52 protein-coding genes and 2 tRNA genes (2 of these 54 running past the window's edge) are annotated in these 57,671 nt (G+C 69.5%); 9 read left to right on the top strand and 45 right to left on the bottom strand.

Annotation, left to right across the window (positions count from 1 at the left end):
* The 25 genes from U9J66_RS15105 to dacB form a co-directional block, all read right to left on the bottom strand.
* Positions 1-1,336: the 5' portion of an ATP-dependent Clp protease ATP-binding subunit gene (locus tag U9J66_RS15105; RefSeq protein WP_081536500.1), read on the bottom strand. It extends 1,169 nt beyond the left edge of the window; 1,336 of the gene's 2,505 nt are visible here — the first part of the coding sequence; it begins with the start codon at positions 1,334-1,336; its stop codon lies beyond the left edge, outside the window.
* Between the two features lie 750 nt (positions 1,337-2,086).
* The gene (locus U9J66_RS15100) at positions 2,087-2,425 is read right to left on the bottom strand and encodes a histone-like nucleoid-structuring protein Lsr2 (RefSeq protein ID WP_014908917.1); all 339 of its coding nucleotides are present in this window, start codon (positions 2,423-2,425) and stop codon (positions 2,087-2,089) included.
* A gap of 215 nt (positions 2,426-2,640) precedes the next feature.
* Positions 2,641-2,922: a hypothetical protein gene (locus tag U9J66_RS15095; protein ID WP_041561836.1), complete on the bottom strand. Its 282-nt coding sequence runs from the start codon at positions 2,920-2,922 to the stop codon at positions 2,641-2,643.
* A 448-nt stretch (positions 2,923-3,370) separates the two neighbouring features.
* A complete protein-coding gene (locus U9J66_RS15090) occupies positions 3,371-3,949 on the bottom strand; it encodes an amino-acid N-acetyltransferase (protein ID WP_014912144.1) in 579 nt (192 codons plus the stop codon).
* Between the two features lie 122 nt (positions 3,950-4,071).
* Positions 4,072-4,383 carry a LuxR C-terminal-related transcriptional regulator gene (locus tag U9J66_RS15085; RefSeq protein WP_014908395.1) on the bottom strand — a complete coding sequence of 104 codons (312 nt, stop codon included), beginning with the start codon at positions 4,381-4,383 and terminating at the stop codon, positions 4,072-4,074.
* A 698-nt stretch (positions 4,384-5,081) separates the two neighbouring features.
* Positions 5,082-6,584: a bifunctional lysylphosphatidylglycerol synthetase/lysine--tRNA ligase LysX gene (lysX, locus tag U9J66_RS15080; RefSeq protein WP_014909234.1), complete on the bottom strand. Its 1,503-nt coding sequence runs from the start codon at positions 6,582-6,584 to the stop codon at positions 5,082-5,084.
* Positions 6,585-6,689: 105 nt separating this feature from the next.
* Complete coding sequence (locus U9J66_RS15075; RefSeq protein WP_014912894.1) at positions 6,690-7,472, bottom strand: type III pantothenate kinase; 783 nt, start codon at positions 7,470-7,472, stop codon at positions 6,690-6,692.
* Positions 7,473-7,536: 64 nt separating this feature from the next.
* Entirely contained in the window at positions 7,537-10,131 is a 2,595-nt protein-coding gene (locus U9J66_RS15070) for an L-aspartate oxidase (protein ID WP_326337963.1), read from the bottom strand.
* Positions 10,132-10,259: 128 nt separating this feature from the next.
* A complete protein-coding gene (gene panC, locus U9J66_RS15065) occupies positions 10,260-11,138 on the bottom strand; it encodes a pantoate--beta-alanine ligase (protein WP_014912489.1) in 879 nt (292 codons plus the stop codon).
* Positions 11,139-11,203: 65 nt separating this feature from the next.
* Positions 11,204-12,088 (bottom strand): Rossmann-like and DUF2520 domain-containing protein, encoded by an 885-nt coding sequence (locus tag U9J66_RS15060; protein WP_014909730.1) that lies wholly within the window; start codon positions 12,086-12,088, stop codon positions 11,204-11,206.
* Positions 12,089-12,341: 253 nt separating this feature from the next.
* A complete protein-coding gene (locus tag U9J66_RS15055) occupies positions 12,342-12,572 on the bottom strand; it encodes a hypothetical protein (RefSeq protein WP_014910087.1) in 231 nt (76 codons plus the stop codon).
* Between the two features lie 426 nt (positions 12,573-12,998).
* Positions 12,999-13,241 carry a chaplin family protein gene (locus tag U9J66_RS15050; RefSeq protein WP_014911011.1) on the bottom strand — a complete coding sequence of 81 codons (243 nt, stop codon included), beginning with the start codon at positions 13,239-13,241 and terminating at the stop codon, positions 12,999-13,001.
* A 239-nt stretch (positions 13,242-13,480) separates the two neighbouring features.
* Positions 13,481-14,893 carry a PH domain-containing protein gene (locus U9J66_RS15045; protein WP_326337962.1) on the bottom strand — a complete coding sequence of 471 codons (1,413 nt, stop codon included), beginning with the start codon at positions 14,891-14,893 and terminating at the stop codon, positions 13,481-13,483.
* Between the two features lie 111 nt (positions 14,894-15,004).
* Positions 15,005-15,499: a PH domain-containing protein gene (locus U9J66_RS15040; protein WP_042282618.1), complete on the bottom strand. Its 495-nt coding sequence runs from the start codon at positions 15,497-15,499 to the stop codon at positions 15,005-15,007.
* A 189-nt stretch (positions 15,500-15,688) separates the two neighbouring features.
* Positions 15,689-16,168 carry a DUF3180 domain-containing protein gene (locus tag U9J66_RS15035; protein ID WP_014909887.1) on the bottom strand — a complete coding sequence of 160 codons (480 nt, stop codon included), beginning with the start codon at positions 16,166-16,168 and terminating at the stop codon, positions 15,689-15,691.
* Entirely contained in the window at positions 16,168-16,707 is a 540-nt protein-coding gene (gene folK / locus U9J66_RS15030) for a 2-amino-4-hydroxy-6-hydroxymethyldihydropteridine diphosphokinase (protein ID WP_041561834.1), read from the bottom strand. The genes U9J66_RS15035 and folK overlap by 1 nt, the downstream gene beginning before the upstream one ends.
* Positions 16,701-17,072, bottom strand: a complete 372-nt coding sequence (gene folB / locus U9J66_RS15025) for a dihydroneopterin aldolase (protein WP_017534628.1) — start codon at positions 17,070-17,072, stop codon at positions 16,701-16,703. Before folB ends, folK begins: the two co-directional genes overlap by 7 nt.
* Positions 17,072-17,518, bottom strand: coding sequence for a nuclear transport factor 2 family protein (locus U9J66_RS15020; protein ID WP_014909990.1), 447 nt, complete (start codon positions 17,516-17,518; stop codon positions 17,072-17,074). Before U9J66_RS15020 ends, folB begins: the two co-directional genes overlap by 1 nt.
* Positions 17,515-18,420, bottom strand: a complete 906-nt coding sequence (gene folP, locus U9J66_RS15015) for a dihydropteroate synthase (protein ID WP_026125013.1) — start codon at positions 18,418-18,420, stop codon at positions 17,515-17,517. The genes U9J66_RS15020 and folP overlap by 4 nt, the downstream gene beginning before the upstream one ends.
* 91 nt (positions 18,421-18,511) lie before the next feature.
* Entirely contained in the window at positions 18,512-19,102 is a 591-nt protein-coding gene (folE, locus tag U9J66_RS15010) for a GTP cyclohydrolase I FolE (RefSeq protein ID WP_234305769.1), read from the bottom strand.
* Positions 19,099-21,099 (bottom strand): ATP-dependent zinc metalloprotease FtsH, encoded by a 2,001-nt coding sequence (gene ftsH, locus U9J66_RS15005; protein WP_161111169.1) that lies wholly within the window; start codon positions 21,097-21,099, stop codon positions 19,099-19,101. Before ftsH ends, folE begins: the two co-directional genes overlap by 4 nt.
* 252 nt (positions 21,100-21,351) lie before the next feature.
* The gene (gene hpt / locus U9J66_RS15000; RefSeq protein ID WP_014911073.1) at positions 21,352-21,906 is read right to left on the bottom strand and encodes a hypoxanthine phosphoribosyltransferase; all 555 of its coding nucleotides are present in this window, start codon (positions 21,904-21,906) and stop codon (positions 21,352-21,354) included.
* A gap of 98 nt (positions 21,907-22,004) precedes the next feature.
* Positions 22,005-22,976: a tRNA lysidine(34) synthetase TilS gene (gene tilS, locus U9J66_RS14995; RefSeq protein ID WP_326337961.1), complete on the bottom strand. Its 972-nt coding sequence runs from the start codon at positions 22,974-22,976 to the stop codon at positions 22,005-22,007.
* Positions 22,973-24,052: a zinc-dependent metalloprotease gene (locus U9J66_RS14990; RefSeq protein WP_161112419.1), complete on the bottom strand. Its 1,080-nt coding sequence runs from the start codon at positions 24,050-24,052 to the stop codon at positions 22,973-22,975. The genes tilS and U9J66_RS14990 overlap by 4 nt, the downstream gene beginning before the upstream one ends.
* Before the next feature lie 133 nt (positions 24,053-24,185).
* The gene (dacB, locus tag U9J66_RS14985; protein WP_326337959.1) at positions 24,186-25,541 is read right to left on the bottom strand and encodes a D-alanyl-D-alanine carboxypeptidase/D-alanyl-D-alanine endopeptidase; all 1,356 of its coding nucleotides are present in this window, start codon (positions 25,539-25,541) and stop codon (positions 24,186-24,188) included.
* Positions 25,542-25,617: 76 nt separating this feature from the next.
* Between dacB and U9J66_RS14980 the strand changes: the two genes are divergently transcribed.
* Positions 25,618-26,133, top strand: a complete 516-nt coding sequence (locus U9J66_RS14980; protein ID WP_014910277.1) for an inorganic diphosphatase — start codon at positions 25,618-25,620, stop codon at positions 26,131-26,133.
* Between the two features lie 105 nt (positions 26,134-26,238).
* On the opposite strand, the gene U9J66_RS14975 is transcribed toward U9J66_RS14980, so the two are convergent.
* Together U9J66_RS14975 and U9J66_RS14970 are read right to left on the bottom strand one after the other, a co-directional pair.
* Positions 26,239-26,772 carry an RNA polymerase sigma factor gene (locus U9J66_RS14975; RefSeq protein WP_014910770.1) on the bottom strand — a complete coding sequence of 178 codons (534 nt, stop codon included), beginning with the start codon at positions 26,770-26,772 and terminating at the stop codon, positions 26,239-26,241.
* Between the two features lie 118 nt (positions 26,773-26,890).
* Complete coding sequence (locus tag U9J66_RS14970; RefSeq protein ID WP_014913478.1) at positions 26,891-27,133, bottom strand: hypothetical protein; 243 nt, start codon at positions 27,131-27,133, stop codon at positions 26,891-26,893.
* Between the two features lie 458 nt (positions 27,134-27,591).
* Here U9J66_RS14970 and U9J66_RS14965 point away from each other — a divergent pair, with 458 nt between their 5' ends.
* Positions 27,592-28,275 carry a hypothetical protein gene (locus tag U9J66_RS14965; protein WP_017534621.1) on the top strand — a complete coding sequence of 228 codons (684 nt, stop codon included), beginning with the start codon at positions 27,592-27,594 and terminating at the stop codon, positions 28,273-28,275.
* Positions 28,276-28,291: 16 nt separating this feature from the next.
* Here the strand turns inward: U9J66_RS14965 and U9J66_RS14960 are convergent, their stop codons facing one another.
* Positions 28,292-28,681 (bottom strand): hypothetical protein, encoded by a 390-nt coding sequence (locus U9J66_RS14960; RefSeq protein ID WP_199806121.1) that lies wholly within the window; start codon positions 28,679-28,681, stop codon positions 28,292-28,294.
* Between the two features lie 42 nt (positions 28,682-28,723).
* Positions 28,724-28,939 (bottom strand): hypothetical protein, encoded by a 216-nt coding sequence (locus U9J66_RS14955; RefSeq protein ID WP_014910027.1) that lies wholly within the window; start codon positions 28,937-28,939, stop codon positions 28,724-28,726.
* A 165-nt stretch (positions 28,940-29,104) separates the two neighbouring features.
* Here U9J66_RS14955 and U9J66_RS14950 point away from each other — a divergent pair, with 165 nt between their 5' ends.
* Positions 29,105-29,260 (top strand): hypothetical protein, encoded by a 156-nt coding sequence (locus tag U9J66_RS14950; protein ID WP_017534618.1) that lies wholly within the window; start codon positions 29,105-29,107, stop codon positions 29,258-29,260.
* Between the two features lie 9 nt (positions 29,261-29,269).
* On the opposite strand, the gene U9J66_RS14945 is transcribed toward U9J66_RS14950, so the two are convergent.
* The 5 genes from U9J66_RS14945 to U9J66_RS14925 form a co-directional block, all read right to left on the bottom strand.
* Positions 29,270-29,623 (bottom strand): hypothetical protein, encoded by a 354-nt coding sequence (locus U9J66_RS14945; protein WP_017534617.1) that lies wholly within the window; start codon positions 29,621-29,623, stop codon positions 29,270-29,272.
* Positions 29,624-29,682: 59 nt separating this feature from the next.
* Positions 29,683-33,000: a right-handed parallel beta-helix repeat-containing protein gene (locus U9J66_RS14940; protein ID WP_326337956.1), complete on the bottom strand. Its 3,318-nt coding sequence runs from the start codon at positions 32,998-33,000 to the stop codon at positions 29,683-29,685.
* Positions 33,001-33,385: 385 nt separating this feature from the next.
* Positions 33,386-33,458 (bottom strand) — tRNA-Thr (locus tag U9J66_RS14935).
* A 105-nt stretch (positions 33,459-33,563) separates the two neighbouring features.
* Positions 33,564-35,123: an alpha/beta hydrolase gene (locus U9J66_RS14930; protein ID WP_326337955.1), complete on the bottom strand. Its 1,560-nt coding sequence runs from the start codon at positions 35,121-35,123 to the stop codon at positions 33,564-33,566.
* A 77-nt stretch (positions 35,124-35,200) separates the two neighbouring features.
* Positions 35,201-36,373, bottom strand: coding sequence for a DNA polymerase III subunit delta' (locus tag U9J66_RS14925; RefSeq protein ID WP_017534614.1), 1,173 nt, complete (start codon positions 36,371-36,373; stop codon positions 35,201-35,203).
* Between the two features lie 447 nt (positions 36,374-36,820).
* On the opposite strand from U9J66_RS14925, the gene U9J66_RS14920 reads away from it, so the two are divergent.
* Positions 36,821-37,480, top strand: a complete 660-nt coding sequence (locus tag U9J66_RS14920) for a hypothetical protein (protein ID WP_326337954.1) — start codon at positions 36,821-36,823, stop codon at positions 37,478-37,480.
* 107 nt (positions 37,481-37,587) lie between these two features.
* Complete coding sequence (locus tag U9J66_RS14915) at positions 37,588-38,409, top strand: hypothetical protein (protein ID WP_326337953.1); 822 nt, start codon at positions 37,588-37,590, stop codon at positions 38,407-38,409.
* Positions 38,410-38,460: 51 nt separating this feature from the next.
* On the opposite strand, the gene tmk is transcribed toward U9J66_RS14915, so the two are convergent.
* The 6 genes from tmk to U9J66_RS14885 form a co-directional block, all read right to left on the bottom strand.
* Positions 38,461-40,569, bottom strand: a complete 2,109-nt coding sequence (gene tmk, locus U9J66_RS14910) for a dTMP kinase (protein ID WP_161111164.1) — start codon at positions 40,567-40,569, stop codon at positions 38,461-38,463.
* A gap of 499 nt (positions 40,570-41,068) precedes the next feature.
* A complete protein-coding gene (topA, locus tag U9J66_RS14905; protein WP_326337952.1) occupies positions 41,069-43,894 on the bottom strand; it encodes a type I DNA topoisomerase in 2,826 nt (941 codons plus the stop codon).
* 658 nt (positions 43,895-44,552) lie between these two features.
* Positions 44,553-45,866, bottom strand: coding sequence for a hypothetical protein (locus tag U9J66_RS14900; RefSeq protein ID WP_041561831.1), 1,314 nt, complete (start codon positions 45,864-45,866; stop codon positions 44,553-44,555).
* A 323-nt stretch (positions 45,867-46,189) separates the two neighbouring features.
* On the bottom strand, positions 46,190-46,852 hold the full coding sequence (locus tag U9J66_RS14895; RefSeq protein ID WP_014911328.1) for a hypothetical protein: 663 nt from the start codon (positions 46,850-46,852) through the stop codon (positions 46,190-46,192).
* A gap of 171 nt (positions 46,853-47,023) precedes the next feature.
* Positions 47,024-48,058, bottom strand: coding sequence for a hypothetical protein (locus U9J66_RS14890; RefSeq protein WP_041561830.1), 1,035 nt, complete (start codon positions 48,056-48,058; stop codon positions 47,024-47,026).
* A gap of 214 nt (positions 48,059-48,272) precedes the next feature.
* Positions 48,273-49,595, bottom strand: a complete 1,323-nt coding sequence (locus tag U9J66_RS14885) for a M20/M25/M40 family metallo-hydrolase (protein WP_042282232.1) — start codon at positions 49,593-49,595, stop codon at positions 48,273-48,275.
* 136 nt (positions 49,596-49,731) lie between these two features.
* Between U9J66_RS14885 and U9J66_RS14880 the strand changes: the two genes are divergently transcribed.
* Positions 49,732-49,819, top strand: a tRNA-Leu gene (locus tag U9J66_RS14880).
* Positions 49,820-49,932: 113 nt separating this feature from the next.
* Here the strand turns inward: U9J66_RS14880 and U9J66_RS14875 are convergent.
* The 5 genes from U9J66_RS14875 to U9J66_RS14855 form a co-directional block, all read right to left on the bottom strand.
* Complete coding sequence (locus U9J66_RS14875) at positions 49,933-51,186, bottom strand: ATP-grasp domain-containing protein (RefSeq protein WP_326337951.1); 1,254 nt, start codon at positions 51,184-51,186, stop codon at positions 49,933-49,935.
* Positions 51,187-51,203: 17 nt separating this feature from the next.
* Positions 51,204-52,619 carry a methylaspartate mutase gene (locus U9J66_RS14870; RefSeq protein WP_326337950.1) on the bottom strand — a complete coding sequence of 472 codons (1,416 nt, stop codon included), beginning with the start codon at positions 52,617-52,619 and terminating at the stop codon, positions 51,204-51,206.
* Positions 52,616-53,038, bottom strand: a complete 423-nt coding sequence (locus U9J66_RS14865) for a cobalamin-dependent protein (protein ID WP_108914127.1) — start codon at positions 53,036-53,038, stop codon at positions 52,616-52,618. The genes U9J66_RS14870 and U9J66_RS14865 overlap by 4 nt, the downstream gene beginning before the upstream one ends.
* Before the next feature lie 98 nt (positions 53,039-53,136).
* On the bottom strand, positions 53,137-54,285 hold the full coding sequence (locus U9J66_RS14860; RefSeq protein ID WP_014909382.1) for a hypothetical protein: 1,149 nt from the start codon (positions 54,283-54,285) through the stop codon (positions 53,137-53,139).
* Positions 54,286-54,390: 105 nt separating this feature from the next.
* Positions 54,391-55,641, bottom strand: a complete 1,251-nt coding sequence (locus U9J66_RS14855) for an MFS transporter (protein WP_017534604.1) — start codon at positions 55,639-55,641, stop codon at positions 54,391-54,393.
* 626 nt (positions 55,642-56,267) lie between these two features.
* On the opposite strand from U9J66_RS14855, the gene U9J66_RS14850 reads away from it, so the two are divergent.
* The 3 genes in view from U9J66_RS14850 to U9J66_RS14840 are tightly spaced (at most 45 nt apart) and all read left to right on the top strand, a layout consistent with a single transcriptional unit that may run on beyond the window.
* On the top strand, positions 56,268-57,014 hold the full coding sequence (locus tag U9J66_RS14850) for an SDR family NAD(P)-dependent oxidoreductase (RefSeq protein ID WP_014913549.1): 747 nt from the start codon (positions 56,268-56,270) through the stop codon (positions 57,012-57,014).
* Between the two features lie 45 nt (positions 57,015-57,059).
* The gene (locus U9J66_RS14845; protein ID WP_014909441.1) at positions 57,060-57,386 is read left to right on the top strand and encodes a YciI family protein; all 327 of its coding nucleotides are present in this window, start codon (positions 57,060-57,062) and stop codon (positions 57,384-57,386) included.
* Between the two features lies 1 nt (position 57,387).
* A protein-coding gene (locus U9J66_RS14840; protein WP_326337949.1) for an aminotransferase-like domain-containing protein crosses the window boundary here: on the top strand, positions 57,388-57,671 show its 5' portion. Its footprint extends 1,030 nt past the window's final position; the window shows 284 of its 1,314 coding nt (coding positions 1-284); its start codon is at positions 57,388-57,390; its stop codon lies off the right edge, out of view.

Here is a 57,671-nt window from a genome sequence, read left to right as displayed (position 1 = left end):
GGGACGCGGCCTTCTCGAAGTCCTGCTCGTCGATGGCCGATTCCTTGTCCCGGCGCACCTTGGCGATCTTGTCGTCGAACTCGCGCAGGTCCGGCGGCGCGGTCATCCGACGGATGCGCATCCGCGAACCGGCCTCGTCGATGAGGTCGATGGCCTTGTCGGGCAGGAAGCGGTCGCTGATGTAGCGGTCCGCGAGCTGCGCGGCGGCGACGAGGGCGCTGTCGGTGATCGAGACGCGGTGGTGGGCCTCGTAACGGTCGCGCAGACCCTTGAGGATCTCGATGGCGTGCGTGATCGTCGGCTCGTCCACCTGGATCGGCTGGAAGCGGCGCTCCAGCGCGGCGTCCTTCTCCAGGTACTTGCGGTACTCGTCGAGCGTGGTGGCACCGATGGTCTGGAGCTCACCCCGGGCCAGCATGGGCTTCAGGATGGAGGCGGCGTCTATGGCACCTTCCGCCGCGCCCGCTCCGACCAGCGTGTGCAGCTCGTCGATGAAGAGGATGATGTCGCCGCGGGTGCGGATCTCCTTGAGGACCTTCTTGAGGCGCTCCTCGAAGTCACCGCGGTAGCGGCTGCCCGCGACCAGGGCACCGAGGTCCAGCGTGTAGAGCTGCTTGTCCTTGAGGGTCTCGGGGATCTCACCCTTGACGATCTTCTGCGCGAGGCCCTCGACGACGGCGGTCTTACCGACGCCGGGCTCACCGATCAGGACCGGGTTGTTCTTGGTCCTGCGGGACAGGACCTGCATGACCCGCTCGATCTCCTTGTCACGACCGATGACAGGGTCGAGCTTGGACTCACGCGCGGCCTGCGTCAGGTTGCGGCCGAACTGGTCCAGCACCAGCGAAGTGGAAGGGGTGGACTCGGAGGAGGCGCCGGTGGCCTGCGGCTCCTTGCCCTGGTAGCCGTGCAGCAGCTGGATGACCTGCTGGCGGACCCGGTTGAGGTCGGCGCCCAGCTTGACGAGGACCTGGGCGGCGACGCCCTCGCCCTCGCGGATCAGGCCCAGCAGGATGTGCTCGGTACCGATGTAGTTGTGGCCGAGCTGCAACGCCTCGCGCAGCGACAGCTCAAGGACCTTCTTGGCCCGCGGAGTGAAGGGAATGTGCCCCGACGGAGCCTGCTGGCCCTGGCCGATGATCTCCTCGACCTGCTGCCGAACCGCTTCGAGGCTGATACCAAGACTCTCCAGGGCCTTGGCGGCGACACCCTCACCCTCGTGGATGAGGCCGAGCAGGATGTGCTCCGTACCGATGTAGTTGTGGTTGAGCATCCTGGCCTCTTCCTGGGCCAGAACCACCACTCGCCGCGCGCGGTCGGTAAACCTCTCGAACATGTCTCGTCGCTCCTCTACAGAGCGGTCAGGCAGGGACGGTTCATTCCGACCCAACTCTTCCGCATATAGGCCCCACAGGGATAACCGCCCCGGGGAGCACTGTCGCACCCGCCCGTCCTCACCGACCGGGGCCGGTGGGGACGAACATCTCCGTACGGCCGACCGCAGCCGTCCGTGCCAGAGACTTTCCCCGACGATAGGGCGTTCACCCAACATCCAACTACCAATTGGCGCGTCAGATTTCCCTGTACGCCGAAGGCGAACGGCCCGGGCCTCCCATCCATCACGAGAGTGCCCGGGCCGCACGTGCGTAAGCCCCATTATCGGCTCTTAGCGAACAAGCCGAAGGCGTGTTGTTCTTCGAGCGAAAAAGCCACATCGACCGAAGGGTCATCGTCGACCACCGGAGTTCGGATGCGACGACCCGCGACGGAGGGTCGGATCACACCGATGTCGACATCTCGAGGGCCCGGTCGGTTCGGGTTCGGGCCAAACAGGAGCGGGAACCGCGTGCCCGTCTCGCGGGTGTCCTCCAACGAACGGTCTCCGCACCGGCTTGGCGCTCCCCGACCGGACTCCTCGCCCGATTCTCCGGAACCCCGCATCCCCCGTTAACCCCTACATCCGGTGTGTCGAGGCCTCCTCCGCTCGGGAGGGCCTTCGGGATGTTCGGGTACGAACGTCGGCGTGGTCGGAACGAAATCGGTTCGAGTGCCGGCGTTATTCCGGCGACCGAGGGCGGTGACGAACCTAACCCTTGATGGCCTCGTATTCGGCGACGATGGCGGCGGGGATACGCCCACGCTCATTGACGGGCTTGCCCGCGGCCTTCGCCCAGGCGCGAATCTCCGCGCTGCGCTCACGGCTGGGGGCATTCCGGCTTCCGCGCCGGGCGCCACCACGACCCTGCTTCGACGGGGCCTTGCGAGAAGCCTCGACGAACGGAGTAAGGGCCTCACGGAGCTTGGCGGCATTATCCGCGCTGAGGTCGATTTCGTACGTCGATCCATCGAGACCGAACGTCACCGTCTCCTCGGCCTCGCCACCGTCGAGGTCGTCTACCAGGAAAACCTGGACCTTCTGTGCCATGGAATCAAACCTTTCAGAAGAGCGGTGTCTCCACACCTGAATATAAAGCTATCTCGCGAGAACGCGGAAGACAATTCCCGGCGCGTCAGAAATCGCGAGAGGCCGGCCCGATGGGATTCCGGGTCACCGAAGACGCGCGGGGCATCGAGTCCGCCCGCACACGCGTGCATCCCCTGTATCAGGGGTCTCGGTACCGGTTCGGGCCGGCACCGTATCTAACGGCCGTCGGAATCGGCTCGTTCTTCGCCTTGGACCATCGACGTCTTGTTCGTCACCACGGTCTCGTCGACCCCGGTCTCGCCCTTGTCCACCACGACACCGCCACCGGCCGCGCCCTCGCTGACCAGGCTGCCGTCCATACGTCTCGGAGCCATCTCCTTACGGAGCAGCTTGATGACGAAGGTACAGAACACGGTCGCGACAACCACCGGTGGGATGAGCGCGGACAATACGTCGATCAGCCCAGGAGGAAGCACCGATGACAAAAAGTCGCCCATCGAAGCGGCCCACCCTTCCTGGTTGTTACTTATTGCAGCAAATACCCGACTCAGTGTCGGGTCACTCCTGGGGGATGGCGCGCACCGGGCATCCGGACAAACGCATACCAGACATCATAGACATCGTTTGCCCCCGGTTTGACACCGGACGTACCGAAGACCCCCGGCAAAGCCCGGGAGAGAGCAATGTCCGATCGTCCGTTCCACCCCCGTACCGGATCGCCGACTCGGGCTGAGGACGGCCACTCGGCAGATCCGGAAAACGCGGGCACCGTACCGCCTCATCGACTCTCGGCGAACCGGCCGCCCCCGTTGGACGCAGGTACACATTACCCGTCCTCTTCCGACCCCATACCACGCGGTGCACTTAAGCGTCCTTCCTCTCGGGAGAGCCTCCCGGAAGCGTTGGGACGTATGGGAAGGAGGACCTATCCGTACCCTAAAAGCTTTACTTCGAGACACCTCGGGACTCGACGTCGAGGTGTAGGAGCATCCGGGTGTTCCCGAGCGTGTTGGGTTTGACCCGTTCCAGGTCGAGGAATTCCGCCACACCCTCGTCATAGGAACGGAGGAGTTCCTCGTAGACACGGAAGGAGACCGGTGTTCCCTGGATCGGGGCAAAGCCGTGCCGTGCGAAGAATCCCGTCTCGAACGTCAGACAGAACACTCGACGAACACCCAACTCCCGCGCCGTGTCGAGCAGGGCGGTGACGATACGGTGACCGACCCCGAAACCGCGGAGCGAGGGATCCACCGCCACGGTCCGCACCTCGGCCAGGTCCTCCCAGAGAACGTGCAGAGCGCCGCAGCCGACCACGGAGCGCACGGCCTCCTCCACCGGTGCCCCTTCGGGGGTCTCGGGCACGATCTCCGCCTCGGCCACCCAGAACTCCTGGATGTCCTCATAGAGGTTGACCGTGCTCTTGGAGAGCACGCGTCGGTCCACGGAGTAGGTGTCGACGAGACGGCGGATGTGGGTGACGTCGGGCGTGCGCGCCCGACGTACCCGAACATGACGAACGGGCATAGCCGGACCAGACTACGCCCACTCGAACCCTGACCGGAACGCTCTTCCTCCGGTATGCGGGACTCGTGACGTGTCGGCCCGGTATGCCCGTGGTCTCGCCCGTCCCCTCGGACGGGCCCGGCTCAGATGAGCTGGCGGCGGGCGGCCCAGACGACCGCCTCGATCGGTGTGTTCACCCCGAGCACATCGCAGATGTTGCGAATGCGACGGCGCAGGGTCCGGGCACTGAGTTCGAGGTGCCGAGCGGCCACTTCGGTGGTGACACCGGTGGCGATCTCGGCGAGCAGTTCCAGCTCCTCGTGGCTCAGCTCGACCGGGGTGTAGGAACCCCCGAGGGCGCTCTCCCGCCTGGCCAGGGGAACCACGTTCTCCCTGGTCTCCCGCGTGAGACCCTGCTCCTCAACGGTACGTCGTACGAGTGTGGCCTGTTCCACTCCGTCCTCCCTCATCCATGTGAGTGCGGAACATCGACTCGTCACCGAAGCGCGCGACCGACCGGCTGTCGGCGCGTGGTGAGCCCCGGCCATTCCGAGCGACCCTCGCGAACCCCTCTGGCACAGGGGTGGAGGTCGGTTCGGAGAGCACGGGTCGCACGGCCTCGGCTCTGTGATCTGGGACGGACAGATCACGCCGTCGGCTCGTGCGCGGGGGCCGGAGGACCGTTCTCGACCCGACCCCTTGCTCACCGTTGTTCTCGATCCACTTCGGCGAACTCGCGGACCAAAGCCCGCTCTCAGCACGCTAGGCGGCTCGGATGATACCGTCAAGGCCCAATAAATCACCATGGGTGATCACCCGGAGACACTGGGCCATAAAGTCGTGGAAGGCGTTGCGGCCTTTCCCTCCTGACCTGCGTGAACGATATCCCCCGAGAGACCTCTTCCTCACCCGAACGGGAAGAACGGAAAAAGTCCTCTCTGTCCGAGAGGCCATCACGTTCTGGCCCGGAGTTCGCTCCACATGGCCGAAAGGTGAGCCATATCGCGTGCCCCACACCATGGGGCGGGAGGGGATCGGTATATGGAAGGGGCCACCGCGTCCATGACGCGACGGCCCCTTCCGGGTCTTTCGGTCCTCCCCTATGGGGATCCGCTTCGCATCCGTTCGCCCGAAAGCGGACGGACGTTCTCGGTCACTCCCCGGAGGGCTTCACGATCGGGAAGAGAACGGTCTCCCGAATGTTCTTTCCGGTGAAGGCCATGAGCAGACGGTCGATACCGACGCCCACACCACCGGTCGGCGGCATTCCGTACTCCAGGGCCCGCAGGAAGTCCTCGTCGAGCTGCATCGCCTCGGGGTCGCCCTCGGCCGCCATCAGCGACTGTTCGGTGAGGCGACGGCGCTGCTCGACCGGGTCGACCAGCTCCGAGTAGCCCGTGCCCAGCTCCATCCCGAAGCCGATGAGGTCCCACTTCTCGGTGAGCAGCGGGTCCTCGCGGTGCTGACGGGTGAGGGGGCTCGTCTCCAGCGGGTAGTCGCACACGAAGGTGGGCTGGATCAGCGTGTGCTCCACCAGCTCCTCGAAGATGTGCTCGACCAGCTTGCCCTGGCCCCAGGCCGGGTCGAACTCCACATCGCGGGCCTCGGCCAGCCGCCGGACCTCCTCGATCGGCGTACGCGGGGTGACCTCGGCGCCGACCGCTTCGGACACCGCTCCGTAGAGGGTGATCCGCGGCCATTCGCCGCCCAGGTCATAGGTCCGACCGTCGCGCTCGACCATGGTGGTGCCGAAGGCGGCGAGCGCCGCGTTCTGGATGAGTTCGCGGGTCACGTCCGCCATGACGTTGTAGTCGGCGTAGGCCTGGTAGAACTCCAGCATCGTGAACTCGGGGTTGTGCGTGGAGTCCGCGCCCTCGTTCCGGAAGTTCCGGTTGATCTCGAAGACCTTCTCCAGCCCGCCCACGACCAGCCGCTTGAGCGACAGCTCCGGCGCGATGCGCAGGTACAGGTCCATGTCGTAGGCGTTGATGTGGGTGGTGAACGGACGCGCCGTGGCGCCACCGTGCACCCGCATCAGCATCGGGGTCTCCACCTCGATGAAGTCGCGGTCGCTCAGCCCCTCGCGGATCGCCCGGATGGCGGCCGAACGACGGCGCACCATCTGCTGCGACTCGGGGTTGACGATCAGGTCGACGTAGCGCTGCCGGACCCGGGCCTCGGGGTCGGTGAGACCCTTGTGCTTCTCCGGGAGCGGACGCAGGCACTTGGCCGTGAGCGTCCAGGAGCTCACCAGGATGGACAGCTCTCCGCGGCGCGAGGTGATGACCTCGCCCTCCACACCCACGTGGTCGCCGAGGTCGACGTCGGCCTTCCAGGCGTCGAGACGCTCCTTGCCGATCTGGTCCAGGGACAGCATGATCTGCACGTCCCCGGTCTCGTCGCGCAGGGTGGCGAAGCACAGCTTGCCACCGGTGCGGTAGAGCATCACACGGCCGGCGATGGCGACCTTGTCCCCGGTGTGGGTATCGGGCTCCAGGCCCTCGTGTTCGTCGCGCACGGGACCGATCGACGCGGTCCGCGGGAAGTTCACGGGAAAGGGGTCGATGCCCTCCTCCCGGAGACGGTCCAGTTTCTGTCGCCGGACCCGCATCTGTTCGGGCAGGTCGTCGTAGGTGTCGTCGTGCGCGTCATTCACGGCCACGATCCTACCGGCGTCGGGCACCCCGGCCGAACGGAGACGACGGGGCCCGGTCCGACCCCGCGGTGTCCGAGGACGTGCGGGGCCGGACCATCGGGCGGGTCAGCCGACGTTGCGTTCGAAGACCAGGCGCAGCCCCGTGAGCGTGAGCCAGGGTTCGTGGACGTCGACGGTCTCGCATTCGCCGATCACCGTGCCCGCGAGACCACCGGTAGCGACGACCGTGACCTCGTCGGGGTTGTCGGTGAGCTCGGAGACCATCCGGTCCACGATGCCGTCGACCTGTCCGGCGAAACCGAAGACGATCCCGGACCGGAGGGCCTCCGTCGTGTTCTTGGCGATCGCCGCGCGCGGCCTGACGATCTCCACCATGTGCAGCTGGGCGCCCCTCCGGGACAGGGCGTCCACGGAGATGTCGATGCCCGGGGCGATGGCCCCGCCCACGTACTCGCCCTTGGCGCTGACCGCGTCGAAGGTGGTCGCGGTCCCGAAGTCCACCACCACGCTGGGGCCGCCATAGAGGTGATCGGCGGCCAACGCGTTGATGATCCGGTCGCTGCCCACCTCCTTGGGGTTGTCCATACGGATCGGCACCCCGGTCTTCACCCCCGGTTCGACGATCACCGCGGGCAGGTCTCCGAAGTGCCTGCGGAACATCTCCCGCATCTCGTGCTGGACGGAGGGGACCGAGCAGCACATGGCGATGCCGTCGACCTCCCCCAGGTCGCTCAGGGCACTACCGCCGATGAGCCCGCGCAACACCACGGCCCACTCGTCCGCGGTACGCCTGGTGTCGGTCCCCACCCTCCAGTGTTCGAGAAGATCGTCGGAGTCGAAAAGCCCGAGCACCGTCTCGGAGTTGCCGACATCGATCGCGAGCAGCATTCTGGGGGCCTCATCCTTGGTCGTCGTGGTGCCTACCCAAGGAATCTTCCACCACGTAGGGCCTTCAGAACAGATCGAGCGCGATATCCAGCGCGGGGCTGGAGTGGGTCAGGGCCCCGACCGCCAGATAGTCGACACCGGTGGCGGCCACCTCCGCGGCCACGTCGAGGGTGAGTCCACCGCTGGACTCCAGTCGTGCCCGGCCGTCGACCAGGGCGACCGCCTCCTTCAGCCGGTCCGCGGGGAGGTTGTCCAACAGGATCTCCTCGGCCCCCTCCGCCAACGCCTCCTCGATCTGGTCGATCCGGTCCACCTCGACCTCCAGCGGAAGCCCGGGGAAGCGCTCGCGGATGGCACGGACGGCCGCGCCCACCCCTCCGGCGGCGACCACGTGGTTGTCCTTGATCAGACCCGCGTCGGAGAGGCAGTAGCGGTGGTTGACCCCGCCTCCGCAGCGCACTGCGTACTTGTCCAGGGCGCGCAGGCCCGGCGTGGTCTTGCGGCTGTCGCGGATCCGGGCACCGGTGCCGGCGACCGCGTCGACCCAGGCGCGGGTGGCGGTGGCGATGCCGGACATGTGGGTGAGCAGGTTGAGGGCGGTGCGCTCCGCCGTGAGCAGGTCGCGGCTGCGGGCGGTGACGCTCATGAGGACGTCGCCGCGCGCGACCGTGTCGCCGTCGGCCACCTCCCGGGTGACCTCCAGGGCCCCCTCGGCGACCAGCCAGAACACCAGCTCGGCCAGAGGAAGCCCGCTGATCGTGCCGTCGGCGCGCGCCACCACCTTCGCGGTGCGGACCTGGTCGGCGGGGATGGTGGCCACGGTCGTGACGTCGATGCGCGGTCCGGCGGTGAGATCCTCGCCCAAGGCGCGCAGGACGGTGTCCACGTGGGACTCGTGCGGGGCCGTCCAGGGCAGTGTGAACTCGGATCGGGCCCCCGGGTCGGGGTCCGGTCCGGCGAGCGGGAGGGAGATGGAGTCGAGTTCGGCCACGAGGGAGGCCGGGAGCGAGGGTCGCCGCTCCTCGTCGGTGGTCACGGTGATGTCCCCTTCTTCCAGTCGGACGATCACGGGTCGCGTACGCGACCCTGGTCGAGGTTCGGGCGCGTCGGAGCGCTGGTGGGATCCCCGGCTCTCCTCACGGCCCAGGGCGGCCGCGGCCACGAGGCGGGCCACGGTGAGCAGGTTGGTGGTCTCCCAGGCGGCCGTGTCGGGGACGGCCGGCCCCGGCTCCGCCGCGAGGGCCTCCAGTTCGTCGACCAGGGTCCGCAGCCCTCCCCCGTCGCGCAGGACCCCGGCGTGCCGGGACATCAGGGTTCTGACACGGGGTGCCAGCGAGGGCGAGGCCAGTGTGACGGTGGACCCGGTCGTGACGGCCGAGGTCGGAGCGGCGCCGGGCTCGGTGGCGAGGCGGGCCGCGATCCGGTCGGCGTACACCAGCCCCTCCAGGAGGGAGTTGGAGGCCAGGCGGTTGGCCCCGTGCACACCGGTCCGGGCGACCTCGCCCACGGCGGACAGGCCGGGAACGCCGGTGCGTCCGTCGACGTCCACCTCCACGCCTCCGGAGGCGTAGTGGGCCGCGGGGGCGACCGGGATCGCCTCGGTCAGGGGGTCGATGTCGTGGGCCCGGCAGGAGGCGAGGATCGTGGGGAAGCGCCGTTCCCAGGTGGCCCGACCGAAGTGACGGGTCTCCAGGTAGACGTGGTCGGTGTTCTGCTCCGCCATCACCCGGGCGATGGTGCGGGCCACCACGTCGCGAGGGGCGAGGTCGGCGAGTTCGTGCACGCCCCGCATGATCCGACGACCCTCACCGTCGACCAGGTAGGCGCCCTCACCGCGCAGTGCCTCGGAGATGAGGGGCTGACGACCGCGCGCCTCCGCTCCGAGCCACAGCACGGTGGGGTGGAACTGGATGAACTCGAGGTCGCGCAGGCGGGCTCCGGCGCGGGCCGCCAGGGCCGGACCGTCTCCGGTGGACACGGGAGGGTTGGTGGTGGCGGCGAAGATCTGGCCCATGCCACCGGTGGCCAGGACCACCTCGGAGGCCAGGACCGAACCCACACCGTCGCGTTCGCCCTCGCCCATGACGTGCAGGGTGACCCCCTGGACCCGGCCGGTATCGGGGTCCCTGAGCGTGTCCAGGGCCAGGGCGCGCTCGACGATCTCGATCCGCTGCTCCTCACGGACCGCGTGGACGAGGGCACGCTGGATCTCGGCCCCGGTGGCGTCGCCGCCCGCGTGAGCGACCCGGTCGGCGCGGTGGCCGCCCTCACGGGTCAGGGAGAGGTCCCCGTCGTCGTCACGGTCGAACTCGGCGCCCACTCCGATGAGCCAGCGCAGGGCGTCCGGGCCCTCGGTGGCCAGGAGGTTGACCGCGAGCGGGTCGCACATCCCCGCCCCGGCCATGTGCGTGTCGACCATGTGGGCGACCGGACCGTCCTCGGGCGCCATGGCGGCGGCGATCCCGCCTTGGGCGTAGGCGGTGGAGCCGGTGGACAGCCGGTCCTTGGTGACCAGGACGACGCGGCCCGTGTCGGTGCGTTGGACGTAGCGCAGCGCGGTGCTCAGGCCCGCGATGCCCGAACCGACCACCACCACGTCGGTGTGGAGGGCCCATCCGGGTTCGGGGGCGGGGAGGCGGGTCTGTCTGTCAGAACTCATCCGGGGTCTCTTTCGCGCGTCACCGCCGAAGGTCCGGGAGGGGTGACCACCGGGAACCTCGATCGGAGGGTTCGTCCGGGCGTCCCGTCGACGTCCGGGTCCGGGGACGGGCCCCGGGAACCGCACTGCTACAGGGTCACCGACACGTTGTCGATGAGTCGGGTCGCCCCCACACGGGCGGCGACGGCCAGGACGGCGGCCCCCCTGTGGTCGGCGGGCGCCTCAGCGAAGGTGGCGGGGTCCACCAGGGCGAGGTAGTCGGGTTCCACCGGGGGTGTGGCGCGGGACGCCTCGTCGAGGACGGCCCGGGCGGCGGCGCGTACCGCGTCGGCCCCCGCGTCGGCCGCGTCCGCCCCGGCGCGCAGGGCCCGGGAGAGCGACAGGGCGCTCGCCCGCTCGGCGTCGTCGAGGTAGACGTTGCGGCTGGAGGAGGCCAGGCCGTCGGGGTCGCGCAGGGTGGGCGCGCCCACGATCTCCACCGGCAGGTTCAGATCGACGACCATGCGGCGGACCAGGGCGATCTGTTGGGCGTCCTTCTCGCCGAAGACCGCCAGGTCGGGGCGGACCAGCTGGAAGAGTTTGGTGACCACCGTGAGCACGCCGGTGAAGTGCCCGGGACGCGAGGCGCCTTCCAGACGTTCCCCCATGGGGCCGGCGTCGACGGTGACCATCTGCTCGGCGGGGTACATGGTCTCGACCTCGGGGGCGAAGACCACGTCGACCCCCTCCTCGCCGCAGACGGCGAGGTCGGCCGGCAGGTCGCGCGGGTAACGGTCCAGGTCCTCGCCCGGACCGAACTGGAGCGGGTTGACGAAGACACTGACCACCACGGTGTCGGCCTTCTCCCGGGCCAGACGCATGAGGGTCCGGTGCCCTCCGTGCAGGGCTCCCATGGTGGGGACCAGGGCCGTCCGACCCCGGCCGTCGAGCGCCCGGCGCAGCTCCGCCGGGGTACGCGCGACGAGGGGGCCCTCGGTGGTGGGCCGCTGCGGCGTGGCGTCGGTCATCGGTCTCTCCGTGATGGTGTTCTGCGATCGCGCGCGTTCGGCGCGCGTGGGTCGGATGCCCCGGTTCAGCGCCGCAGGACGTCGAGCAGACGCGCGGCGTCCTCGGGCTTGAGCAGCCCCGCGTTGATGGCGAGGTCCGCGGTGAGCCGGGCGAGTTCGACGTAGCTCGCCACGCTCTCGGGCGCGTTCTCCCGTAGCTGCTCGATGTGGCCGGCGACGGTTCCGGCGTCGCCGCGCAGCACCGGGCCGCTGAGTCCGTGGATGCCCAGGCGCAGGGCGTTGTCCAGGGCCGCGCTCAGCATCGGGGCGAGCACTCTTCCGGGTTCGGGGACCCCGGCGGCGGAGAGCAGGGAGGCGCTGTCGGCGACGAGGGTGACCAGATGGTTGGCGCCTCCGGCGAGGGCCGCGTGGTAGAGGGTGCGCTTGTCCTCGGCGATCCACACGGGTTCGGCGCCCATCTCGACCACGAGGGCCTCGGCGATGGGGCGCAGCTGGTCGGGCGAGGTGACCCCGAAGGCGCAGTTCGCCAGTCTTTCGACGTCCTCTTCGCGTCCGGTGAAGGTCATCGCCGGGTGCAGGGCCAGGGGGAGCGCCCCCGCGATGGTGGCGGGCGCCAGGATCCCGTAGCCGTGCGCTCCACTGGCGTGGACGAGGATCTTGCCGCGCAGGTCGACACCGGTCCCGGCGAGCCCCTCCACGAGATCGGGGAGGGCGTCGTCGGGGACGGTCAGCAAGACGAGATCGGCGGCCTCCACGACCCGAGCGGGTTCGAGGATCCGCGCGGTGGGGAGACGACGCTCGACCCGGGCCACCGACTCCTCGGAGACGGCACTGGCCGCGACGACCTCGTGTCCGGCCCGGCTCAGGGCGACGCCGAGGACGGAACCGACACGACCGGCCCCGATGACGCCGATCCGCAGCCGCGCCGGGCGCTCCTGTGTCGTCTCCATGTGCTCCGTGTCCTCCCCTGATCCGGCACGGCCGTGACTCCCGCGCCGTGGTCTGAGCACACGATAGCCCTCCCGGCCCGGTGACCTGCCGGCCCGCCCCCGGACACACGAGAACGGGGGCGGGCTCGAAGCCCGCCCCCGTTCCGTCCCTCGGTCCGCCCGTCCGCCTCGCGGTGGCGTTCGGGAGGCACCGGTCCCGGGCCGCCGTTCAGGGGTACGGGGAGGCGACCCGGTCTCCGGTTCCGGTCCGAGGTCAGTGCTGGATGATCACCCCTGCGTTGTAGCAGGAGGCCAGGGACTTACCGAGCACGGCGTTGGCGTTGCCGCAGCCCTCGTTCTCGGCTTCGAAGTCCTTGATGTAGGTGTTGTTCCCACTGGCGTTGGAGCCCCAGGCTCCAGGGTGCGCCGCGGCCGGCGTGGCGGAGAGGATGACCCCGGCGGAAGCGAGGGTCAGGGCACCGACTGCGAGCGTCTTCTTCAGCACTACGTGTCTCCTTAGCCGTCCGGTCGGGGGGACCGCCGGACTCGCGGTGTTCCTCCTCGACGTCATGGTGACGCCGAGGAAGAAATTACCGACGAACGGCGCCGGAGAACATGCCTTGAGCTGCATCGATCACAAGAAATCCGCACATGTTCACACTGAGTGTCCGATTCCTCGGGGGCCGATGCGGACAAAGGGAGAGACGTCATCTCATGTCCCTGTGCGCAGCGTCACCGCTTTTCGAGGTTCCAGACCCGCGACAATCCCGATTGTGGACGGCCGGTCCGTTTCCGCTCGAACACGGGAAAGGCGCCATCCCGTTCGCACGGAATGGCGCCTCACACGGAAAGCTCTCGGACCCCTATCGGAGGGACCGGTCGGGACGTCTCCGACCGGCGTTCGTTCGATCGGGCCGAGCCGCCGCGGCTACTACCAGTTCTTCACGGTGGCGCCGGAGTCGATGCAGTTGGCGCCGGAGACGCCCAGGATGGCGATGGAGTTGCCGCAGACGTTGATCGGCACGTCCAGGTCGGCGACGAGCTGGTTGCCGCCCAGGATCGAGCCGTTGCCGGAGGTGAACACGTCACTGTTGGCCATGGCCGGGGAACCGGCGAAGAGAACACCGGCGGCGGCAGCGGTGATGGCGGTGGCGGCGAAGGCCTTCTTCAGCATGAGAATCTCCCGTCAGGACCGTTCGGCGGGGGTGCCAAACGGTCGAAACCGTTGACGATGTGTATGACAGTGAACACTCGCCGTGTTCAGTCACCATTTAGCCATACTCAGCCGCCTCGCGTGGCCGGAATTCCGAAGAGATCGCCACCCCTGACCAGGAGAAACCACCCATAGTGAACAGACATGTCGGACATGCAACCCACAACCGGAACCACATCATCCCCTAGATGTGACACACGTCACAATGCCTCTCCGGGGGTGTCACCAGGGGTTTCCTCCGTTTTCTCGTCTTCGGAAGGGGCCGGCCCCCGCTCCGCGCGCATCGTCGCCCGTGTCGCCCACCGTTCCGTTCCCGCCGAAGGCACCCTGGCACGCCTTCCGTACTCGGCCAGGGCGTTCAGGAAGCGTCGCCCCTCCTCGGCGTCCCGGTCCGCGGCCCGCGCGGCCACCGGGCCGGGCGGGGTGTCCACGTCCACCGTGGCCCTCCCCCGCCATCTGGCCAACGGCCCCGCCGACAGCCGCAACGTCTGCATACGCTCCACCGGGACGATCTCCGTCACCCGGCAGAACAGCCCGCGGACGCTCACGAACAGGTGCTCGTCCACCCCCGCCGCGCTCGGCAACCTCTCCCGGTTGACCACCAACGGCACCACGGCCGCCTCGCTCCCCGGGAACATCTCGTTCACCAACGTGAACGCCCGGCTCCTCGGCGCCACCGGCAGCAGGTCGGACGAATCCCCCTGACGGGCCCCCGCGTAACCCGCCATCGTCGCCTCGACCCTGGCCACGCCCAGGGCCCGCCACAGCAGCGGTTCCACGATGCGCACCGCCTGGACCCGGCCCGGCGGGATCGTCTGCATACGACGCTGGAACATGCCGTACCGCAGCCGCAGGCCGTCCGGGGACAACGACGCGTAGAAGTCCGTGTACCGGGCCAACGGGCCCCAGTAGTAACGCAGCAGCCCCAGGGCCAACGGGACCACCGCTCCCAGCACCCCCGCCTCCAGGAACACCACGAACGCCGTGCCCAGCATCAACAACAGGATGAAGGCCAGCAGGATCGGCACCCGGAAGGTGAGCGCGCCCAGCAGCAGGGGGAAGGGCAACCGGTAGAAGGGGCGTTCCGGAGCGTCCGGGGAGCGCCCCGGCAGGCCGGCCGCGTGGGCGAGCACCGCCGTCCGCATCCGTTCGGCGAGCTCCCGCGGCAGGTAGTGGAGACGGATCGCGCTTCCGTCCCCGCCCGCCAATTCGATGCGCAGCTCCGCCACCCCGAACACCTGCGTCAACAGGGGGCGGACCACGTCCACCGCCTGGAGCCGGCTGAGCGGGATCTCGCGCGAACTGCGCAGGAACAGCCCCCCGTGCACCACCAGGTGGTCCTCACGGAGCCCGAAGGTGCCGTACCACCAGGAGGGCAGGGCGTAGGCGAGGGCGCCGAACACCACCGCCACCGCCATCAGCAGCACCCAGGCGTAGCCGAAGGTGCTCAGAATCGGCCCCACCAGGGCCACGAACACCAGGGTGACCGCGATGACCCGCACCGGAACGATCATCCAGTGCGAACGGAACACACCCGTGGTGACGTCGTCGCCCGGCCTCGGCGGCGGAGGAGGAGGAGGAGGCGCCCCCTGCCCCGGTCGGGGCGGAAGCATCGTCGGGTTCCGAAACGACGGCGGATACGGGAACCCCGCCGGAGGAGGCGGAGGAGGGGTACCGCCTCCGGGCGGCACCCACCCCGGCTCGTGCTGAGGTGGTCCGTGCACTTACAACCCCGTGGAGAAACTCTCGCTGCGCGCCGCGAGCCGGTCGCGCAACTGGACGGCCTCGGACAACGGGAGCCCCACCACACGCGTGTCCGCGGCGCTCGCCGCCGTTCGCACACGCACCGTCGCGATCCCCAACGCCTGCTCCAGCAGGTTCGTGGTGACGTCCACGACCTGCATACGCCCGTAGGGGACCACGACCAGCCGGCGGACCAGAACCCCGTAGGACAGGTACAACTCCGCGGACGCCTCCGCGTACCCCCACGAGCGTTGGGAACTCCCGGCCAGGAACCACAGGGCGACCCCGGCCACCAGCCACAGTCCGAGCCACACGCCGAGCGCCCACACGGGCAGCCCCCACAGGAGCGCGAGCACGCCTCCACCCGCGCCGGCGGCAAGACAGACGGCCACCGACTCCAGACGCAGGTACCAGGCCAACCCTGTCGGGATCCTCCTCCAGGGAACGCCCTCCGGGGCGGCGAAGGCCACGTCCACGGAACGCCGCGGATTCGACGGCCCCGCCTCGGTCTTGGGTGTCGGTTCACTGGTCTCCACGGGCTCAGTCAACCATCAGCGGACGATCCCCGACCAGAACCCGGGGCTCCGGGGGTTTCGGGTCGCGCTCGGGCGAGGAAGGAGACCGGGCGGGTCGGACCTCGATGCCTGGGAGTCGGACCTCGGCGCCTAGGAACGGTCCTCGTCGTCTCCGCGGTCCTCGGGGACACGGCAGGCGTGCTCCAGGTAGAGGGCCGCGGCCAGCAGCAGCCCCGCGGTGAGGGCGGTGCCCAGGCAGGTCAGGAACACGGCCCGATGGGTGGGCAGGGCGAGGTGGTCGGTGACCGCCAACGCCATGCCCGCGAAGAAGCCCAGGGCGAGCGCGGCGAAGAGCGTGCTGGCCTTGGCCAGGGCCAACAGACGCGCGGCGCTCAGCGGCTCCATGGGTTCGGTACCGGGCTCCCGGCGGATCCGTCGGGACGTGCGCCTGGCCGTGAACGCCTCCGCGAAGGCCAACAGCAGCAGGGTCGGGATGGCCGACCACGGCAGCACCGGAAGCCCGCTCACCGAGTTCGCGACGAACAGCCCGGCGAGGGCCCCGAGCGCCGCCAAGGCGGCCGGGACACGCCACCCCGTAGGGGCGAGCGTGCCCCTGCCGTCGTCGGGCATCAGCGTTCCGCCTCTCCCGGGGTTCGAAGCCTCAGGTCGTCCCTGCGGGTCAGCTCCTGTTCGCCGGCCGTGTCCTCCTCCTCCACGGTGGCGAGCAGAGCCGCGACCGGGCCCCGGCCGGGCACGATGGCCGCGGGGTCGGTGTCCAGCCAGGGACGGAGGACGAAGGCGCGCAGGTGGGCTCGCGGGTGCGGAAGGGTCAGGACCGGGTCCTCGTCGACGGTGTCCCCGAAGGCGATCACGTCGACGTCCAGGGTGCGGGGACCCCAGCGGACCTCCCGAACCCTCTCGAAGGCCCGTTCGGCGTCCTGGGCCCGTTCCAGAAGCCCTCGCGCGGTGCCCGGGGTGTCCACGACCAGGACGACGTTGAGGAAGGCCCCCTGTTCGGGACCGCCCACGGGCGCGGTCTCGTAGACGGGTGAGAGCGCCACCGCCGTCGGGGCGTCCGGTCCGGCCAGGAGGTGGTCCACGGCGCCCTGGAGCGTCGCCCTCCGGTCCCCGAGGTTGGAGCCCAGGGAGAGCACGGCACGTGTCACCATGAGCCCCTCCTTCCCCGTGTGACGGTGACCGACACGTCGGCGAACTCGTGCTCGATGGGGGCCGACGGCTTGTGCACGGTCAATTCCACCCCCTCCACGATCGACTCGCTCATGCACTCTGCGGCGAGCCGTTCGGCGAGCGTCTCGATCAGGTCGACCGGGTCGCCGGTGACGATCGCGACCAACCGGTCGGCGAGCAGACCGTAGTGCACGGTGTCCTCGACGTCATCGGAGGCGGCCGCGGGGGCGGTGTCCAGGTACAGCACGGCGTCGACCACGAAGTCCTGGCCCTCACGGCGCTCGAAGTCGAACACGCCGTGGTATCCCCGGGCCCGCAGCCCGCGGAGCGTGATGCGATCCCGCATCAGTCCTCGACCTCCGCCTCGTCGTCGTCCTCCATCAGGACGGGGGAGGCGTGGTGGGACCACAGGCGCCAGCCCTGGTCGGTGTCGACGAACAGATTGGTGGTGACCACCTGGCCGCCCGCGACGAACCCGGGGCTGCCGTCCTCGGCGGTCAGCACGTTCTCCTCACAGGTCACCATGGCGATGTCGCCGCCGACCCCGATGTGGGTCTCGGTGAGGACGTACTGGATGTAGGTGACGTTGGCCATGATCAGGGACCAGGCGCGCATGATCTCGGTGCGACCCCGCAGCAGCGGCCACCCGGGGTTGACGCACACCAGATCGGGGGCCTCGTGCTCCTCGGCCCACACGGTGCGCATCAGGTCGATGTCGCCGTTCTCGATGGCGCTGTAGAACTGGGCGTTGGCCTCGGCGACGCTCTCCATGACCTCCTGACGGGACTTCACAGGCCGCCCCGGTCCATGATCTCGGCGCGTCCTCCGTGGAGGGCCGCCCCGCCGTCGGACCAGGCCGCGGCGACCCGGACGGCGTCGGCGTTGGGGCGGACGTCGTGCACCCGCACCGCCCAGGCCCCCCTGTCCGCGGACAGGGTCGTCAGAGCCGTCGTGGCGGCGTCGCATTCCACGAAGGGGCGCTCCTCCCCTTTGCCGTCGCTCAACAGACGGCTGAGGAAGCGCTTGCGGGAACCGGCGACCAGAACCGGCCGGCCCAGTTCGTGGAAACGTTCGAGTCGGTGGAGCAGCGCCCAGTTGTGCGCCCGTTCGGGACGTTTGGAGAATCCCAGCCCCGGATCCAGAACGATCTGCCCGGGGTCGACACCTGCACTGATCATGGCCTCCATACGGTCGCGGAGCTCATCGAGGACCTCCTGGACGACATCCGTGTACACGGCACGGCTCTCCATGTCATGACTATGCCCACGCCAGTGCATCAACACGTAGGCCACACCGGAAGAAGCGACCAATCGTGCCATCTCGGGGTCGGCCAGACCACCACTGACATCGTTGACCAATACCGCTCCGGCGTCGACCGCGCGTGCCGCGACCTCGGCCCTCATCGTGTCGACGCTGACGGCGACCCCCCGCGCGGCGAGAGCCCGGACGACCGGTTCGACCCTGCGCAGTTCCTCGGACGCCTCCACCCGTTGGGCGCCGGGGCGGGTGGACTCGCCGCCCACGTCGATGATGTCGGCCCCCTCCTCGACCAGGCGGAGTCCGTGTTCGATCGCGCGCCCGGGATCGAACCACGAACCGCCGTCGGAGAAGGAGTCGGGGGTGACGTTGACGACCCCCATGACCAGGCACCGCCCTCGGTCGGGCAGCCCCGGAAGTGTGTGTTTCGGCGCCATGCGCCTCACCCTACGCGTACGACGAGGGGCCGGAAGCACGCGGCTCCCGGCCCCTTCGAAGGTGTTACACGGGTCTCTCCCCGAGAGGCGCTCAGCGCCGGTCGAGGATGAGGCTCATGGCCTCGGCCCGGGTGCGGTCGCTGCTCCGGAAGATCCCCCGGACGGCCGAGGTCACCGTCTGGGCACCGGGCTTGCGCACACCGCGCATGGTCATGCACAGGTGCTCGGCCTCGACCACCACGATCACGCCGCGCGGTTCGAGGTGCTCCATGATCGCGTCGGCGACCTCGCCGGTCAGACGCTCCTGCACCTGGGGACGGCGGGCGTAGACGTCCACGAGACGGGCGAGCTTGCTGAGCCCGGTGATGCGGCCGTCCTCCCCCGGGATGTAGCCCACGTGCGCCACTCCGTAGAACGGGACGAGGTGGTGTTCGCAGGTCGAGTACAGCTCGATGTCCTTGACCAGGACCATCTCCTCGTGCCCGGCCTCGAAGACCGTGGTGAGCACGTCACCCGGCTTCTGGCCGAGACCGGCGAACTGTTCCTCGTAGGCCCGGGCGACCCGGTCGGGGGTCTCCAGGAGACCGTCCCGATCCGGGTCCTCGCCGATCGCGATGAGGATCTCGCGGACGGCGCGGGCGACACGCTCGCGGTCCACCGTTCTAGGGGGTAGTTCACTCACGTCTGTTCTCCCTCGTCACCCGTCGAACCCTGGGCCCGTTCCTCGTGCTCGGATCCCCTGACGTCGGATCCGTTGAGCATCGCCAGTTCCTTCTTGGAACGCACCGGAGGCCGGTCGGAGGGCTGACGCTTCCCGTAGCCGGTGTAGGAGCCTCGCGCGGGACGCTTGCCGACCGGCGCGAAGACCTCCAGGACCTCGTCCTTGGTGAGCGTCTCCTTCTCCAAGAGCTGCACGACCAGCTCGTCGAGCACGTCGCGGTACTCGACGAGGACCTCGTAGGCCTCGTCGTGCGCGGACTCGATGAGGCGGCGCACCTCCTCGTCGATGACGGAGGCGATCTCCTCGGAGTACTCGCGGGCGTGCGACATCTCGCGACCCAGGAACGGCTCGCTGTTGGCGGTGCCGAACTTGCGCGCGCCCAGACGCTCGCTCATGCCGTACTCGGTGACCATGTTGCGGGCCAGGTTGGTGGCCTTGTCGATGTCGTTGCCGGCACCGGTGGTGGGCTCGTGGAAGACGAGCTCCTCCGCCGCGCGACCACCGAGCATCATCGCCAGCTGGTCCATCATCTGCGAGCGCGAGGTGAGGAACTTGTCCTCGGTCGGCACCGACATGGTGTAACCGAGGGCGCGACCGCGCGGCAGGATCGTGATCTTGTGGACGGGGTCGGCGTTGGGCAGCGCGTGGCCGACGAGGGCGTGACCGCCCTCGTGGTAGGCGATGACCTTCTTCTCACGGTCCGACATGACCCGGGACTTGCGTTCGGGTCCGGCCATCACGCGTTCGATGGCCTCTTCCAGGACGGCGTGCGTGATGACCTTGTTGTCGGCTCGCGCGGACAGCAGGGCGCCCTCGTTGATCACGTTGGCCAGATCGGCACCGGTCATACCGGCGGTCTGGCGGGCGATGACCGCGAAATCGACGTCGTCGGCCATCGGCTTGCCCTTGGAGTGGACCTCCAGGATGTCGCGACGACCGTCCAGGTCCGGGCGGTCCACGACGACCTGACGGTCGAAGCGGCCCGGGCGCAGCAGGGCCGGGTCGAGGATGTCGGGACGGTTGGTGGCGGCGATGAGGATGACCCCGCCCTTGACGTCGAAGCCGTCCATCTCGACCAGCATCTGGTTGAGGGTCTGCTCGCGCTCGTCGTGCCCGCCGCCCATGCCGGCGCCGCGGTGGCGGCCGACGGCGTCGATCTCGTCGATGAAGATGATCGCGGGGGCGTTGGCCTTGGCCTGCTCGAACAGGTCGCGCACACGGGAGGCGCCGACACCGACGAACATCTCGACGAAGTCCGAACCGGAGATGGAGTAGAACGGGACCCCGGCCTCACCCGCGACGGCGCGCGCCAGCAGGGTCTTACCGGTTCCGGGCGGCCCCATGAGCAGAACGCCCTTGGGGATCTTGGCGCCCATCGACTGGAACTTCTCCGGGTTCTGGAGGAACTCCTTGATCTCGTGGAGCTCCTCGATGGCCTCGTCGGCCCCGGCCACGTCCGCGAAGGTGTTCTTGGGCGTGTCCTTGGTGATGAGTTTGGCCTTGGACTTGCCGAAGTTCATCACGCGAGAGCCGCCGCCCTGCATCTGGCTGAAGATGAACCAGAAGATGACGATGATGATGATCAGCGGCAACAGGCTGAAGAGCGCCGTCGTCCAGATGGGCGTCGTGGCGACCGAGACCTGGTAGCCCTTGAGCTCGCTGTCCGGGTCGGCCTTGGACTCCTGGAGCTTGTCGGCGAGCTCCAGACCCTGGCCCTCGACCCAGTAGGCCTCGTAGATGTCACCATCGGTCGTGGTCAGCTCGATGCGCTGGTCCCGGTCGATGATCTCGGCCTCGACCACCTTGTTCTGGTCGATGTACTCGACCACGGTGGAGGTGTCGATCTCCTCCGGCTGCGGACCGCCACCGACATCGAACACGCGAAAGCCGATGATGAGCATGAGGGCGACGGCCAGGATCCATATCCACGGGCCGCGGAAAAAACGCTTCAGATTCATGTGAGAGGAACCCTGCCGGCTCCGTCCCTCCTGACCAGGCCGCCCCGCCCCAGAGGAGTTTTCCGAAGCAGGACCTATCGGACACGTGCTCCCTGCGATGACGCCGGGATATTCGACGGTACACCTCGCCGTACCGGGCGGGCGCACCGCTCAGGCCGGACACGGGGCCGTCATGAACGCAACGACGGCATCCGTTCCGTTGTTCCCGAGCCGGCCCGCGGGACCTCGGCGGACACGCGGGCCGGCACGAGACTACTTCTCGTAGACGTGCGGAGCGAGGGTGCCGATGAACGGCAGGTTGCGGTACTTCTCCGCGTAATCCAGCCCATATCCGATGATGAACTCGTTGGGCAGGTCGAAGCCGATGTACTTGACGTCGAGGTCGACCTCGAAGGCCAGCGGCTTGCGGACCATGGTGCAGACCTCGACCGACCGGGGGCCGCGCGAACGCAGGTTGCCCACCAGCCAGGAGAGGGTCAGACCGGAGTCGATGACGTCCTCGACGATCAGGACGTCGCGGTCCTTGATGTCGGTCTCCAGGTCCTTGAGGATCCGCACCACGCCGGAGGACGTGGTGCCGGCCCCGTAGGAGGAGACCGCCATCCAGTCCATCGAGACGGGGGTGTGCAGCACCCGGGCGAGGTCGGCCATGACCATGACCGCGCCCTTGAGCACACCGACGATCAGCAGGTCGCGGCCCGCGTAGTCGGCGTCGATCCGCTCGCCCAGCTCGGCCAGGCGCGCCTTGATCTCTTCCTCGGTGACCAGGACCTTCTCCAGGTCCTCGCCCATGTCCTTCGCGTCCACGCTCACGTCCTCGCTGATGGATTCCCCGTTTGCGGCAACCAGGATAAACGTGCCGAACACGGCGATGGTGCGGGACCGGTGGCCTTCGGTGTCCCGGCTCAGCGCTCGAAGAGGATCCGCCCGGCCGCCCTACGGCCGCGTACCCCGCCGGGCAGGTCGATGTGGGACTGGCCACGCCACTCGGTGACCAGTCGGTCGAGTTCGCGCACGTGCCGGGCGGCCAGGTCGGTGGCGGGGCAGCCGGCGTCGAGGGCGGCCGCCCTCAGCACACGGGTGCGCAGAGCGGCCTCGGCCCGCTCCAGCGATGCCACGTCCAGGCCCCCTCCCTCCGATCGGGCCCGCTCGCGCAGTTCGACGGCGAGGGCGTCGAGGGCGTCGGCGTCGTCCCGGAGCATGCCCGCGGTCCTCGCCAGGGCGGCGGTGATCCCCGGCCCCAGCGCCTTCTCCAGGGCGGGCAGCGCCTCGTGTCGGACCCGGGAACGGGCGAAGCGGGGGTCGTGGTTGTGCGGGTCCTCCCAGGGATCCAACCCCATCAGCAGACATGCCCGACGGACCGTGGCCCGGTCCAACTCCAGCAGCGGCCGGTGATGGACGTCCCCGCGCGCCGCCATCCCGGAGAGGGAACGGGCCCCCGACCCGCGGGCCAGTCCCAGCAGGACCGTCTCCGCCTGGTCGTCGAGGGTGTGTCCGAGCAGGACCGCGGCGGGGGCGTGCGCGCGGGCCGCCGCGTTCAGGGCCCGGTAGCGGGCGCGTCGGGCCGCGGCCTCGGGGCCGCCCGCCCCGGTCACCCGCACGGTCTCGACCATGACGGGCGCCAGCCCCAGTCCGCGCAGGGTCCCGGCCACGGACTCGGCGCGCTCGGCCGAACCCTCCTGGAGCCCGTGGTCCACGGTGACGGCGCCGGCGGTACGCCCGACCCGGGGCGCCTCGAAGGCGAGCGCCCCGGCCAGGGCCAACGAATCGGCCCCGCCGCTGCACGCCACCAGCACGGTGGTGTCCTCGGGCAGGGCACGCAGAACCCGCCGCACCGCCGAACGTACGGCGGCCACGGCGGGGGGAGGCCCGCTCACTCGGTGATGACGGCGGGCCGCACGACCCGCTCGATCCACCGCGAGGGCTGACGGATCTCCTCGATCGTCGGCAGCGTCTCGGGAGAGGTCCACACCTTGTTGAACTCGGCCATACCGACCTGCGCGACCACCTGGCGGACGAAGGAGGCGCCCTCCTCGTACTGCTTCATCTTCAGGTCCATGCCCAGAAGCTGTCGCATGATCCGGTCGAGCGGGTTGGAGGTCTCGCGCCGCTTCTGGAAGCGGGAGCGGATCCTCTCGACCGAGGGCACGACGTCGGGGCCGACCGCGTCCATCACGTAGTCGCCGTGCCCCTCGGCCAGGCTCATGACCGCGGTGACCCGATCCATGAGGGCGCTCTGCTCGGGCGTCTGGAAGGCGGTGAGCAGGTTGCCGTCGCCGCCGCGCACCGCGTCGGCGACCGCCTCGCCGGCCTGCCTCAGCCGGTCGATGAGGTCGGAGGCGTCCATCTCCGTGGACAGCAGCAACTCCTGCATGAGCTGCTGGACGTGACCCCGCAGCCACGGCGTGGCCGTGAACTGCATGCGGTGGGTCTCCTCGTGCAGGCAGACCCACAGGCGGAAGTCGCGGGGATCGACGTCGAGTTCGCGCTCGGTGTTGACGATGTTGGGCGCCACCAGGGTCAGTCGCCCGGTCGGCGAGTGTCCGTCGGGGTCCGGCGGCAGGAACAGCTCGTACTGGCCGAGGACCTTTCCGGCCAGGTAGGCCAGGACCGCGCCGAGCTGCACCCCGGTGATCCGGGAACCGACCGCGCCGGCCAGGTTCCCGGCCGGACCGCTGTTCAGCCGGTCGGCGCCCATCTGTTGGAGTACGGGTTCGAGTACCACTCGGAACCCGTCGACGTTGGCTCGAATCCATCCGGGACGGTCCACGATGACCGCGGGGCCCGAGGGTTCGAGGGGGTTCATTCCGGTGAAGTCGCGCACGTGCCCGGCCGCCACGCCGGAGAGCTCGCGCAACTGCGCCACGGCCTGCCGCGCGTCGGACAGGTCCACCTGCGGCCCAGGGCGCACGAGGCGGACACCGGTATTGACGGCTACGTCCCAGTCGATCACAGTCACACCGTCAGCCTACCCACGGAGAACGCGGGGGCACGGGGATCAGGGCTCTATTTCAGGGCAGACCCCGGGTTCTCCCCGAGCCGACCCGAAAACCCGTCGGGGCCCGTGCCCCTCGCGCGTGCGCCCGTCACGAACAGCCGCAGCGGCTCAGCGCGGCGGCGAGCGTGTCGAGTTGAGGGCCGGTCGCCCCTTCGCTGTTGGCCATGAGGGCGAACAGGAACACGTTGCCCTCCTGGTCGTGCACGGTGCCGGCCAGAGTGCTCACTCCATCGAGGGTGCCGGTCTTGCCCCGGACCATCCCCGCGGCGTCGCTCGAGGTGGAGTACTCGGAGTAGCGTCCGGCCAGGGTCCCGGTCGAGTGCGCGGTGGGCAGTCCGGTCAGGGTGGCGTTGAGCGCGGGGTCCTCCGAGGCCGTCCGGACCAACCGGACCAGGGCCCGAGGGGTGATGCGGTTCTTGGTGCTCAATCCGCTGTTGTCCGACAACCTCACCCCCTCGATGCCCAGGTCCTCCATGACGCGGTGGGTGGCGGCCGCCGCGCCCGGGAAGTCCGGTTCCTCGCCCATCTCCAGGGCGGCGATCCGTCCGAGGGCCTCGGCCATGTTGTTGTCGCTGGCCAACAGCATGAACTCGACCAGGGAGCTCACCGGAGCGGACTCCGCGGAGGCGATGGGCTCTCCCACGGAGTCGGCCTCGTCGGGTTCCCCCTCGACGGTCAGCCCGGCCAGCTCGAGCTGGTCGGCGAAGGCCTCGGCCGCGGCCTTGGGCGGGTCGGGAACGCGGGTGGACACGTCCGGGTCGACCCGGCCCTGGTCGACGAGCAGGGCGTGGATGGTGGCGGTGCTGCCCTCGGTGACGTAGTTGGGCTTCCAGCCCGGACCGGTGTCGGGACCGGTGAAGAGGGAGTCGTCGTATCCCACGGTGACCGTGTCGAGCCCCAGACCCGCGAGGGCGGTCGCGGTGTCCTCGGCGAGCTCCTCCAATGTGGCTACCTGCGGGTAGGCTGCTGAATCGGCCGTGACGGTCAAGGTCGCGTCGCCCGCGCCTCGGAGCACCACTCGGTTCTCCGCCGGATCGAGATAGACCTCGGTGTGGAGCACGTGGTCGGGGCCGACCGCGTTCAGAACGGTGACGGCCGTGGCGATCTTGGTCGTCGACGCCGGGGTCACCGGGGCGTCCGCGTCCCGTTCGAAGAGGGTGTCTCCGGTGAGGCCGTCGACCACATAACCGGAGAGGCCGTCCTCGAGCCCGGAGGATGACATGGGATCATCGAGGATGTCCGCGATCCGTTCCGGATCCGCCGGAGTCGGGGCCGTGGTCTCCACCGCCGCCGCGCCATCGGCACGTGTGACGGGATTGGGCACCGCCGGAAGCGGTCGTGCCTCGATCACGTCCAGGGCGACGAACCCGGTGATCAGCACGAATATGTTGAGCAGGGCCAGCGCGAGGAACGCCTCGCCTCGTACCCGTCGCACCCGGGGCACCTGCCCTTCCTTCGGTGTCGCGGCCTGACGTTGTAGTTATACGGCGACATTAGTCGCATTGGGAGCCGAGATCAGCATGGAATTCGACGTTACGATCGAAATCCCCAAGGGGGAACGCAACAAGTACGAGGTGGACCACAAGACCGGTCGTATCCGTCTCGACCGCATGCTGTTCACCTCCACCACCTACCCCGCCGACTACGGTTTCGTCGACGGGACTCTCGGAGAGGACGGGGATCCTTTGGACGCCCTCGTCCTGCTGAAGGCTCCGACCTTCCCGGGCTGCCTCATCCGCGCGCGCGCCATCGGCATGTTCCGTATGCGCGACGAGGCCGGTGGTGACGACAAGCTGCTGTGCGTTCCGGCGACGGACCCGCGCATGGAGCACCTGCGTGACATTCACCACGTGAACGAGTTCGAGCGTCTCGAGATCGAGCACTTCTTCACCGTGTACAAGGACCTGGAGCCCGGCAAGTCCGTCGAGGGCGCCAGCTGGGTCGGTCGTCACGAGGCCGAGCAGGAGATCATCGCCTCGGTGAAGCGTGCCGAGGAGGCCGGCGTGCACGGCGACTCCTCGCACATCACCTCGTGACCGGTCGCCGCGCCTGTCTCGGCACCCGGTGAGTTCCGGCGGGTCGGAGTGTTCCCGGGGGCGAACGCCCTCGCACGAGCCCTCCGACCCACCGGATCCGACCTCCTAGTCGGCTCCGGTCAGGAAGAGCACCAGCAGCGCACCGGAGAGCATGAGGACCAAGGGGACGAACACCGAGACCGACGTGCGGGCCAACACGTCGCACGGCCCCGGCCCTAGAGGGAAGCCCTGATCGTCGAACCGGCCCGCCCGGACCGCCACGTGCGCCCGATACCCGTCCAGCTCCGGCCCGTTCATCCCGTTGAGCACCAGGACGCGGACCAGGTCGTCCCCTCTCGAAGAGACCGTGTGCTCCGGAGGACGATCCCCCCAGACACAGTCGCGATGACGCTCGCACTCCGTCTCGGCCAACGCGTGCAGCCACTCCCCCAGCCGACCGTCGTCCACCAGTCGCACACTGTGCGCCCGAGCGACGATCAGAGTGTCCCGAAGCACGACGTGCGCGGCGTCGCGATCCCCCAGGTTCCGGAGACAGTGCCGGTAGAGCTCCTCCCCGTACGCGTCGAGAAGCCACGCGTAGACCTCACCCGTCGGGGTGGGTCCGGAACGCAGGGCGTGGAGGAGGTCCCGGTCCGTCATGAGTTCAGAATCTACGCCGCGCGCCCCGTGAAGCCGCCCGGTTCTCCGAAAGACGCGTCCCCCTCCCCCTCGGCCGTACGCGTCGTCCGTCGAAGGTGGCCCTTCGCCGCCGGGGACCTCAGTCGTCATCGGGAGGCCGCCGGGGTTCCGGTCCTCGCGGCGGGTCGTGCGGCCCCTCCCTGTGGACGGATCCGTCCCGGGAACGTTCGTCCGTGAAGAGCAGCCCCGCGTACCTGGTTCGCAGCCACAGCAGCACGTAGGTGAGCACGGTCAGGAAGGAGACCAACAGAGCGGCCTCCGGCCCCAGGAACCCCAGGGCCATCACGCCGGCGGCGACCACCACCAGGGCACGCACCAGCACACGCGCCCACCGGCCCTGTACCTCGGGGGTCAAGGCTGCCCTCTGGGAACGGACGGCTGCACTGCCACTCCTGTCGCTACGGCTGTACTGGGAAGTGGATCCCGGGGCGACGAGAAGGCCGCTCTCTCGGGTTCCACATGTCACCACCACGGGGCCCGCGCCGCAACACGCCCGGGATGTCTCCGCGGTGAGCGGTTCGACACGCGTGATTCCCGGCGTTCGCTTGACGCACCACCGGCTTTGCTGGTCTGCTTACCTCCATGTATCCGCGCACCCGCACCAACGCCATGGCTCGTACGGCCCCCTTCGGGGCCTCCTGCCTGCCGGCCTGTGCGGCGTGTCCGTGTTGTCGTCGCTGAGCCGCGCCACCGGGGTCCACATCGTTCGACCCCGCACGACCGACCTGTGAACGGCCCCCGCCTTTCGGTGTGAGACGGCCGTGAACGGAGTCCACTCGGGTGACGCCCCTCTCCGGACGCGCGTTCGGAGAGACCACCCTCACCGCCTCGGAGCCCTCGTGGCCCCATGACGACATCTCCACGGCCCTTCCTCACGCGAAGCGCCGTGTACACGTGAAGGATCCTCTCACGATGCCCCAGCAGTCCTCCGCGCCGACCGCCGATCGTCCCACCGCCGTCGGGCACGCTCCCCGGCCTCGCACCGCGCCCGTCTCCCTGGACGGGATCGGCGACGTCGTCGACGCCGGACGTTCCTCCGGCTACGCCCACCTGGACGCGCGCGGGCTTCCGACGCTCGGACAGGTGGTCACCGCCGCACGCGCCGCGGCGGCCTCGCTCCACCGACCCACCCTGTGGCCGAGCCGTCGTGGGAGCTGGCAGCCCGCACCGCGCTCCACCCGCCGTCGGGTCGGGGGACGATTCCGGGTGACCACCGTAGCCCTCGAACCGAACGGGTTCGTCCCCGGCCCCGTCCCGCGCTCCGAAGGGCCGCACGCGCTGGAGGTGCTGTGCCTGGTCAGGGGGCGCGCCCACCTGATCGCCGCCGAAACCGACGGACGGATGCTCTCGGCCACCGAACTGGCCATCGACCGGGCCCGTGTGGTGGGCGGTGGTGGCGGGGAACGTCGGCACCTGGTGAACACGGGGGACGAGATCGCGGTGCTGGTCCGGGTCACGGCCTGAGGCTCCCGCCTCCGGCTCACTCATCGTGGGACTGTTCCGTGCCGGCCCGGCGCAGCGCGCGGTCCACGACCTCGATGGAGCGGAGGAGCGCCGCGGTCCGGCGCCCTTCGGCGAGGTAGGCCTCCATGACCTGGTCCAACGCGTGAGGAGGCAACCGGTCGCGCAGGTCGACACGGGCCGTACGGTAGCCCTCCCGCGTGGCGTCCAAGGTGGCCGACACGTAGTGCCGGGCCAGGCGGGAGAGGGCCACGGGGTGGCGTCGCAGCACTCCGTGCAGCCGGTAATCGGCCGGCACCTGGTCGAAGAGCCATTCCAGGGCCGTCTGCTCGAAGGAGTCCGACCCGGGTGGGTGCACACTCGCGGGCCAGTCCGACGTCAGGGACTGATCGGGCATACCGGACAGCATACCCATTGTTCGAACATGTGTTCGAGAGTTCGAAGGGTCGGATCAGTCCGATTCCGCCGTCTCCGACGAATCCTCCTCGCCCGCCTCACGCCTCTCCAGTTCCACCCGGAGCGCGTACTCGGCGGCGTCCACGGCCGCCCGCGCGGTGATGGCATTGGTATGCGCCCGGTCCACCTCGTCCAACAGGATGCAATCGAAGGCCACACGAGCGTCGTGGACCGCGGCTTCCAACTGACGTGACGCTTCTTCCAGACTCATGTTCCCTTCCCTCCCCAGAACTCGCCCTTCGCACACACCCGCATCGAACACCACGAGTGAGAACATCGTTCCCAAGGGTCACCTCGGCCTCTTCCGAGGAGGCTTCGGACACCACCACGCCGGGTAGGCCACCGGCACCGCACGACACCGTCCCCAGGAGCGAACATGGTGTATCTCATCCTCGTCCTGCTCGCCGTCTGGCTGATCCTCGCCATCCTCGGCACCCTGATCAAGGGGCTGTTCTGGTTGGCGGTCATCGGCGCGATCCTCTTCGTCGCCACCGCGATCTGGGGCTGGCTCCAGAACCGTTCCAGGACCTGAGCCGCCCGCTCAGGACTCCAGGGCGGGGCGACCGCCCTCGTCCAGACGCCGAAGGGCCCGCCGGGCGCGCTCCTCGTCCCCGTCCAGGTGCGGCCGGAGCAACCTGACCGCCTCGTCGGCGCGGTCCAGGGCGACCAGATTGCGCGCACGCTCACGAAGCCCGGAGGGGAGTTCGTCGACCCCTCGGTCGGCGGGCACGTAACCGCCCACGTGCGGGCGCGGGACCTCCGCCGGCGGCGGCTCGGGTTCGGCGACCTCGCTCCGCGGCTCCATCCGGGCGAGCACCTCGCGCAGGACGTAGGATCCGCCGGCCAGAACGACCACCGCGCCCATCAGGGCGAACAGCATGAACATCAGGCTCATAACGCCCACCTACCCATACTTCGGACACAGCAGGCACAACACCTGTTCACGCGGGGTCATCATTCCGCCAAGGCGCTCCCCGCCCCGTCCTCCCCGGGGACATCCTCCGGGAGCAGCGTCTGCAACTCCTCCAGGTCCAGGACCCTCCCCGAACGGACCCACCCCTCGATCCGACGTGCCTGACGGGCCGCGCACGCCTGGAACAGCGCGCGCACCTCATGCCCGTTGCCCGCGGCGAACCGCTCGGAGCACGCCTCGATCGCCTCCGCCACCACCGCACGGGTCCTCTCCGGAACCGCGAGATCGACCTCCTCCGCGACGCCCACGAAGATCCTGAGCAGCTCCTCGTCCGTGTACGAGGAGAACCCCACCACCGCGCCGAACCTCGCCTCCAGATCGGGATGGTCGGACAGGAACGCGCGAGCCCCCTCCTCGGCACCGCACAGGACCACCACCACATCGTCGTGGTGTTCGCCCATGAGCTCGACGAGCGCGCCGGCCGCCTCCTCCTCCCCGACCACGTCGTGCGCGTCCGTGATCAGGAGCACCCCGCCGTGCGCCAGGTCGAAGGCCTCCCGGGCCCGCCGTGAGACCTCGCCCCGCTCCACCAGCTCCCCGGCGCGAAGACGCACCGGCCGCCCACGCGACGTCAGGCCCAGAGCCGCCAACAGCTCCGCGTAGATGCCGGCCACCGTGGTCCGCCCGGTCCCCCGCTCCCCCAGGAAGACCAGGTGACGTGAGGGCCCACCACCCGCACGGCCCGCCGTCAACAATCCGGCCAACCTCCCCGACAGGGCGTCCTTGACGTCGGACATCCCCACCATGGCGTCCAACCCCGCCATCAACGAGGCCACCCGACCCCCGCCCCGACCGGAGGCGCCGCCCGCGGCGGCGGCGGTGGCGCTCTCCAGGTCCTCGGCCCGGAAGCGGCTCAGATCGTCCACGGTCGTGTAGCCGCCCTCGGCGATCCGCTCCGAGTGGGCTCGGATCGCCCCGTCCAGAACCCTGCGCACCTCGCGGCCGTTGTCGAAGGCCTCGTCCTTCATCCGCCGCCGGAAATGCTCGACCAACAGCTCGCGCACCCCCTCGCCCAGGGTGCGGCCCCGCTCCCCGGCCTCCCCCGCGAAGATCCCCATGAGCTGCTCGGGAGAGTAGTCCTCGAACTCGATCGTGCGCGCCACCCGCTCCCGCAGCCCCGGCGAGGCCTCCAGGAGTTCTCCGAGTCGATCGGAGTGCCCGGCCAGGACCAGGACGAACCCCTTTCCCGGCTCCGACATCGCCCCGACCAGGGTGTCGACGACCTCCCGGCCGTGCGGATCGGACTCCTCCGGCTCCTCCTCGACCAACGCGTGCGCCCCGTCCACGAACAGCACACCGCCGCGCGCCCGCTCCACCGCCTCCAGGACCCTGGTCCGGGTCCCGCCCTGATACTCGGCCACCAGGTCGGGACGGGCCACCTCCACGAACGGGCCCCGCTCCAGACCGCCCAGGGAGCACAGGATCTCCCCGTACAGCCGGGCCACGGTGGTCTTGCCGATCCCCGGCGGGCCCGCGAGCACCAGGTGACGGCCGACGTTCAACGCGGGCAGACCGGCGGCCACACGCTTGGCGCTCACCCGTTGCAGGTCGACCAGGGCCCGCACCTCCCGCTTGACCCGCTCCTGCCCCACCAGCGCGTCCAACTCGGTGAGCAGGGACTCCAGCGAGCGTTCCCGGTCCCGTACCGCACCCTCCCCGACACCGCCGAGTATCCGCCCCGGACCCGTGGCCGCGCCCCTCGTCCCCCGGACCACGACCCGATCGCCGTCGCCACCCCGGTTCCCGCCGAAGGTGGTGTCCTCCAGATAGACCGAGGCGTCGTCGGCGGCCCACAGACCCGAGTCGTCGTTCCCGGAGACCGTGCACCGCACCAGCCGGACCCGACCACCGTCCTCGACCATGAGCCCGTCCCCGCGTCCATCACGGATCGCGGTGTCCTCCAGCGCCGCGACACCGCCCGCGCCCACCCGTACACCGCGCTCACCACTGCCGGACAGGGTGGAGGAGCGGACCGTGACGTACCCTCCCTGGACGTAGACCGCGTCCTCTCCGCACTCGGACAGGTCGGCGTCCACCAGACGTACCTCGGTGCCGTCGAGGATGTTCAGCCCGTCCTCCCGGGCCTCGCGCAGCACCATGCCGCGCACGGTGATCGTGGCGTCCTCACGGCTGTGGATCCCCGAACCCACCTCATGGCCGACGATGTCCTCGAAGACGCCGCCACCGCCCACGACGATGGCCATCGGGCCGTGCCAGCGGCTGACACGCAGATCGCTCACCTCGAACCGCGAACGGACCGACGCGATCGCGCCCCGCCCCTCCTGCGTGCTCTCGGAGACCGACATGCCCGAGACCGACACCCTGGCACCGTCCGCCACCAACAACGCCGCCTTGCCCACTCCCGAGCATCGGACGTCGGTGAGGGCCGCCTCACCGCCGTCGACGAGGACCGCGTCGGCCGCCGCCCCGGTCACCGTGAGGCCGTGCACGGTGAGCCTTCCGCCCTCGATCGCCAATCCGGTACGGGTGGAACCGGTGATCTCGCAGTCGTGCAGCACGCTCTCGGAGTCTCCGTGGACGAAGAACGCGTCCGTGCCCTCCTTCCGCGGCGCCTCCACCACCAGCCGGGTGAAGCTCGCGCGGGAACGCTCGTACACCCGGACCGGCCAGTCGCGGGCCCCGGTGACGCGCACGTCGGTGAACTCCGGGGTGGCGCGGTCGCGCACATAGATCCCGCCTCCGTCGACCAGCGCGCAATCGGACACCTCGGGCGAGGCCCCCGAGACGTAGAGGGTGTGCCAGTCGTCGTGGGCCCCGGTGAAGATCGTCCCGCTGATCCTCGGAGAGCACTCCCCTTGGACCGCGATCACCGCCTTGGCGAAGTAGCAGTCGCGCACCGACCCCTCTCCGGAGTCCCACAGCAGTCCGCTGTCCTCGAAACGGCAACCGACGAGCTCCGCCCGCGCGCCCACGACGTTGACCCGTCGCGGCGCGGTGAAGACACAGTCCACCGCCCGGAGCCTGGCTCCCTCCTGCGCGTACAGGGGCGGATAGTCGTCCGAGGAACTGCGGACACCGATGCCGTGGATCTCCAGATGGCCGCCTTCGTGCACGTTGAAGACGTTGGTCTCATCGGCCGCGCTGACGGTGACCGTGCCCGCCCCTTCGGCGGGCACCACCACCACATGCCGCAGCACCCCGATGACCTGGGGCTCCACATAGTCGCCCGGGTCCACCCGCAGGTACAGGTCCGAACCCGCGTAACGAGGGTCCCGGATCACCTGCCCCAGGGAGGAGACCGAGGCGGGGTCTGACTTCGAGACGCGGACCGTGATCATCTCCATCGACTCCCAAGGGGGTAGCGGCCGCCACGCCGCGCCAGAGGGTCTGCGATATGTACCGTATCCACCTCAGAGACGGGGAATCCGAGACGACGCACCCCCTTGTGGCCAGGGTCGGTCAGAATCCGTCGCGCCCGTGGCCCCGGCTTTCGGAGAACACCCCGTCCTCGCTCTTCGTCTCGGTTCCCGCCGGGCCGATGGCGCCGTGGTCCCGTCGTCGGCGATGGCGCGGCGGAGCGTGGCGTCGTAGAGCTCCCGGGAGGTGGCGCCGATGCGCCATGCACCGTGGCGTCCGCCGGTGTCCCGGGGGCCGTCGCCGTGCGACCGCCCCCGGAAACGCCTCAGGCCCGTCCGGGTGTCCCGGACGGGCCTGAGAGGGCCGAGCCGCCTATCGGAATCGAACCGATGACCTATTCATTACGAGTGAATCGCTCTGCCGACTGAGCTAAGGCGGCACGTCGCCACGTGTCGCACGTGGCGAAGCAGGAACCAGTCTAGCGCCTTCGGAGAGTGGGGCGTACACCCCGGCCGAACGGAGACGGTCCCCCGATGCCGCCTCGTCAGCCCGCGAGGGCCGCGGCGCAGACCCCGCCGTCCTCCGGCACGGACAGCTCCAGCAGGTAGCCGTCGACGATCTCGTCCACGCAGTCGTCGCCCATCCGGTAGCCGGTGTGGCCATCGCCGTCCCGGGTGACGAGGAAACCCGACTCCAACTGGTCGGCGAGCGCCTCCGACCAGGCGTAGGGGGTGGCCGAATCGCGCGTGGTCCCCAGCACCATGATCGGATCGGCGCCGGCCGCGTTCAGCTCGGCCTGCGGGGCCACCGCCTCCTCCGGCCAGAAGGCGCAGGGCAGAGCGCCCCAGGCCAACGTCGGGCCGAAGACCGGGGACTCCTCGCCCGCCAGGGCCGCCGCCTCCGCGTAGGCCTCCAACTCGCGCGGTGCCGGAGAGTCCGAACAGTTCACCGCCATGAGGGCCGCCGTGGAGTTCTCGTACTCGGCACGGTCCCCGCGCCCGTAAAGGTCGTCGCCGAGCAACAGCAGGCCGGTACCGTCCCCGCCCTCCATCGCGTCGGTGAGCGCCTCCCGTACCCGCGGCCACCAGCTCTCCGTGTACAGGGCCGCGAGCACGCCGAGCTCGGCGCGGGCCTTGTTGAGCTCACGCCCGTCGTCCGTGGCGGTGTCCAACGGTTCGACGGCGACCTCGTCCAGGAAGGCCTCCAGGTTCGCGATGCCCTCCTCGACCGCGTCGCCCCGCTCACCGATCGGGCATTCCGCCGTTCCCAGGCAGTCCTCGACGAAGGCCCTGAGGGCGGTCTCGAAACCGGTGGCCTGTTGAACGCTGACGCTCAGCTGGTCCTGGCTCGGGTCGACCGCCCCGTCGAGGACCAGCGCGCGTACCCGATCGGGGAACTGTTCGGCGTACTGCGCGCCGATGTGGGTGCCGTAGGAGGCCCCCAGGTAGGTCAGCCGGTCGTCGCCGAGCAGCGCGCGCAGCAGGTCCATGTCCCGGGCGACGTCGGCGGTCCCCATGTTGCGCATGAGGTCGGGCGCGTTCTCCTCGCAGGCCTCGACGAACGACCGGCTCGTGTCCTCGATCTGCTCCAGGCCCTCGGGGCTGAGGTCGGCGAGGTCGTCGGCGCCCCGCCCGGTGCCGTAGTCGGTACCGAGAAGGTCGTCGATCTCCTCGGTGTCCAGACAGGTCAGAGGGGTACTGCGGCCCACACCCCGAGGGTCGAAGCCCACCACGTCGAAGTTCGCGCGCACGGCCTCGCTCACGGTGTACGGAGAGTGATCGACGAAGTCGTATCCGGATCCCCCCGGACCACCGGGGTTGACCACCAGGGACCCCAGGGCCTCGTCCCCGGTCGCGGGGACGCGCTTGACCGCGATCTCGATCCGTTCCCCATCGGGGGCGTCGTAGTCCATCGGCACTTCGAAGACCGCGCATTCACTGCCGGGAAGGCCGCTCTCGCACTCCTCCCAGGCGAGTTCCTGCTCGGTGAACTCCACGGGCGCCCCGCCGTCCTCACCTGCCGTGTCCCCACCACCGAGACCACATCCGGAGAGCAGCACCGCTCCGGCGAGCAGTGTCGCCCCCACACGCACCCTGGCACCCACCCGTATCCGCCTCCACTCGTCGTCGTGCCCCGATTCTCGCGGATCGGGCCGATGCCCGGCCCCGGGGGCCGCGGTGTTCAACCCGCCAACAGGGCGGAGGTCATCGCCTCCATGGCGATCTGCGGATGCACGTTGGCGGCGATCCGCTCACGACAGGCCATGATCGCGTCGATACGGCGGAGCGTGGACTCCGGGGTACCCGCGCGGGCGATCCGCTCCAGGTCCCCGGAACGTTCCCCGGTGGACAGCTCCACGGTGGCCCCGAGTTGGAGGGCGAGCACGTCCCGGTAGAAGGCGGCCAGGTCGAGCAGGGCCCGATCGTAGGAATCGCGTTTGATCCGGGTGGCCCGACGTTTCTGTCGCTCGTCCAGGTCCTTGAGGGCACCCGCCGCGCCCCGGACCGCCTTGGCCACCCCCTTACCGGTGGAGCCCTCGCCGAAGGCCGCCTTGAGCTCGTCCTTCTCCTTCTCGTTGAGGGCCGTGGTGAGCGCCTTGGACTCCTCCTCGGCGATCTCGTACAACCGGGCGGCCGCGGTGACGCAGGCACCGAGCCCGTCGAGCCGCGCCGGGATGGCCAGCACCTCCTCACGGCGGCGACGCGCCTCCGGGTCGGTGGCGAGCTGCCGCGCCCGGTCCATACGGCCGGCCGAGGCCCGGGCCGCCGATTCGGCGGTGACGGTGTCCACGCCCTCGCGCATGACCAGGGCGTCGACGATCTGGCGGGTGCCCGGGGTGGCGAGGGTGACCAGCCGGCACCGGGAACGGATGGTGATCAGCAGGTCGTCGGGGGTGGGCGTGCACAGCAGCCACACCGTTCGGGGAGAGGGTTCCTCCACCGCCTTGAGCAGGGCGTTGGAGGCCGCCTCCGTGGCACGGTCGGCGTCCTCGAAGAGCACGATCCGGAAGTTGCCGCCGGACGGCTTGGAACCCGCGCGCAGGACCAGGTCACGGGTGGCGGCCACACCGAAGCTCAGCCCGCTGGGGCGTACGTAGAGCACGTCCGGGTGGGTGCCGGCGAGGACCTGATGACAGGAATCGCAGTGGCCACAGCCGCCGTCGGGACATTGAAGGGCCGCGGCGAAGGCCCGCGCGGCCTCCTCCCTTCCGGACCCCGGCGGGCCGGTGAACAGCCAGGCGTGTGTCATCCCGGCGCCCTTCCCGCCCGCGATGAGGTCGGCGGCGCCGGCGACCGCCCGACTCAGCTGTGCGCTCGCCGCCTCCTGGCCGACGAGGTCGTCGAAGACCGTCAAGCTTGCCCCCCGGGCCACGTGGAATGTCCGTCCCCAGGATAGAAGTCCCCGACGACACCCGGACCGTTTTCCACAGCCCCTCTTCCCTGTGGGCCTTCGGCCGTCGCACCTCCCAGGGGGCGAGGCCGGCAGCGCCCAGAACCCAACCCTTCGGGCATTTCGACTAGATTGGTGCTCGACCACACGCGCCCGCTCCGCATCCGTGGCATCCCCCTGTCCCCCGAAACGGTCGGAGCGACCATGTCCCAGCCACCTCCCCCACCGCACCCGCCCCACGGCCCGGGCTCCCCGTACCCCCAGGGCCCTTACGGCCCCGGGCCGCACGGACCGGCCCAGAACCCCCCGGCGCCCTCCCCGAAGCGGGGTATGTCGACCGGCGCGAAAGCCGCTCTCGGCTGCGGAGGGGCCGTCGTCATCCTTCTCGTCCTCCTCTTGATGGGGGCGTGTATGTCGGTGCTCTCGGACGACCCCCCTCGTGAGCCCCGTGCCACGTCCGCACCGGAGGCCGTCACCGAGGCGGAGAACGAACAGGCCGTGGAGGAGGAAGAGGAGGAGGAGCCGGCGTTCCCCGAGCCCGAGACGTTGGAGTACAGCGGGGTCGGCGACTCCGTCGTCGAGATCGACTTCCATGACGACGCCCGCATCGCCACCTTGAGCCACGGCGGAGCCTCGAACTTCACCGTGCGGACCCTGACCTCCGGCGGCGACAACAGCGACATGCTCGCCAACGTCATCGGCGCCTACGAGGGCCGGGTCCTCTACAACGCCGGCGAGCGCGAGGAGGCCGCCGCCTTGGAGATCAGCGCGGACGGATCCTGGGAGATCACCCTGGAGCCCCTGTCCACCGCCGTCTCGTGGGGGGAGGACGAGGACGAATTCGTCGGTGCCGGGGACGAGGTCGTCCAACTGGCCTGGACCCCCGAGGGCATCACCGCTCTGAGCATGACGCACGACGGAGCGAGCAACTTCGCCATCTGGAGTTACACCAGCACCGACCGGGACCTGCTCGTCAACGAGATCGGCGCCTACGAAGGACAGGTCTCCCTGGCCGCGGGCACGCTGCTGCTCGCGGTGACGGCGGACGGGAACTGGACCTTCACCCGCTGACCCGATGAGCCGGGCCGGGGGCAACCGCCTCCGGCCCGGGCCACGACGGGGATCCTTCGAGCGGTCACAATGGGAGCCTCGTCGTCCCCCGAGAGCACGGAGTCCTCGTGACCGCACCCCCTCCCTCCGGACCCGCCTCCCACCGTCTGTCCACCGGAACCCTCGTCGCGCTGGGCGGCGCCGGTCTGGCGACCGTCTTCCTCGTCCTGGTCACCATCGCCGCCCTCCTTCGATCGGGCCCCGACGGCGCCTCGGAACCCCCTACGGCCGACGCCTCGCCCACGACCCCCGAGACGACCGTCGAGGCCGGTGGGGTGGACGACGAGCCCACCGAACGGAGGGGGACACCGGAGGCGATCGATCCACCGCCCTTCCCCGAACCCGAGGCCCTGTCGGGCTCCGGCACCGGTGACACCCTCCTCGACCTGGGAGACCCCTTCGAGGACACCCGGATCCTCTCCTTCCGCCATGAAGGGGAAGGAGAGTTCATGGTGTGGGCCATGGAATCCGACCGCGAGACCATGAACCGGGTGGAATGGGCCGAGGGCCCCTATGAAGGACGTCGCCTGCTCGGCCCGTCGTTCCAGCACGAGGAGATCGCCTACCTGAGCGTCGAGGCCGAAGGCGCCTGGGAGCTCGTCGTGGAACCTCTGACGGCCGCGGTCCCCTGGGAACCGGAGGACGATGTCTTCTCCGGCTCCGGTGACGAGGTCGTCCAGCTCTGGTGGGCGCCCAACGACATGGACGACCTGAGGATGACCTACGAGGAGGAGGGGCCGTTCAGCGTCAGGAGCCGGACCCTGGAGGACCTCGGCGACTCGATGGTCCTGTCGGACGGGCCCCTCGACGAGAGCGCGCCCCTGCGGGAGGGGACGGTCGTCCTGGAGATCGGGGCCCGCCGCGGCGGCGACTGGACCCTCACCCGCTGACACGACGAGGGCCCCTCACCGAAGATCGGCGAGGGGCCCTCGATCACGCTCCTATTCGGGCTTGATCACCGGGATCATGCCGGTGACCGCCTCCGAGTCCGCGTCGATCGGGTCCGGCAGCAGCGGACGCACCCGTCGCTGGATCTCCCGGGCGATCTTCTCCTGTGGTTCACGGGCGTCCAACACCAGGTACCGCTCCGGGTGCTCCTCGGCCAGCGCCCGGAAGCCCTTGCGGACCCGGTCGTGGAACTCGACCGACTCCGACTCGATCCGGTCGGCCGGGCCGCCCAGACGGGACAGACCGTCCTCGGGCCGTACGTCCAGCAACACCGTCAGGTCCGGGACCAGCCCCTGCGTCGCCCAGGAGCTGATCTCCTGGACCTCCTCCGTGTCCAGGGAGCGCCCGGCGCCCTGGTAGGCGAGCATGGAGTCGATGTAGCGATCGCTGATCACCACCGCGCCCCGGCGCAGGGCCGGAAGGATCTCCTGCTCCACGTGGTCGGCCTTGTCGGCCGCGTAGAGCAGGACCTCGGCCCGGTCGGTGATGTGGGAGTTCTCCCGGTCGAGCAGGATGCCGCGGAGCCGCATCCCCAGCTTGGTGGCGCCCGGCTGCCGGGTTCCCACGACGTCGAAGCCCTGTTCGCGCAGCCACACCGTCAGGTCGCGGACCTGGGTGGACTTGCCCGCGCCCTCGCCGCCCTCCAGGACGATGAAGGTGCCGGTGATCTCGGGGCGTTCCCCCTCGTCGACCTCGGGGTCGATCCCGCGCAGGGCCGCGAACAGTTCCGGCAACAGGCCGGGGCCGGCCTCGGGGTCGTCGCCCTGGGCCTGTCGATAGCTCACCACGGCCAGGATCAGGGCGAGGAGACCGCCGACCAGCAGCACCACTCCGCTGCCGTTCAGGTCGTAGCTGAGCGGGCCTCCCAGCGGGATCTCGTGGTCGCCGGCCAGACCGGCCGCCAGCGGGGCCAGGATCGCCGCCGCGAGCAGGGCGATCCGGCCGGTGGCGTGAAGGAGGGCGAACGCGGGCTCGCGCTGTTCGTCCTCCACGTCGATCTCGATCAGCCGGGTCCCGGTCGCCCAGGTCAGGCCGGCGCCCATACCGAGGACCAGGGCCAGGACGGCGGACAGGACCATGTCGCCGATCGCCCCGGTGATGATCAGGGCCAGCGCGACCGGCACCACGGACAGGCCGAGGAAACGGCGGCGGCTGAACTTCTTCAGAACGCGCGGGGCGGCCACCAGGCCGAGGCCCAGACCGAGGAAGAGCGCGGCGACCAGGACACCGAAACCGGCGTTGCCCGCGCCGAGGTGCTCCACGTGCGGACGACCCACGCCGATCACCAGACCACCGGCGGCCGCGGTGACCGCCAGGGCGATGACGACGCCGCGCGCGAGCGGGCCCGAGCCGACGGCCTCACGGCCGCGGCCGATGGAGCGCAGCAGTTCGGCGTCGCGGTTGGGGCTCAGCAGGGTCTTGGAGACCGCGTGCTTGGGCAGCGGCAGGGTCGCGACGACGATCGCGGCGACGAAGAAGGTGAGGGCGTTCAGGTAGAGGGCGACGTCCGCCTCGGGGGCGGCCATCGAGGGCATCAGGACGCCCAGCAGGTTGCTGATCGAGGCCAGGGCCGCGAAGAGCAGGGCCGCGATCGGGGCGGCGCCGTAGGTGGCCAGGAGGGTGAGCCGGTTGGCCTGCCCCAGCATCCTCTTGGGGACCAGACCGGGGATGGTCGCGTCCCTGGCCGGGGTCCAGAAGAGGGCGACGATCTCCGCCAGGAGGCCGGCGATCAGCAGCCATTGGAGGGCGAAGCCCGGGAACAGCAGACCGACGACGGGGATGGAGACGTAGAGGAGGCCTCGCAGGACGTCGCCGCCGACCATCGTCCACCGCCGGTCCAGCCGGTCGGCGACGATCCCGGCCAGGGGGCTCAGGAGGATCGCGGGGGCGAGCTTGATGGCGACGACCGCCGCCACCGCGAGGTAGTGGACGAGGGGGGAGCCGTCGGCGGTGAAGATGGCCGCGAGGGACACCATCGCCAGCAGGCTCAGCCAGTCACCCAGGCTGGAGAGGGAAAGCGAGACCCACAGCCTTCGGAAGGGTGTGATCGCGAGGACGTTCTGCGCCTCGGCCGGCGCTCCCAGGGGTGCAGATCTGCTCATAGCGCTCAAGATTATCGACGAGGGGGATAGGACATGACGGGCATCGGACACCTGTCCAAGAAAACGGGGGGCGCCTCTGGGGTGCGCACTCGTTTCAGCGCCCCCACCGGTCACACTCAGCGTAGTACGGAAGCCCCACCCCCGACAGGCCGTCAGGTTCCGTATACGTCACGAAACCCCCACGGCACACCCTCGACCCGACCACCTGACCCCTGGGGGTCGATGTAGGAGATCGCGTACCGGTCACCCCCCCCCTGGGGGTGAAGGTGGGAGTCCGCACCCTCCGGTACCCCAGGGGGTCGCTGCACACGGTCTCCTACCTCGCCACGGGGGGTTGCCCGTTCGGGCGCCGGGAGTGTTCTGCAAGACGAGTCAAGCCGCCCGCGAGGAACGAGCCAGGCGTGGACGAGGATGAAGAACGCTCCCTCTTAGGGCGCCCGAACACGCGCCGAAGCGCCAGCGGAGGCGCAAAGCGAACACTCCCGGTGCCCGAACCTCTTTACTCGCCGGTCTTGGGTTCTCCGGTCTTCTTGGCGGCCGTCTTGCGCGTGGTCGCCTTCTTGGTGGTGGTCGTGGTCGTCTTCTTCGTCGTGGTCTTCTTGGCGGTGGTCTTCTTCGCCGTCGTCTTCTTGGCCGGGGCCTTCTTCTTGGCGGGCGCCTTGGCCCGGCGTTCGGCGAGGAGTTCGGCGGCGCGCGCGTCGGTGATCGACTCGACCTCGTCGCCCTTGCGCAGGGAGGCGTTGATCTCGCCGTCGGTGACGTAGGGGCCGAAGCGACCGTCCTTGACGACCATCTTGGCGCCGGAGGCCGGGTCCTCGCCGAGTTCGCGCAGCGGCGGGGCCGCGGCGCGGCGGCCACGCTGCTTGGGTTGGGCGAAGATGGCACGGGCCTCGTCGAGGGTCACCGTGAACATCTGCTCCTCGTTCTCCAGGGAGCGGCTGTCGGTGCCCTTCTTGAGGTAGGGGCCGAAACGACCGTTCTGCGCGGTGACGTCCTCACCGTCGAGCTGCCCGACCACACGGGGCAGGGACAGCAGGCGCAGCGCGTCCTCCAGGGTGACCGTGTCCAGGTCCATGCTCTTGAGCAGGGAGCCGGTGCGCGGCTTGACCTTGGCCTTCGCCTTGCTCTTGGGCTTGGTCTCGCCCTCGGGCTCCTCCGGTTCGGGGATGATCTCGGTGACGTAGGGGCCGAAGCGGCCGGACTTGGCCACGATCGTGCGCCCGGTCTCGGGATCGGTCCCCAGTTCCCGGTCTCCGCTGGGCTGGGCGAAGAGCTCTTCGGCCTTCTCCTTGGTGAGCTCGTCGGGGGCCAGGTCCTCGGGCACGTTCACCCGGACGCCCTCACGGTCCAGGTAGGGGCCGTAGCGTCCCACGCGGAGCACGATGTCGGTGCCGGGCAGCGGCAGGGAGCTGACCTCCTTGGGGTCGATCTCGGACAGGTGGTCGCCCACCAGGTCCTTGAGACCCGTCTCCTCCTCGCCTCCGGGGGCCTGGCCCCCGAAGTAGAACCGGCGCAGCCAGGGCAGGCTCTCGGTCTCGCCTCGGGCGATGCCGTCGAGGACGTCCTCCAGGCGCGCGGTGAACTCGTAGTCCACCAGGTTCCCGAAGTGCCGCTCCAGGAGCTGCACCACGGCGAAGGCGAGGAAGGAGGGCACCAGGGCGGTGCCCTTCTTGAACACGTAGCCGCGGTCGAGGATGGTGCCGATGATGGAGGCATAGGTGGAGGGGCGGCCGATCTCCCGCTCCTCCAGCTCCTTGACCAGCGTGGCCTCGGTGTAGCGCGCGGGCGGGCGGGTGCTGTGGCCCTCGGCCTCCAGGCTCTCCGCCTTGACCGGGTCGTCCTCGGACACGGCCGGGAGGCGACGCTCGCGGTCGTCGAGGTCGGCGGCCGGGTCGTCGGAGCCCTCGACGTAGGCCTTGAGGAAGCCGTGGAAGGTGATGATCTTGCCGCCGGCGCTGAACTCGACGACCTCTCCGCCGCTGGAGGTGCCCTCGATGCGGACGGTGACGGATTCTCCGATGGCGTCCTTCATCTGGGAGGCGACGGTGCGCTTCCAGATGAGTTCGTAGAGCCGCAGCTCGGGGCCGCTGAGACCGGTCTCGGCGGGGGTGCGGAAGCTGTCGCCCGCCGGACGGATGGCCTCGTGCGCCTCCTGGGCGTTCTTGACCTTCTTGGCGTACACGCGCGGCCGGTCCGGCAGGTAGTCGCCGCCGTACAGGCGTCGCACCTGGTCGCGCGAGGCCTTGATCGCGTTGTCCGACAGCGTGGTGCTGTCGGTTCGCATGTAGGTGATGTACCCGTTCTCGTACAGCCGCTGGGCGACCTGCATGGTCTGCTTCGCGGACAGGTTGAGCTTGCGGGAGGCCTCCTGCTGGAGGGTGGTGGTGCGGAAGGGCGCGTAGGGCGAACGGCGGTAGGGCTTGCGTTCGACCGAGGAGACCGCGAATCCGGCGCCGGTCAGACGTTCGGCGAGCCCGCGCGCGGCGGCCTCGTCGAGGTGGCGCACGTCGCGGTCGGAGCGGATGGTGCCCTGGGCGGTGAAGTCTCGGCCCGCGGCCACGCGCTTGCCGTCGACGGAGGCCAGGGTGGCGGGGAAGGTGCTGGGACCGTCGACGGTTCCGGAACCGGTGGCGTCGAAGACCGCCTTGAGGTCCCAGTACTCGGCGGAGGTGAAGGCCATCCGCTCGCGCTCGCGCTCGACCACCAGGCGGGTGGCCACGGACTGGACGCGCCCCGCGGAGAGCTTGGGCATGACCTTCTTCCACAGCACGGGTGAGACCTCGTAGCCGTAGAGACGGTCCAGGATGCGTCGGGTCTCCTGGGCGTTGACCAGACGGGCGTTGAGGTCGCGCGTGTTGTTCGCGGCGTGCCTGATGGCGTCCTTGGTGATCTCGTTGAAGACCATCCGTCGGACGGGGATCTTGGGCTTGAGCTCTTCCAGCAGGTGCCAGGCGATGGCCTCGCCCTCGCGGTCCTCATCTGTGGCGAGCAGGAGTTCGTCGGCCTCGGCCATGAGCTCCTTGAGCTTCTTGACGTGGGCCTTCTTGTCGGTGTTGACGACGTAGAGGGGTTCGAAGTCGCCGTCGACGTCGACGCCCAGCCGCGCCCAGGGCTTGCCCTTGTACTTGGCGGGGATCTCCGCGGCCTTCGTCGGCAGGTCACGGATGTGACCGATGCTGGACTCCACGACGTAGCCGCGCCCCAGGTAACCGGCGATGGTCTTGGCCTTGGCCGGTGACTCGACGATGACGAGAGCGGTGCCCGCTCCCTGGCGTCCGTTGTCCTTCGAGCCGTTCTTGCCGGCGCTGCCCTTCGTGGGTGGCACGCTGTTTCCCCTACGTCTAGCCTTACGTGTTTCTGTCGGCCGCGGTCCTTCGGCTCCCGTGGGAACCGACAGTAACCGAACTACAGGCATTCCCCCGTCGGTGAGCGGATCGGGGCGGCCTCGTGAGGGATCGTCCCTCGATGGTCCGTCACCCTCGCACCCACCGGCATCCGCAGAATAAGCGCTCAGGGAACCGGTACCGGCCCGTAATGAGCGAGAGCGACCATGGCGTCCCTCTCGTCGCCGCCGCCGTCGACTCGGACGAGCACTTCGAACACACCATCTTTATGACTTGCGTCACACTTGTCGACGGTAGGCGTGTCTTGACCCTGGGAATGCGGCGAGTCCTCCCGGTTATTCCCGGGAGGACTCGACTCACGTCACGGGCCTCCGATCGTCACCTTCCCCTCTCCGCAGTCCACCGCGTTCCTCACGGAACGGAGAGAGCGAAGGCGACCCCTCGGCCCGACGCGTACGGCATCCGCGTGCCGCTCGCGGGACCGGTGCTTCGAACGGCGATCCCCGCCTTTTCCGGAGAAGCCCGACCCACCGCAGTCCACCGCTTTCCTCACGGAACGGCGGGTCGTTCCTCCCCGGTCCGGCGGGCGACCGTGTCCGGCGCACCCCCCGCGTGGGCCCTCAACGGCCCACGTCGGTCCTACAGACCGACGCCCACGGCGCCCAGCAGGTCACCGACCGGGTCGACGGACGGGATCTCGGAGGCGTCGGGCAGCTCGGAGGCGCGCTCGGGCGCGTGCGTCTCGACGGCCTGGGCGGTGGTCTCGCTCAGGTCGTAGCCGACGGGCAGCATGTCGGAGACGGGCACCTCGGGCAGCTGGTCGACCAGCGGCACGCCGTCCAGAGCCGAGGACTGGGCCTCGGTCTCGGCGCTCTGGTGCACGACCTTGGCCTCGTCACCGGTGGAGCTCGCGCCCGCGACGCCCGCCACCGCGGCGACGGCGTTGCCGGCCACGTTCACGGGGATGTCGGCGTCGGCGACGAGCTGGTTGCCACCGGCCAGGGAGGCGTTACCGGAGCTGCGGACGTCGTTCTCGACCTCCTTGATCGTGGCCCCGCTGTCGGTGGAGGCCGCGCCGGCCACGCCGCCGACGGCGCCGATCGCGTTACCGGCCACGTTCACGGGGACGTCCAGGTCGGCGACGAGCTGGTTGCCGCCCAGCGCCGAACCGTTGCCGGAGGTGGCCACCGACTGGTGCTCGCGGACGGGCGCCGACTGACGCAGCACGCCGGCGTCCACACCGGAGGTGTCGGGCAGGATGCTGGCGTTCGAAACGGCCTCGCCGAGCAGGTCGGCGGCGGTGATCGCCTCGCTCTGGTGCTCGACCGGCGCGCTCTGGTGCTCGACGGGGGCGCTCTGGTGGTTGCGCACGATCGCGTCGGCGTCGGTCGCGGCCGCGCCGGCCACGCCGCCGACGGCGCCGATGGCGTTACCGGAGATGTTCACGGGAACGTCCAGGTCGCCGACGAGCTGGTTGCCGCCGATCAGGGACCCGTTGCCCGAGGTGGCGACGTCCGGGTCGTCGTGCTTGTGGTGGTGCCCGTCGTGCACGACCTTGGAGTCGCTGCCGGTGGAGGAGGCCCCCGCCACACCTCCGACGGCGCCGATGGCGTTACCGGTGACGTTCACCGGCACGTCGCCGTCGATCACGAGCTGGTTGCCGCCCAGGACCGAGCCGTTGCCCGAGGTGTGCACCTCGTTGTGCTGGTGGTCGATCACCTTGGCGTCGGAGCCGGTGCTGGAGGCGCCGGCCATACCGGCGACGGCGCCGATGGCGTTGCCGGTCACGTTGACGGGGACGTCGGCGTTGACGACGGCCTGGTTGCCGCCCAGGACCGAGCCGTTGCCCGAGGTGGCCGCGTCGGAGTCGGCGAAGGCCACGCCGGTGCCCAGAGCGACGAAACCGGCCGCCAGGAGCATGGACTTCGCGGAGGTGCCAGCCCACTTACGCATGTGGGAAGTCCTTTCGAGGAAACGAGTAGATGAGAAGGTGTCGTGCGTGGGCCACAGGCCGTTCCACGTCCCTGGATGGAACGCGGGCCTTCGACCGAGGCCGGGGATCATCCGGTCGGCTCCGCACCTGGTCGGTGCGTGGTCTGCCGGTCTGTCGGGTGCGGTCGCGTCGCGTTCTCGCTGGCTGCGTTCACGGACGCCCTCACCCCGTCGATCAGCTCCGCTCTGGTTGAGCGGCGGCTGACGTGAACCCCGAGCACGTGGCCTCGGCCGGTGCTACGGGACTCGCGTCAACCCCCGGGCCCGAAGGCCCGGGAGGCCGATCAGGCGCGGGCCCTGCGGCGCTTGCCGAAGAGCAGCAGACCCACGCCGGCGGCGACGGCCAGGGCGGCGGCGGCCACCATGCCGGTCAGCGAGCTCTGGTCGGCGCCGGTGACCGCGAGGCGGCTGTCGTCGCCCTCCGGAGCGGCGGGTCCGTCGGCCATCGCGGGGGCCGTCGGAGCGTCCGTGGCGGGGGTTTCGGACACCGGAGTCTTCTCCTCTTCGGTGACCGTTTCCTCTTCCTCGGTCTGGCCGTCGCGGTCGTCCTCGGGGGTCTCGGACGGACCCGCGGGAGGCGTCTCCCCGACCGGGCCCTCGGGGGTCTCCGGAACGCCCGGGGTCTCCTCGTCCTCGGGGACGTGGCCCTCGTAGCCGCCGTCGTCCTTGTCCTTCTCCTTCTCCGGGGTCTTCTCCGGGGCGGGGTCGTCCTTCTCGACGACCTTGGCCTCACCACCGGCGCAGGAGGCGCCGGCGATGCCCAGCACCGCGATGGCGTTACCGCAGAGGTTGACCGGCACGTCGCCGTCGACCACGAGCTGGTTGCCGCCGCCGAGCGAACCGTTGCCGCTGGTGACGGTGTCGGCGTAGGCGGTGCCGCAAACGGTGGTGGCCAGGAGTCCGGCGGCGATCAGGGCGGTGACTCGGGCGTGGATCGTCTGGTTCATCGGGTGTCGTGTCCTTTGGTCGACGAGGAAGAGAGAAGAACTGTTCGTCACTCGTGGACCGCGGACGGTTCCCGACCCCAAGAGCCCGGGAGAGAAGCACGCCCACCTCGAAGCGGTGGAGCGGCTGTGCGTGAGACGCACCGACCGGCCGCGATCCCTGCGGGGGAGCGACTAGTCGGGCGAGTAGGAGGGGTCGTCCGCGGCGTCGCGGACGACCAGGGTGGGGTCGCCGGGAAGGGCGACCCGCTGGATCCGGAACACCAGGTGCCCGGAGCGGTTCATCAGGAACCCGGCGGCGCCGGGAGCGGGGAAGGACGGGGCCGACGCACCGGTGGCGTCGGGTCCGGCCTGGTGCTGGGAACCGCCACCGATCAGGCGGACGCGCTCGGCGGAGGCGTCCTCTTCGGCGGTCTGTCGAGCGACGGACTGCGCGGCCTCGGCGGCCACACGCCATCCGGCCTCGACCACGTGGGCCGGGACTCCGGCCTCGATCGGGGAACGGTGCCGTTCCCCCTCCTCGTCCTCACGCTGGGCGCCGGGGCGCTCTTCGGGGACGGAGGACGGTTCGGTCTCGTCGGAGGCTCCGAGGATCGGCAGCCCCAAGGGCGCGCCGGCCTCGGCGACGGAGTCGGACAGACCGTGGCCGACGGACTCGGAGAGCCCCTCGGTGACACTGTCGACCAGGGCGGCCTCGCGCAGGGACTCGTCGGTGGCCTCCACGACGCCCTGGCCGGTACGGGCGACCCCGCCGACGAGGCCGGAGGCCCCGCGCGCGGTCCCGTCGACGACCTTGGCGGTGTCGGTGACGACGTCGTCGGCGACCGAGCCGATCGCCGATCCCTCGATGGCCGAGGAGACGCCGCCGTTCCGGAGCTCTCCCACCGGCAGACCGGAGGTGTGCGGAGAGACGCCGTCGGCGAGGGCCTCGGTCGAGTCGGTGACCCGGGCCGTGGTCTCGGAGAGACGTCCCTGCCGGACCTCGTCCGCGGCCGTCTGTCCCGTACGCTCGGCGACCTCGCCGACCCCCAGGACACTGTCGACGAGACCGCCGGAGTCGGCGGTGGTCTCGCTGTGCGCGACACCCATGCCCCCGGCCAGCCACGCGACGGCGACGATCCCGGACAGGAGCAGCAGACGGGCGTAGGCACCACGGGCGTTGCGAGCAGCGAGGCCGTTGAACGGCCACCCCCGACTCGCGAGCACCATGGATGCCCCTTTCCTCGTCACTGCCACCGGACGGTCCCGTACGGGCACTCGGCCCGCGGTCGCGCGTCGATACCCCGGGAGATCCCGAAGCACCCTCGCACTGAAAGCAACCGTAGCATCACGTTGAGTTATCTCAGGTGGAAAAACGAACCGTGCTGAGAATTTCTCAGCACGGTTCGTCCCAGTTCAGGGGCCTAAGCCCGAAAAATTTCGGTCAGCTCATGTCAATAAAACGGTCCAGGACGCGGACACCGAACCGGAGGCCGTCCACGGGGACCCTCTCGTCCACTCCGTGGAACATGCCGGCGAAGTCCAGCTCCGGCGGCAGCCGCAACGGAGAGAACCCGTAGTTGCGCACCCCCAGCCTGGAGAAGCTCTTCGCGTCCGTGCCCCCCGAGAGGCAGTACGGGACCGCCTTGGCCCCGGGGTCCTCCGCCAGCAGCGCCTCGGACATGGCGTTGACCAGGCCGCCGTCGAAGGACGTCTCCACCGCGGGCAGGTGGTGGATGAACTCGCGACTCACCTTCGGGCCGAGCAGCTCGTCGATCTTGGCGAAGTACTCGTCCTCGGTGCCCGGCAGGAAACGACCGTCCACCTGCGCGGTGGCCTCACCCGGGATGACGTTGGCCTTGTAACCGCCGCCGAGCACCGTCGGGTTGAGGGTGTTGCGCAGCGTGGCGCCGATCATCTTGGCGATCGGGCCCAGGCGCGCCACCGTGGCGTCGACGTCCTTCTCGTCGAAGGGGATCCCGAACTCCTCGCAGATCTCCTCCATGAAGGTCCGCACGGTCGGGGTGAGCTGGAGCGGGAACTCGTGCTCCCCCAGCCTGGCCACCGCGGCCGCCAACTCGGTGACGGCGTTGTCCTTGTTGGTCATCGACCCGTGTCCCGCGGTGCCGCGCGCGGTGAGCTTCATCCACGCGATGCCCTTCTCCGCGGTCTCCACCAGGTACAGGCGCCGGTTCTCGTTGACGGTGAACGAGAAACCGCCGACCTCGCTGATGGCCGAGTCGCAGTCGGCGAACAGCTCGGGGTGCTCGTTCACCAGGTACTGGGCGCCCCAGGTGCCGCCCGCCTCCTCGTCCGCGAGGAAGGCCAGCACGATGTCGCGCGGAGGACGGCGCCCGTCGCGCAGCCGCTGCCGCAGCATCGCCAGGACCATCGCGTTCATGTTCTTCATGTCGACCGCCCCGCGGCCCCACACGCACCCGTCGGCGACCTCGCCCGCGAAGGGATGGTGCGTCCAGTCCTCGGGGGCGGCCGGCACCACGTCGAGGTGACCGTGGATGAGCAGTGGCGGACGACCGGAGTCCTCGCCCGTGATCCGCGCCACGACGTTGCTGCGCCCGGGGTGCTTCTCGTAGATCCTCGACTCCACCCCGACCTCGTCGAGACGGCCGGCCACGTACTCCGCGGCCTTCCTCTCTCCGGGCCCGGAATGGTCACCGTAGTTGGAGGTATCGAACTCGATGAGCTCTCGGCACAGGTCGACGACCTCGTCCTCCGCCGCGCTCAGATCCCTGGTCGGTTCCACCATCTGGTTCTCCCGTCTCCGGCCGCACCTTTCGTCCTAGACACTGCCACGCCCACCCCTCGGCGGAAAACCGGTTCAGGCGCCCTCAGACCTTTGCTATGGTTGAACCTGTTCGGCGCGGGAAGCGCCAGACACCCACGTCCGGGTGGCGGAATAGGTAGACGCGCTAGCTTGAGGTGCTAGTGGCCGTTAAGGCTGTGGGGGTTCAAGTCCCCCCTCGGACACCAAGAGAAGGCCCTGTTCGCAGGGCCTTTTTTCATGCCTCCGTTCGATCGGAGGCGGTACCCGCGCGCACGTCGCGGGCACCACCCCCTCAAGAGACACCGTTCGATCCGTCCGGTCAGCCCTCCACGGGCTCCGTGACGAACCGCACCGACTCCTCCAGCGCCCGAACGAGGTCCCGGGCCTCCTCCGGGGTGTCCGCGCCGACCAGGATGTGCGCCACCCGATTGCCGACCGAACGGTGCGGTTCGATGACGGCGCCCGGAGCGATCGCCAGCTCCGCGTGGATCACGTTCGGATGGGCCAGCACCTCGTCCCAACCCTCGACCGCCACCAGACGGCCCGAGGGCGGGGTGAGGAAACGGATCGCGGCCCCCCGGCGAGGCCGGAGCGCCTCCAGGTCGACGGGGGTGCCCAGCGCGTCGTCGTAGACCAGGCCGAACCATTCCAGACCGGGGATGACGTGCGGCAGCATGCGATGGATCCAGCCGCCCGCGTTACGGACGTGGATCTCGCCCAGGACGACGCCGCGCTCGGTCCACCACAGCTCCACGTGGAACTGCCCGTAACCCAGCTCCAGCGCCGTGAGGGCCGCCACGACCTGTGCCTCGATCTCCCGCGCGGTCTCATCCGGGAGGATCGCGGGGATGACGTACTCGGTCTCGAAGAAGTTCGGCGGCGGCAGCAGCTCCTTCGAGGTGAGGGCGAGGACGTGGGGGGCTCCCCCGAGGAAGACGCCCTCCGCGCTGTACTCGGGCCCCTCCACGAACTCCTCGACGATGAAGGCGCCCCGGCTCCCCTCCGGGAGGAACTCCAGCGCGCCGGCGAGGTCGTCCGGGCAGGTGATCCGGGTCACCCCCTCACTGCCCATGGCGTCGCGCGGCTTGACCACCCAGGGCCCGGTGGACCCCTCCAGGAAGTCGTACGCCTCGGCCACGTCGGAGCAGACCAGGAAGCGCGGCTGGGGGAACCCGGCGGCGGCCAGCTCCGCCCGTGCCTCGTCCTTGGTCCGGACCCGGTGGACCGCCTTCGGGGAGTTCCCGGGGCGCCCCAGCGCGGCCGCGACCTCGGCCACCGCCTCCTGGGCCATCTCCCGCACCCCGAAGACGACATCGAAGCGGTTCCCCGCCGCGACCTGTTCGCGCGCCCACGCCGCGCTCGCGCCGCGGACCTCGAAGTCGACGGCGGAGGCCTCGTCGGCCAGCTCGGTGATGGACGGCGTCGCCGCCAGGGTGGCCTCCTGGTTCGTGACGTGGACCTCCAGGCCACGCTCGCGTGCCTCACGGATCGCCGTTCCGACGACGTCGACGGCGAGGGTGGCGTTTCCGGCCCCTCCGACGAAGAGAAGTCGGGGACGAGGCTGATCTGTCATGTGGATTCCTCTGTGCATCAGGTGTGGCGGTACTGCTCTACGACCTCGGGGTCGGGCCGGGGCGGTGCCCCGGCGCCCTCCCCGAAGATGTTCAGGAAGTGGTTGATGTCGGAGGTCAGGCCCTTGACCATGGCCCCCATGTCGGAGGGGTCGCCCCGGTCGGCGAGGCTCTCCCTGTTGCGACGGAGCGTGCGTTCTGAGAAGGGCAGCGCCCCCGATTCCAGGTAACGGATGGCGCCGTCGGGCGCTCGGCGCGGGATGATCGCCGAGCGCGCGTACCGGCTGGCGCTGAAGGGGATGTCGAGTCGGCCCCGTTCGAAGGCGGACTCGATCCCTTCGTAGAGGTCGGGGGCCTCGAGGACCGGCTCCACGATCTCCGCCACCTCTTCCAGGACCCACTCCAGTTCGGCGCCCACGCGGTCCTCGTCGAAGGAGATGAAGTCCAGGAGCGGGGAGTTGGCCCGGGAGGCGAGCAGGAGACCGTCGATGTTGGCGCGTGTATCGGGGATCCCGTAGGCCTCCAGGTAGGTCTTGGTGATCAGCTTGGTGGCACCGCCCAGTCGGGCGAGCAGCGCTCCGTAGAGGATGAGGTCCTCGGCGTGCGACCTCTCCTTGGGGAAGAGCCCCATGAACTCGTGCAGTACCGCGTGGACCTCCACCTCCTCGGGGAGGTAGCGGGCCGCCAGGACGGGGATGGCCCGCAGGGCGGCCGCGTCCTGCTCGAAGTGACCGCCCTGCGGGTAGGCCACGGAGACGCAGCGCACGCCCTCCCGAGTGGACGCCACGGCCTCCAGAACGCTGATGGCCAGGGATATCGACGGGGGCACGAGCACGGCGGTGAGCGTGCCGAACAGTTCGCGGTCGATGGTCAGACCTCGCTCGGCCAGTTCTCCGCAGAGCGCGTCCACGTCCCGCCACGCCGCCAGCGACTCGCTCAGGGGCACCGCCTTCGAGTAGGGGAGGTTGTACGAGATCCCTCCCCCTTCGAAGGAGGTGATGCCCGAGGCCACCGAGGTCTCGAACAGTCGGCGCGCGTCGGGGGAACCATGCCGCACCTCCAGGGGTACGGACACGGCCTCGTTCAACTCCCGCCCCCTGGGCCATCCATGCGTGACCAGGGGGTATCCGTTGAGTTCGGCGGGGTTGCGCAGGAGCACGGCGCGGGCGTTGTCGAAACGTCGTAGGCGGGTGTGGGAATCGATGGTGAGCGTCAGGATGTCCGGCCGGGCATGCCGTTCCAGGTCCCGCAGCAACGTGGTCATCTGGCTGTGCGACCCCACACCGCAGCGCGGTTGCAGGGCCACGCGTCCCGCGTCGCGCGCCGCGCGCAGGACCTCCGCGGCGGTCGGTTTCCCCAACCCTCGGACGTAGGCGATGGTCTCCGCGAGCGGCGGAGGGTCCGGGGGGATCGGCGGAGGCGAGACGCCGTTCACCGGACCTCGGCCGGCCGCGCGCTGGGGGAACGGAACCCGTCCAGGGTGGCCGGGAGCAGCTCCGGATCGGACAGGATCATCTCGACTCCGAGCGCGTGGAACCGCTCATCGTCGACCGCTTCCTTGTTGCTTCCCACCGAGAGGTTGCCGCCGAGGATCACCGGGCAGCCCAGCAGGCCGTCGGCCCGGGCCGCGGGCAGGTCCTGGAGGTCCTCGTAGGCGTGTCCGTTGAGGCTGCCGATGATGACGGCCTCGGCGTCGGGGTGTTCGTCGTACGCGGTGGCGAACTCGGCGATCGAGGTGCAGGCGCCGAGGTTGACCACGTGGAAACCCTGGGAGCGCAGGGAGTGGGCGATGAGTTGGTTGGCCACGACGTGGGCGTCGCTGGCCGCCATGCCGAGAATGACTGTTCGGGTCACGGGTTCGTTCCTCATGTCATGTGCGACTCTCGGAGGTCTGGTGGGCCTGTCCGTGCGACGGTCTCGGCGGAGGAGAACCGGGCCGCGGGCACGTGGGATCAGTCGTCGAACGCGGCGAACAGTTCGCGTTTGCTGACCTCGCGCAACCGTTCGACGTCGTACTTCTCCGGGTCGGCGACGGACAGCGAGTCGAAGACCAGGTTGACGGCGGGGACCAGTCCCCAGGCCTGGTGGTAGGGCGGCCAGCCGGGGCTGCCCCGGTCGGCGTCCAGTTGGCGTTCGAAGATGTAGTTCGCCCACTTGGGGGTGGCCGGGTAGCGGTGGTGGTAGTCGTGCACGACCGTGTCCCCCGTCAGGACGAGGTAGCGCGCGGGCGCGTGCACGAACAGCATGCGCGTGGTCCATCGGGCCCAGGCCGCGAGGCGGCGGGCGGTCGGCAGATCGGGCGAGGGGGCGGGCTCACCGATGAAGATGGCGTTGGTCAGGCTGCCGAAGTACTCCTTGCCCCGGTGCACGGTCACGTCCTGGGAGGGGAAGGTGTGCTTGACGCAGAGACGCAGGGTGTTGCTCACCTGGAACAACGGGAAGAGCGGGACGATCCAGGCGACGAGCAGGATGTGCCAGGTACCGGTGACGATGGTGATGGTCGCGGCCCCGCCGTAGAGGGTGACCGCGATCGCCTTCTCCCTGATGTCCGACCCGTGCCAGAAGGACCGGATACGGGCCACCATGAAGTTCAGGTGGAACCAGGGCGAGAAGATCTTGCCCAGGACACGGCGCCACATCCGACGGCGGGTCATCCCCGGGTGCAGGTCCAGGCTCACCAGGAACGCCTGGACCGTGGGGTCGCGCAGCGTCATGTGGTGTGCCGCGTGATGGTCGCTGACGTGCTCTTTGCTGTACCGACCGAAGTGCTGGATGATCAGCAGACCCGAGGTGGCCCGGCCGATCGCGGCGTCCAGACGACGCCGACGGTACATATTGCGGTGGGCGCACTGGTGATAGACCATCATCCGCAGGTTGCGCATGCCGTGCAGAGTGACGGCCCAGCCCGGGAGCAGGAGCAGGAGCCAGAAACCGGAGAGGACCAGACCGACGGTGCTGATCACGGTACCGATCAGCATGGAGGAACAGGCTCCGGCCAGGTGGAATCCGGGTGTCCACCAGCTCAAAGGACCCTGTCCGGAGATCGGCTTTCCGGTGAATATCGTGAGCGGATACTGGAGGAATCCGGGAAGGACGCGCATGGTTTCACGCGGATCCGACCTGTCAGCGTGATCTTTTGCCTCTAAACCATTTCCAACGGTTGTCATAACATTCTCCTCGTGGGAGGTGTCGATTCGTTCGAAGGATCATGATTCTGCGTTCTGCGGCTGTTCTTCGGGAAGTTCACGGAGCTTGACGACCGGCGACAGGAAAACCGGGATAAAGGCCGTCGCCATGAATACGCCACCCACCCACAGGGTGGCCTGCACTCCGATCAGTTCACCCAGTACACCGGAGAGCGCCGCGCCGATCGCGAGCGCACCGGTCAGGAGAAATCGGAAGGTGGCGTTCATGCGGCCGAGCAAACGGTCGGCGGTCATGCGCTGGCGCAGACTGACGCCGAGCACATTATCCATACCGATCTTGAACATGGCCAGGAACCAGCCGGTTCCGGCCAGATAGAGCCAGACGCCCTGGCCGACCAGGGGCACGAGCAGGCCCGCGGGCGCCAGGCACAGACCGACGACGCCGAGGGTGCGCCCGTAACCGAGTCGGGCCGCGACCGGTCGGGCGCATCGGGCCCCGCACAACAGGCCCACGCCACCGGCGGCCCAGAAGAGCCCCAATGTGGCCGACGACAGGCCGAGCTCACGGACGAACCAGATCGGGAGCATGGTGTTGACGACCGACGAGCCCAGGTTGGCGAGGGCCGCGGTGATCGCGAGGGCCCGGAGTTCCCTCTTGCCGAACACGTGCCGCAGCCCCTCCCCGATCTGGGCCCGCAACGGGGGTCCCTTCTCGGGGGCGGGCGCCGGGGGCGTGTGCCGTAGAGAGGTGAGTCGTAGGGCCGAGGCCAGGTAGGAGCAGGCACTGACCGCGAGGGCCACGGGTGCGGTGAGCAGTGCGACCAGAGCGCCGCCCGCGCTGCGACCGGCCACGTTGCCGGCGGCGATCAACGTGTTGATGTCGGCGTTGGCCTGGACCAGGCTTCGGCGGTCGACCAGAGAGGGCAGGACACTCTGCGATCCCACGTCGAAGAACACCGTGGCGCAGCCGTTCAACAACACGATCGCGTAGAGGTGGATCAGGGTCAGGGAGTCCGCCCACCAGGCGAGCGGCACGGTGAGGAACAACAACGCCCGACACAGGTCGGCGGTGATCAGTACCCGTCGATGGCTGATCCGGTCCACCCAGGCGCCGGCGGGTAACCCGATGAGGAGGAACGCGACGGTGCTCAGGGTCGCGAGCGCGCCGACCTGTCCGGGGCCGGCGTCCAGGGCCGCCACCGCGACGAGCGGCACGGCGACGTAGCTGACGTTGGTGGCGAGTTGGCTGAGCGTGGAGGCGGTGAACAGCACACGGAAGTCACGTACGCGCCAAGGGGAGTCGGGTCGCATGGTCCGCCCATCCGATAGTGGGTGCTCGATCGCTGCTCAGGTACCTCGCCCACCGACGGTGCGGACGGACACCCATTCCCGTTTCTCGTGATCAATGGCCGATACCGGCCACGTATGTGAAGAACAATGGCCGAATCCGGCCACAAGAGGGCCTACGAACGACCCGAACCGGACATCAGTGCAGTGGAAAGGAAATTCCTCCGCAGTCGACTTTCGCGGAGTCGGACTCCCCAGATCGTGATCATGGTGCCTGAACTGCAAAGATTCAAAAAACACAAGTCGCATTTCCTATATGCGCGGCCATCAAGGTACCCACTTCCCTAGAGAAGTAGCAATGTGATTCAGGTCACATTGACGGCGACTTTAGGCTGTTGCACGATCGATTGCGTATCCCACGGCCACCAAGAGCCCTTTTCTCCGGCGCATTAATAAGCCCTCGAAAAGACCGGGAAAATTCAGCACCGGATTGCATCACCGACGATTCCGAGGTGAATCCGGCACCACCTTCTCCGCCCACGGCCGATCGAGCCGTCATCTCTGGTGCGAGCCCCCGATCCACCGGTACGGGCGATCCGGCAGAACGACTTTCCAGCACGCCATATCCCACACAGGCCAGGTGAAAGTAAGTGACCGCACGTACCGCCCTCATGATCGGCGCCGCAGGTGGAATCCTCTCCGAGGTCGCCCGGGAGCTCGCCGCCGGTGGACACCCCCTCGTCCTCTTCGACAAGGACGAGGAGGCCGTCACCCGTCTGGCCGAGGAGCTGTCGCCGAGGACGAAGGTCGAAGCGATCGTCGGCGACGTCACCGATGTCCCCGCCGCGGAGCGACTGCTGACGGAGATCACCGAACGCCACGCCCCCTCGATCCTCGTCAACGGGGTCGGCGGCGACACCCGGATCATCGGCTACGCCGACCTGGAACACCACCACTTCGAGCAGACGCACCTGGAGAACGTGGTCGGTACGTGGATCGCGATCAAGGTGGTCGCGCCACGCATGGTGCGGGACGGTTACGGCCGCATCGTCAACTTCGCGTCGACGGGCGGCCGTACGTTCAGCCGTTTCAACAACGCCGCCTACGTCGCCTCGAAGGCCGCCGTCATCGGCATGACCAAGCAGATGGGGCATGAACTCGCCGGCACCGGTGTGGTCGTGAACGTGGTGGCCCACGGGCCGATCGCCACCGAGCGGGTGGCGGGCGCCCTCGAGCGTCGCGACGAGGCGGAGCGGAAGGCCGTCCTGGCCCGACTCCCCATGGGCCGGTACGGCACGGTCGCCGAGGCCGCCGGGAGCGTACTGCACCTGTGCTCCGAGAGCGCCGGCTACTCGACCGGATCCGTCATCGACATCAACGGCGGACTTTACATGTGAGGGCCTTCCCCGCCCTCGGTAGGAAACATCGCACAAGGAGCCGGTATGGCGAAGTTCGTCGTCGAATTCGAGTACAACGTGGACCGGGAGGGCCGCCAAGGCCTGCATCCGGCCCACGCGGAGAACCTCTATCGCCTCGCCGAGAGCGGCGTCCTGCTGCTCGGCGGCCCGGTCATCGGTGACAACGCCGGGCTTCTGCTCTACGAGGTGGCGGACCGCGAGGAACTTCGGAAGGTGCTGGACGAGGAGCCCTACGTCCGAGGCGGGGTCGTCGCCGGAACCCGGATCAGGGAATGGGCACCGGGCAAGGGCGCCTGGATCTCCGTACCCGACCGCGCCGAAGAGGCCCTCTCCTCGGAAGGTGGTCGCTGACATGCTCTCGTTCGATCATGATTCCCTGCACGCCGGGGTCGTCGACCCCGAGATGGGGTCCATGCGCGTCCTCAGCGAGACCGCGCTGCGTTTCCCCGATTCCCTGTCGTTCTCGTCGGGAGCCCCCTACGACGGGAACCACGACCTCACCGATCTCTCCCGCCACGTCGAGCGGTACATCGAGCACCTACGCGCCAAGGGCCTTCCCGAGGAACGCGTCACCCGGCTCCTCTTCCAGTACGGGCCGGTCAACGGCCTCATCCGGGACGAGGTCGCCCTGATGCT

This window comes from Nocardiopsis sp. LDBS1602 (assembly GCF_035818715.1).
GTDB classification, from domain to species: domain Bacteria; phylum Actinomycetota; class Actinomycetes; order Streptosporangiales; family Streptosporangiaceae; genus Nocardiopsis; species Nocardiopsis alba.
This window is presented reverse-complemented; position numbering and strand designations above follow the sequence as displayed.

Excerpts from the sequence above, each read along its gene's own strand:
- U9J66_RS15100 (WP_014908917.1), bottom strand. The coding sequence starts at position 2,425 with ATGGCACAGAAGGTCCAGGTTTTCCTGGTAGACGACCTCGACGGTGGC.
- U9J66_RS15095 (WP_041561836.1), bottom strand. The coding sequence starts at position 2,922 with ATGGGCGACTTTTTGTCATCGGTGCTTCCTCCTGGGCTGATCGACGTA.
- U9J66_RS15090 (WP_014912144.1), bottom strand. The coding sequence starts at position 3,949 with ATGCCCGTTCGTCATGTTCGGGTACGTCGGGCGCGCACGCCCGACGTC.
- U9J66_RS15075 (WP_014912894.1), bottom strand. The coding sequence starts at position 7,472 with ATGCTGCTCGCGATCGATGTCGGCAACTCCGAGACGGTGCTCGGGCTT.
- U9J66_RS15070 (WP_326337963.1), bottom strand. The coding sequence starts at position 10,131 with ATGAGTTCTGACAGACAGACCCGCCTCCCCGCCCCCGAACCCGGATGG.
- panC (WP_014912489.1), bottom strand. The coding sequence starts at position 11,138 with ATGACCGACGCCACGCCGCAGCGGCCCACCACCGAGGGCCCCCTCGTC.
- U9J66_RS15060 (WP_014909730.1), bottom strand. The coding sequence starts at position 12,088 with ATGGAGACGACACAGGAGCGCCCGGCGCGGCTGCGGATCGGCGTCATC.
- U9J66_RS15050 (WP_014911011.1), bottom strand. The coding sequence starts at position 13,241 with ATGCTGAAGAAGGCCTTCGCCGCCACCGCCATCACCGCTGCCGCCGCC.
- U9J66_RS15045 (WP_326337962.1), bottom strand. The coding sequence starts at position 14,893 with ATGCTTCCGCCCCGACCGGGGCAGGGGGCGCCTCCTCCTCCTCCTCCG.
- U9J66_RS15035 (WP_014909887.1), bottom strand. The coding sequence starts at position 16,168 with ATGCCCGACGACGGCAGGGGCACGCTCGCCCCTACGGGGTGGCGTGTC.
- folK (WP_041561834.1), bottom strand. The coding sequence starts at position 16,707 with ATGGTGACACGTGCCGTGCTCTCCCTGGGCTCCAACCTCGGGGACCGG.
- folB (WP_017534628.1), bottom strand. The coding sequence starts at position 17,072 with ATGCGGGATCGCATCACGCTCCGCGGGCTGCGGGCCCGGGGATACCAC.
- folP (WP_026125013.1), bottom strand. The coding sequence starts at position 18,420 with ATGGCGCCGAAACACACACTTCCGGGGCTGCCCGACCGAGGGCGGTGC.
- ftsH (WP_161111169.1), bottom strand. The coding sequence starts at position 21,099 with ATGAATCTGAAGCGTTTTTTCCGCGGCCCGTGGATATGGATCCTGGCC.
- U9J66_RS14980 (WP_014910277.1), top strand. The coding sequence starts at position 25,618 with ATGGAATTCGACGTTACGATCGAAATCCCCAAGGGGGAACGCAACAAG.
- U9J66_RS14975 (WP_014910770.1), bottom strand. The coding sequence starts at position 26,772 with ATGACGGACCGGGACCTCCTCCACGCCCTGCGTTCCGGACCCACCCCG.
- U9J66_RS14960 (WP_199806121.1), bottom strand. The coding sequence starts at position 28,681 with ATGCTGTCCGGTATGCCCGATCAGTCCCTGACGTCGGACTGGCCCGCG.
- U9J66_RS14955 (WP_014910027.1), bottom strand. The coding sequence starts at position 28,939 with ATGAGTCTGGAAGAAGCGTCACGTCAGTTGGAAGCCGCGGTCCACGAC.
- U9J66_RS14950 (WP_017534618.1), top strand. The coding sequence starts at position 29,105 with ATGGTGTATCTCATCCTCGTCCTGCTCGCCGTCTGGCTGATCCTCGCC.
- U9J66_RS14945 (WP_017534617.1), bottom strand. The coding sequence starts at position 29,623 with ATGAGCCTGATGTTCATGCTGTTCGCCCTGATGGGCGCGGTGGTCGTT.
- U9J66_RS14940 (WP_326337956.1), bottom strand. The coding sequence starts at position 33,000 with ATGATCACGGTCCGCGTCTCGAAGTCAGACCCCGCCTCGGTCTCCTCC.
- U9J66_RS14920 (WP_326337954.1), top strand. The coding sequence starts at position 36,821 with ATGTCGGTGCTCTCGGACGACCCCCCTCGTGAGCCCCGTGCCACGTCC.
- tmk (WP_161111164.1), bottom strand. The coding sequence starts at position 40,569 with ATGAGCAGATCTGCACCCCTGGGAGCGCCGGCCGAGGCGCAGAACGTC.
- U9J66_RS14900 (WP_041561831.1), bottom strand. The coding sequence starts at position 45,866 with ATGCGTAAGTGGGCTGGCACCTCCGCGAAGTCCATGCTCCTGGCGGCC.
- U9J66_RS14895 (WP_014911328.1), bottom strand. The coding sequence starts at position 46,852 with ATGAACCAGACGATCCACGCCCGAGTCACCGCCCTGATCGCCGCCGGA.
- U9J66_RS14890 (WP_041561830.1), bottom strand. The coding sequence starts at position 48,058 with ATGGTGCTCGCGAGTCGGGGGTGGCCGTTCAACGGCCTCGCTGCTCGC.
- U9J66_RS14885 (WP_042282232.1), bottom strand. The coding sequence starts at position 49,595 with ATGGTGGAACCGACCAGGGATCTGAGCGCGGCGGAGGACGAGGTCGTC.
- U9J66_RS14875 (WP_326337951.1), bottom strand. The coding sequence starts at position 51,186 with ATGACAGATCAGCCTCGTCCCCGACTTCTCTTCGTCGGAGGGGCCGGA.
- U9J66_RS14860 (WP_014909382.1), bottom strand. The coding sequence starts at position 54,285 with ATGCGCGTCCTTCCCGGATTCCTCCAGTATCCGCTCACGATATTCACC.
- U9J66_RS14855 (WP_017534604.1), bottom strand. The coding sequence starts at position 55,641 with ATGCGACCCGACTCCCCTTGGCGCGTACGTGACTTCCGTGTGCTGTTC.
- U9J66_RS14845 (WP_014909441.1), top strand. The coding sequence starts at position 57,060 with ATGGCGAAGTTCGTCGTCGAATTCGAGTACAACGTGGACCGGGAGGGC.